At 69.3% G+C, this 57,671-nt stretch carries 39 protein-coding genes (1 of these 39 running past the window's edge); 25 read left to right on the forward strand and 14 right to left on the reverse strand.

The window, feature by feature from the left end; all coding sequences use genetic code 11:
• Nucleotides 1-256 precede the first annotated feature (256 nt).
• From mobC to ACFWRV_RS06010, 3 genes are all read left to right on the forward strand, one after another.
• Entirely contained in the window at nucleotides 257-535 is a 279-nt protein-coding gene (mobC, locus tag ACFWRV_RS06000; protein ID WP_367444503.1) for a plasmid mobilization relaxosome protein MobC, read from the forward strand.
• A 4-nt stretch (nucleotides 536-539) separates the two neighbouring features.
• On the forward strand, nucleotides 540-2,240 hold the full coding sequence (locus tag ACFWRV_RS06005; protein WP_384328833.1) for a mobilization protein: 1,701 nt from the start codon (nucleotides 540-542) through the stop codon (nucleotides 2,238-2,240).
• Between the two features lie 99 nt (nucleotides 2,241-2,339).
• Nucleotides 2,340-2,729, forward strand: coding sequence for a hypothetical protein (locus ACFWRV_RS06010; RefSeq protein WP_129845366.1), 390 nt, complete (start codon nucleotides 2,340-2,342; stop codon nucleotides 2,727-2,729).
• Nucleotides 2,730-2,878: 149 nt separating this feature from the next.
• On the opposite strand, the gene ACFWRV_RS06015 is transcribed toward ACFWRV_RS06010, so the two are convergent.
• The 3 genes from ACFWRV_RS06015 to ACFWRV_RS06025 all read right to left on the reverse strand — a co-directional run bounded on the left by ACFWRV_RS06015 (nucleotide 2,879) and on the right by ACFWRV_RS06025 (nucleotide 4,903).
• A complete protein-coding gene (locus tag ACFWRV_RS06015) occupies nucleotides 2,879-3,436 on the reverse strand; it encodes a hypothetical protein (protein WP_384328836.1) in 558 nt (185 codons plus the stop codon).
• A gap of 233 nt (nucleotides 3,437-3,669) precedes the next feature.
• The gene (locus tag ACFWRV_RS06020; RefSeq protein ID WP_384328838.1) at nucleotides 3,670-4,119 is read right to left on the reverse strand and encodes a hypothetical protein; all 450 of its coding nucleotides are present in this window, start codon (nucleotides 4,117-4,119) and stop codon (nucleotides 3,670-3,672) included.
• Between the two features lie 97 nt (nucleotides 4,120-4,216).
• The gene (locus ACFWRV_RS06025) at nucleotides 4,217-4,903 is read right to left on the reverse strand and encodes a DUF317 domain-containing protein (protein ID WP_384329181.1); all 687 of its coding nucleotides are present in this window, start codon (nucleotides 4,901-4,903) and stop codon (nucleotides 4,217-4,219) included.
• A gap of 469 nt (nucleotides 4,904-5,372) precedes the next feature.
• On the opposite strand from ACFWRV_RS06025, the gene ACFWRV_RS06030 reads away from it, so the two are divergent.
• Both ACFWRV_RS06030 and ACFWRV_RS06035 read left to right on the forward strand, forming a co-directional pair.
• Entirely contained in the window at nucleotides 5,373-6,020 is a 648-nt protein-coding gene (locus ACFWRV_RS06030) for an HAD family hydrolase (RefSeq protein ID WP_053560592.1), read from the forward strand.
• A 17-nt stretch (nucleotides 6,021-6,037) separates the two neighbouring features.
• The gene (locus tag ACFWRV_RS06035) at nucleotides 6,038-6,910 is read left to right on the forward strand and encodes a DUF1932 domain-containing protein (RefSeq protein WP_384328842.1); all 873 of its coding nucleotides are present in this window, start codon (nucleotides 6,038-6,040) and stop codon (nucleotides 6,908-6,910) included.
• Here ACFWRV_RS06035 and ACFWRV_RS06040 read toward each other — a convergent pair.
• Entirely contained in the window at nucleotides 6,886-7,437 is a 552-nt protein-coding gene (locus ACFWRV_RS06040; protein WP_384328845.1) for a guanylate kinase, read from the reverse strand. The genes ACFWRV_RS06035 and ACFWRV_RS06040 overlap by 25 nt on opposite strands.
• A complete protein-coding gene (locus ACFWRV_RS06045; protein WP_384328848.1) occupies nucleotides 7,437-8,474 on the reverse strand; it encodes an AAA family ATPase in 1,038 nt (345 codons plus the stop codon). Before ACFWRV_RS06045 ends, ACFWRV_RS06040 begins: the two co-directional genes overlap by 1 nt.
• Before the next feature lie 194 nt (nucleotides 8,475-8,668).
• On the opposite strand from ACFWRV_RS06045, the gene ACFWRV_RS06050 reads away from it, so the two are divergent.
• Genes ACFWRV_RS06050 through ACFWRV_RS06075 form a run of 6 tightly spaced genes read left to right on the forward strand, consistent with a single transcriptional unit; the run spans nucleotide 8,669 to nucleotide 14,585 of the window.
• A complete protein-coding gene (locus ACFWRV_RS06050; RefSeq protein ID WP_384329184.1) occupies nucleotides 8,669-9,346 on the forward strand; it encodes a class I SAM-dependent methyltransferase in 678 nt (225 codons plus the stop codon).
• Nucleotides 9,343-10,659, forward strand: coding sequence for a N,N-dimethylformamidase beta subunit family domain-containing protein (locus ACFWRV_RS06055; RefSeq protein WP_384328851.1), 1,317 nt, complete (start codon nucleotides 9,343-9,345; stop codon nucleotides 10,657-10,659). The genes ACFWRV_RS06050 and ACFWRV_RS06055 overlap by 4 nt, the downstream gene beginning before the upstream one ends.
• Nucleotides 10,660-10,672: 13 nt before the next feature.
• A complete protein-coding gene (locus ACFWRV_RS06060) occupies nucleotides 10,673-11,815 on the forward strand; it encodes a glycosyltransferase family protein (protein WP_384328853.1) in 1,143 nt (380 codons plus the stop codon).
• A gap of 33 nt (nucleotides 11,816-11,848) precedes the next feature.
• A complete protein-coding gene (locus ACFWRV_RS06065; RefSeq protein WP_384328855.1) occupies nucleotides 11,849-13,417 on the forward strand; it encodes a hypothetical protein in 1,569 nt (522 codons plus the stop codon).
• Nucleotides 13,369-13,923, forward strand: coding sequence for an FkbM family methyltransferase (locus ACFWRV_RS06070; RefSeq protein ID WP_384328858.1), 555 nt, complete (start codon nucleotides 13,369-13,371; stop codon nucleotides 13,921-13,923). Before ACFWRV_RS06065 ends, ACFWRV_RS06070 begins: the two co-directional genes overlap by 49 nt.
• Nucleotides 13,924-13,946: 23 nt before the next feature.
• Nucleotides 13,947-14,585 (forward strand): histidine phosphatase family protein, encoded by a 639-nt coding sequence (locus ACFWRV_RS06075; RefSeq protein WP_384328861.1) that lies wholly within the window; start codon nucleotides 13,947-13,949, stop codon nucleotides 14,583-14,585.
• Nucleotides 14,586-14,617: 32 nt separating this feature from the next.
• On the opposite strand, the gene metG is transcribed toward ACFWRV_RS06075, so the two are convergent.
• Entirely contained in the window at nucleotides 14,618-16,339 is a 1,722-nt protein-coding gene (gene metG, locus ACFWRV_RS06080; RefSeq protein WP_384328864.1) for a methionine--tRNA ligase, read from the reverse strand.
• 352 nt (nucleotides 16,340-16,691) lie between these two features.
• Between metG and ACFWRV_RS06085 the strand changes: the two genes are divergently transcribed.
• The 4 genes from ACFWRV_RS06085 (at nucleotide 16,692) to ACFWRV_RS06100 (ending at nucleotide 21,557) form a co-directional block, all read left to right on the forward strand.
• Nucleotides 16,692-17,993 (forward strand): nucleotide sugar dehydrogenase, encoded by a 1,302-nt coding sequence (locus tag ACFWRV_RS06085; RefSeq protein ID WP_384328867.1) that lies wholly within the window; start codon nucleotides 16,692-16,694, stop codon nucleotides 17,991-17,993.
• Between the two features lie 11 nt (nucleotides 17,994-18,004).
• On the forward strand, nucleotides 18,005-19,075 hold the full coding sequence (locus tag ACFWRV_RS06090; RefSeq protein ID WP_384328870.1) for an NAD-dependent epimerase/dehydratase family protein: 1,071 nt from the start codon (nucleotides 18,005-18,007) through the stop codon (nucleotides 19,073-19,075).
• A gap of 28 nt (nucleotides 19,076-19,103) precedes the next feature.
• Complete coding sequence (locus tag ACFWRV_RS06095; RefSeq protein ID WP_384328873.1) at nucleotides 19,104-19,730, forward strand: hypothetical protein; 627 nt, start codon at nucleotides 19,104-19,106, stop codon at nucleotides 19,728-19,730.
• Nucleotides 19,731-19,898: 168 nt separating this feature from the next.
• Nucleotides 19,899-21,557 (forward strand): N-6 DNA methylase, encoded by a 1,659-nt coding sequence (locus tag ACFWRV_RS06100; protein ID WP_384328876.1) that lies wholly within the window; start codon nucleotides 19,899-19,901, stop codon nucleotides 21,555-21,557.
• Here ACFWRV_RS06100 and ACFWRV_RS06105 read toward each other — a convergent pair.
• A complete protein-coding gene (locus tag ACFWRV_RS06105) occupies nucleotides 21,550-22,770 on the reverse strand; it encodes an McrC family protein (RefSeq protein ID WP_384328878.1) in 1,221 nt (406 codons plus the stop codon). The genes ACFWRV_RS06100 and ACFWRV_RS06105 overlap by 8 nt on opposite strands.
• Nucleotides 22,767-24,635: a DUF4357 domain-containing protein gene (locus tag ACFWRV_RS06110; RefSeq protein WP_384328881.1), complete on the reverse strand. Its 1,869-nt coding sequence runs from the start codon at nucleotides 24,633-24,635 to the stop codon at nucleotides 22,767-22,769. The genes ACFWRV_RS06105 and ACFWRV_RS06110 overlap by 4 nt, the downstream gene beginning before the upstream one ends.
• A gap of 136 nt (nucleotides 24,636-24,771) precedes the next feature.
• Between ACFWRV_RS06110 and ACFWRV_RS06115 the strand changes: the two genes are divergently transcribed.
• On the forward strand, nucleotides 24,772-25,392 hold the full coding sequence (locus tag ACFWRV_RS06115; RefSeq protein ID WP_384328883.1) for a hypothetical protein: 621 nt from the start codon (nucleotides 24,772-24,774) through the stop codon (nucleotides 25,390-25,392).
• A gap of 52 nt (nucleotides 25,393-25,444) precedes the next feature.
• On the opposite strand, the gene ACFWRV_RS06120 is transcribed toward ACFWRV_RS06115, so the two are convergent.
• The 3 genes from ACFWRV_RS06120 to ACFWRV_RS06130 all read right to left on the reverse strand — a co-directional run bounded on the left by ACFWRV_RS06120 (nucleotide 25,445) and on the right by ACFWRV_RS06130 (nucleotide 29,303).
• Nucleotides 25,445-25,990 (reverse strand): hypothetical protein, encoded by a 546-nt coding sequence (locus ACFWRV_RS06120; RefSeq protein WP_384328886.1) that lies wholly within the window; start codon nucleotides 25,988-25,990, stop codon nucleotides 25,445-25,447.
• The gene (locus tag ACFWRV_RS06125; RefSeq protein ID WP_384328889.1) at nucleotides 25,987-28,428 is read right to left on the reverse strand and encodes an AAA family ATPase; all 2,442 of its coding nucleotides are present in this window, start codon (nucleotides 28,426-28,428) and stop codon (nucleotides 25,987-25,989) included. The genes ACFWRV_RS06120 and ACFWRV_RS06125 overlap by 4 nt, the downstream gene beginning before the upstream one ends.
• A gap of 206 nt (nucleotides 28,429-28,634) precedes the next feature.
• Nucleotides 28,635-29,303, reverse strand: coding sequence for an ATP-binding protein (locus ACFWRV_RS06130; protein ID WP_384328892.1), 669 nt, complete (start codon nucleotides 29,301-29,303; stop codon nucleotides 28,635-28,637).
• A gap of 357 nt (nucleotides 29,304-29,660) precedes the next feature.
• Here ACFWRV_RS06130 and ACFWRV_RS06135 point away from each other — a divergent pair, with 357 nt between their 5' ends.
• Both ACFWRV_RS06135 and ACFWRV_RS06140 read left to right on the forward strand, forming a co-directional pair.
• Nucleotides 29,661-30,512, forward strand: coding sequence for a helix-turn-helix domain-containing protein (locus ACFWRV_RS06135; RefSeq protein ID WP_384328895.1), 852 nt, complete (start codon nucleotides 29,661-29,663; stop codon nucleotides 30,510-30,512).
• Between the two features lie 11 nt (nucleotides 30,513-30,523).
• Complete coding sequence (locus tag ACFWRV_RS06140) at nucleotides 30,524-30,715, forward strand: hypothetical protein (RefSeq protein WP_018958876.1); 192 nt, start codon at nucleotides 30,524-30,526, stop codon at nucleotides 30,713-30,715.
• A 58-nt stretch (nucleotides 30,716-30,773) separates the two neighbouring features.
• Here ACFWRV_RS06140 and ACFWRV_RS06145 read toward each other — a convergent pair whose 3' ends face one another.
• The 3 genes from ACFWRV_RS06145 to ACFWRV_RS06155 all read right to left on the reverse strand — a co-directional run bounded on the left by ACFWRV_RS06145 (nucleotide 30,774) and on the right by ACFWRV_RS06155 (nucleotide 44,261).
• Nucleotides 30,774-34,949 carry an Eco57I restriction-modification methylase domain-containing protein gene (locus tag ACFWRV_RS06145; protein ID WP_384328898.1) on the reverse strand — a complete coding sequence of 1,392 codons (4,176 nt, stop codon included), beginning with the start codon at nucleotides 34,947-34,949 and terminating at the stop codon, nucleotides 30,774-30,776.
• Complete coding sequence (locus ACFWRV_RS06150) at nucleotides 34,949-37,870, reverse strand: helicase-related protein (protein WP_384328901.1); 2,922 nt, start codon at nucleotides 37,868-37,870, stop codon at nucleotides 34,949-34,951. The genes ACFWRV_RS06145 and ACFWRV_RS06150 overlap by 1 nt, the downstream gene beginning before the upstream one ends.
• Nucleotides 37,871-37,931: 61 nt before the next feature.
• Nucleotides 37,932-44,261 carry a protein kinase gene (locus tag ACFWRV_RS06155; protein WP_384328904.1) on the reverse strand — a complete coding sequence of 2,110 codons (6,330 nt, stop codon included), beginning with the start codon at nucleotides 44,259-44,261 and terminating at the stop codon, nucleotides 37,932-37,934.
• Between the two features lie 368 nt (nucleotides 44,262-44,629).
• On the opposite strand from ACFWRV_RS06155, the gene ACFWRV_RS06160 reads away from it, so the two are divergent.
• From ACFWRV_RS06160 to ACFWRV_RS06190, 7 genes are all read left to right on the forward strand, one after another.
• The gene (locus ACFWRV_RS06160; protein WP_384328907.1) at nucleotides 44,630-45,418 is read left to right on the forward strand and encodes a hypothetical protein; all 789 of its coding nucleotides are present in this window, start codon (nucleotides 44,630-44,632) and stop codon (nucleotides 45,416-45,418) included.
• Between the two features lie 233 nt (nucleotides 45,419-45,651).
• The gene (locus ACFWRV_RS06165; RefSeq protein ID WP_384328910.1) at nucleotides 45,652-46,068 is read left to right on the forward strand and encodes a hypothetical protein; all 417 of its coding nucleotides are present in this window, start codon (nucleotides 45,652-45,654) and stop codon (nucleotides 46,066-46,068) included.
• Nucleotides 46,065-49,835, forward strand: a complete 3,771-nt coding sequence (locus ACFWRV_RS06170; RefSeq protein ID WP_384328913.1) for an AAA domain-containing protein — start codon at nucleotides 46,065-46,067, stop codon at nucleotides 49,833-49,835. The genes ACFWRV_RS06165 and ACFWRV_RS06170 overlap by 4 nt, the downstream gene beginning before the upstream one ends.
• 136 nt (nucleotides 49,836-49,971) lie before the next feature.
• A complete protein-coding gene (locus ACFWRV_RS06175) occupies nucleotides 49,972-51,678 on the forward strand; it encodes a TIGR02677 family protein (protein ID WP_384328916.1) in 1,707 nt (568 codons plus the stop codon).
• Complete coding sequence (locus ACFWRV_RS06180; RefSeq protein ID WP_384328919.1) at nucleotides 51,675-53,003, forward strand: TIGR02678 family protein; 1,329 nt, start codon at nucleotides 51,675-51,677, stop codon at nucleotides 53,001-53,003. Before ACFWRV_RS06175 ends, ACFWRV_RS06180 begins: the two co-directional genes overlap by 4 nt.
• Complete coding sequence (locus tag ACFWRV_RS06185) at nucleotides 53,000-57,247, forward strand: TIGR02680 family protein (protein WP_384328922.1); 4,248 nt, start codon at nucleotides 53,000-53,002, stop codon at nucleotides 57,245-57,247. Before ACFWRV_RS06180 ends, ACFWRV_RS06185 begins: the two co-directional genes overlap by 4 nt.
• A protein-coding gene (locus ACFWRV_RS06190) for a TIGR02679 family protein (protein WP_384328924.1) crosses the window boundary here: on the forward strand, nucleotides 57,244-57,671 show its 5' portion. It continues 970 nt past the right edge of the window; only the first 428 of its 1,398 coding nucleotides appear in the window; it begins with the start codon at nucleotides 57,244-57,246; its stop codon lies beyond the right edge, outside the window. Before ACFWRV_RS06185 ends, ACFWRV_RS06190 begins: the two co-directional genes overlap by 4 nt.

A 57,671-nucleotide genomic window follows, 5' to 3' on the forward strand; every position in this document is an offset into this window, starting at 1 on the left:
TTGTTGTTGGTTTCTGTGTTCTTCCTCGAGCTGGGCGCGGCGGGGTGGTTGGCCTTGGGGCGGGGGGGGTACATGGGTGGCGCGGGGCCCGGGGGGGCCGCCCGAGGCTGGGGGTGCCGAACCGTCGTCGAGCGCGCCGCAGCAGCGTACGCCGCGTCGCCGTCTGCGTGACCAGCAGCTGCGCGAGCGCCGCGTCCATCCCCGCTACAACGACGACGAGTTCGCCCTCGTCCAGGGCGCCCCTGCCCTGAGTGGCATGGCGCCTGGTGGCTATGTGGCTGAGTGCTCGCTCGCTGCCGCCCGCGCCGATGACCCCACTGCGGCGGTGGCCGACTACCGCGCCATGGTCAAGGTGCTCATGACCGCCAACGGGCAACTCGGAAAGGTCGGCAGCAACCTCAACCAGCTCACCCACCACCTCAACAAGGACGGCGCCTGGCCCCACCCCGCCGACGTCCAACAGCTCCTGAACCATGTTGAGGCGTCCATCACCCAGCTGGACGCCGCCATCGCCCAGGTCACTGAAGGGCGGTGAGCGGGTGATACCCAAGATCATCCTTGGCTCGGGCCCGAAAGCCGCAGGCCGCACGATCGGCTACCTCTTCGGCAAGGGCCGGGCGAACGAGCACACCGACCCGCACCTGGTGGCGTCCTGGAACGGCTTCGCCCCCGACCCCGGCCGCAGCCCTCACCGCGACCCCAAAGCGGTCGAGCGGCAGCTCGTCGCCCAGCTCGACCAGCCCGTGAAAATGCTGGGCGACAAAGCACCCAAGGACACCGTTTGGCACTGCCCCGTCCGGGCCGCACCCGAAGATCCGGTCCTCACCGACGCGCAGTGGGCGGACATCGCCCGCCGGATGGTGGCCGCCGCCGGCATAGCCCCCGAAGGGGACGATGAAGCCTGCCGCTGGGTGGCCGTCCGCCACGCCGAGGACCATATCCACATCGCCGCCACCCTCGTACGCCAGGACGGCCGCCGTCCCGAGCGCGGCTACGACCAGCGCGCCGTCCAGCGCGAGGCCCGCAAGATCGAAGTCGACTACGGGCTCAGGCGGCTGAATCAGGGCGACGGCACCGGCGCCAAACGTCCCACCAGCAAGGAGTGCTTCAAGGCCAAGCGCCTGGGCCAGGACGCCACCACCCGCGATGTCCTGCGCCTGCGGGTGCGCCGCGCGGTCGCCGCCGCGTCCGACGAAGCCGAGTTCTTCTCCCTGCTGGAAGCCACCGGCGTGACCGTGCGCCTCAAGCTCGGCCCCTCCGGCGACGCGCTCGGCTGCAACTTCGCCATGCCCCACGACACCATCGACCAGGGCCAGCCGGTGTTCTACGCGGGCTCCACCCTCGCCCCCGACCTGTCCCTGCCCAAGATCCGCAAAAGCCTCGCCACCACCAGCCCCGAACCGGCCCCTGCCTGGCCAGGTAACCCGTGGCACCAGGCCACCGCCGCCACCGAACGCATCCCCCGCCACCTCACCCATGGCGACGGCCCGACCGCCCAAGGCCAACTGGTCGCGCTCGGCGCCACGCTGGACCTACTCCCGATCGCCGCGCCGGCCGCGCTGAGGTCCGAACTCGAACAGGCCGCCGTCGCCTTCGAGCGCGCCACCCGCTCCCATATCGCAGCCGACCTCGACAGCACCCGCGTCCTGCGCCGCAGCGTCCAAGCGATCTGGCGTGAGCAGCCCTCGGACGGCGACGGAGCCGGGTTCGCGATGCTTCTGGACACCGTGCTCACGGCGGTGGCGTTCGCCATGCACTGGCACCGCACCCACCAGCACGCCCAGCAAGAAGCAGCAGCCGAACAGGCCCTCGTCCACCTGCAGATCGCGTGCAGGCGGGTCGCCGAGCCTGTCCTGACGGGACTCGCGCAACGCGCTCCCAGCCTCCAGATGAAGCACCGCTTCGCCTACCACCTCCAGCAGGCGGTCCCCGGGTACGCCGAGCGCATCCTGGGCGACCCCGCCTGGGACGCGCTGGCCGCCGTGCTCGCCGAAGCGGAGGCAGCCGGGCACAACGCGACCGTCGTCCTCGACCAGGCGCTTGGCCAGCGCACCCTGGACGACGCCAACAACCCCGCCCGCGCCCTGACCTGGCGCGTCCGTCGCCTCGGAGAGCGCCACGCCCCCGGACCCCGAGCCCAGGCGGCCAAGGCCCGCAGCACCGCACAGCGACCCGGTGTAACGGTGCATCCCGCGGCCGCCGTGCCGCTCCAGCAGCAGTCGCCAGCGCATCGGCGTTGAGTAAAGCGGGCGCAACATAGACGACGATCGCCGGTTAGCCCAACCGGCGATCGTCCGGAGACTTTATGCCTCAACTCCCGCTCCGGAAGGAACCCCTGTATGGCCCAGACCGACATCCGGCCCCGTGCCGTCGTCCTCCTCACCGACGTAGACACCTCCCGCCGCGACGAACCCGGTCGCCTGTATCACCACGACGGACGCCCGTTCACCACCGCCGAGTACGACCTGCTCTGCACCTGCACCCGGGCGGAGATAGACATCGCGGTCGCGCACATGCAGCCAGTGGGCGACTGGATGAGTGAACGCCACACGATGCAAAAGGCCCTTATCGGCCTGTACATGAAGTACGCATACCAATTCACCGACGCCTCCCCGGACAGCGTCTACGACCTCATGACCGACGAGGACTACGCGACGTTCGAGCGCCTGGCCGAAATCCTCAGTCCCGGCGATGCCGTCGAAGAGCTCGCCGGACACGAACAGGACTGACCGGCCACACGCCAAGAGGCGGCTCTTCAAGACTCCGTCTGTTTGAACAGCACCCTCAGGGCCACGTGCCCGTCCACGTGGTCCCCGGCTCCGCACACGCCGCAGGCCCGACCGGCTTGTCCGGTCGGGCCTGCGGCATTCCTACCCATTCAGTGAGCCTCGCGGGCTTTCGTCACCGCCCTCTCCACGTGGGCATCGACGAGCGCGGACGAGCCCGAGACCACCGCAACCACCCTCCCCACACGAACGGCTGTCTGCTTGACGACACTGCTCCGTCCGCCGGCGGTGAAGGTGAGCAGCTGACTCCACCGCTCCTCGCCCAGCCCGGCCTCGGCAAGCACCTTCCGGGTCGTAATCGTGACGGGGGTACTGCCGAGGGGCACCTGATACGTGCGGCACGAAGTCATCGCCTCGAAGATCCGGCCCACGCCATCGGAGAGCCTCTGCTCGGTGTCGCTGTACAGCTCCTCGGCCACCTCGGAGTCGCTGCCGCCCGTGTAGGTGAAGGACGCCTTCGCCCTGCGTGGGAAGTCGAGGCTGCCACCGACCGCGGCCTGGTCGCCGAGCTTCTCCAGCGCCGGGCAGCCGGTCACCGTGACGGCGTCGTGCCGCTTGGGCTGTTCCGGCTTACGGATGTAGCCCTCGCCCAGGTCGCCTTCGTCGAGGAGGCGCTTGCTCAGCGCAGCCGAGGACAGCGGCCTGGGCACAGAGGAATCCTTGCCCTCTGGGCGCACAGGGGGCGGAAGCGGTCGGGGATTCAGCGGAGGTGCTGCCGTTGGAACAGCCGGCCAGGGCCAGGACGGTGAGGGCGCTCAGGCCCAGGGTGGTGTTGTGAAAGCGCACGCGATACCCCAAAGTTGCTGCGGAATGGACGGTCTGACCAGGCCGGACCTCCGGGCACCGGTGATACGGAGAAGTGGGGCGAGGGGTTTCGCGGAGGTCAGTGGCCGAGGTAGCGCAGGCCGTCCTCCAGGGTGGGGTGCCAGCGGTCGGCCGGACCGGAGTTGCGGTTGTACCAGGCGGTGTCCAGGCCGGTCTCCTTCGTCTCGTGGCCGGCCCGGCAGCGCAGCCATACCGAGTCGTCGCGCAGGTTGAAGATGATCCAGTTGCGGTACGCGCCACACGAGGGGCACTGACGGACCTCGCCGTCGATGACGAGCGGGGAGTCCCAGCGCATCATGAACCCCTCGACTTCCTTGCGGGATGGCGCCCGAAAGTCCGGCGGCAGGAAGTCGAGCTCCACCGCCACGCCCGGTGTGGCTGGGACCGCAGCGGCGACCAGGCCGGGATCGGCGGGCCACGGCTGCTGGGCGTACATGGCCAGCATCGCCTGGCCGGCGCGCTGGGCTTCGCGGAAGGCACGGTCGGCGCGAGCACGGCGTCGGAACATGAACTCTCCATCTCTGCCAACTAGCAGGCAAGGGGGAACGGGTAACTTGGGGAATGGGCGTCGAGCGGCACCACAGCCGCTCGAGGAGCGTGGGTCGTCAGCTGTGGAGGATGACGCTGAGCCGGTCCACGGCGCTCTCGGGCAGAGTGCGGCGAGCCACCGGTACCTGGGAGGCGAGCGAGGCAGCAAACGAGGCGACCAAGTCATGGGGGACGCTGGCGCTGAAACTGGCGCACCACAGATACGGTTCTCCCGGAGCGGGTTCCGCCCACGCCTGCCAGCCGACCAGGTCAGGGCACGGGTCGGCATCCTCGATGAGCGGCGGCAACACCTCCAGGGACATGCTGCAGGAAAACCCGGGGGCCATGGCGGTAGTACCGGACCGGTCCGCATCCCTGTACCAGCCCCGTGCGGCGAGTGCGTTCAGGACCGTCTCGGGCCCCTCGCCCACGCCATCAGGCGCCTCGCGGGCGTCGATCACGACAAGGAGATCGGCGAGCGCCTCGTACGGGACGCCCGCGGTGAAGTACGCATTCCACTCCGTCATCGCGGAGGCGGCATGAGGGCGGGCAGACAACTGCCAGGCGACGGGCAGTCCGCCCAAGGAGAACGGGTAGGCCGAAAGGATCCACTCGGCGCCGCACAGCCCGTCCGGGCTCACAAACAGCAGGGTGTTGCGAGAGGTCGGCCACATACGCCAACCGAGGCCCACCAAGGTGTCGCCGATCTGCTCGGCCAGAGCGCCGTCATCACCGGCCAGGTGGCGCGGAGTGACCCAGTACACCGGGTCCGACGCGCCGGGGCGGAAGGGATCGTTGAAGTGGTGCGGGTACAGGGGCGCCTCCGTGGACTCGGGGAAGAATGCTCGGCTGGGTGTCGTACGTTGACATGCCTTGCCGTAGCGCACCAGTCATTTCGGTGGAATTCATGTCTGCCCCTGGCGAACTGGTGAAAAGTGAACAGATTTGCCCCGCTAGGTGGGCCGCCTCCACCGCGCCCCGGGCTGGTCGGTGTCGGTTTCACGTAGGACGGCGGGCCCGCGTTGGAGTGCTCACGCATCGCGCACGTGCGGCTCGGCCTCACCGTCTCGCACAAAGACGCCCAGTCGTGTCCCCCATAGGGGGCGGTTCGGTCTTCGCGAGTGCGCGCGCTGAAGCGCACCGACGGACCCTCCGGATGCGCAACCTCAGGGTCACCACAGTGAAGTCCCCTCTTCAGTAACGGCGCATCCGTTCCGGCTAAGGTCGTCACCCATGCAGCGGCTGGTGCTCTTCGATCTCGACAACACCCTGATCGACAGGAACGGTGCCATCCACGATTGGGCTGTTCAGTTCGCCGCTCGGCACTCCCTCGCTGACGACGCCACCACGCAGTTGGTCGAGTTGGTCCAGGAACGAGCGTTCCCAGTCACCTTCGAAACCGTACGGGCGCAGTACCGTCTCCAGCCCTCCGCGAAGACGTTGTGGAGGCAGTACTGCTCCAACATCGCGGCGGCGGTCAGGTGTCCTGAGAGGGTACTCGCGGGCCTGGATGTCCTACGAGCCACCGGCTGGCGAGTGGGGGTCGCCACCAACGGAGCGACCGACATTCAGAACGCCAAACTCCAGGCAACCGGTCTGATCGATCGCATCGATGGCGTCTGCGTCTCGGAGTCCGTCGGGGCACGAAAGCCCGCACCCGCCGTCTTCGAGGCGGCAGCCGTAGCGTGCGGCTCCCTCCTTTCCCAAGGTGGCTGGATGGTGGGCGACAACCCGGAGACCGACATCGATGGAGGTCGTCGAGCGGGCCTACGCACGATCTGGATCCCCAACGGGCGGGCCTGGCCCAGCCGGCTCGCCGCACCTGACCATTGCGTACCCGACGCGGAGACGGCCATCGCGCTGTTGCTGGCCAGTGACTGATCGAGGAGTGTGACTACGTGAAGTGCGACATCACCGAGGTAGGACTGCTGCATCCGGGGAGCATGGGTGCGGCCTTCGCAGCTCAGCTCCGCGCCCAAGGCACGACCGTCCTCTGGTGTCCTGTCGGCCGCAGCGACGCGTCCCGGCAGCGTGCGGAACTCGCGGGTATGGAAGCAGCCGACGATCTCGGACAGCTTCTACGGCGCGTCGGCCTGGTCATCTCCTTGTGCCCGCCGGCAGCGGCCGAGGAGGTCGCAGCTGAGGTGGCCAAGCACGGTTTCCGCGACAGGACGTACGTCGAGGCCAACGCGATCACTCCGCAGAGGGTCCGGGCTGTGGCCGCCTGCCTGCCTGACGCAGCTGTTCTCGACGGTTCTGTCGTCGGGTCTCCTCCGGTCGGGGGAAAGCAGCCGACGCTCTACCTTTCCGGCCCCCCGCGGCACGTCGCGCTGGTTGCCGACCTCTTCGAAGGGACCGATGTGCAAACACGCTCCCTGGGGAATGAGATCGGGCAGGCTTCCGCTCTGAAGCTCGCGTACTCCAGCTACCAGAAGGCGTCCCGCGTCCTGGCCGCCGTGGCGTACGGGGTGGCCGATGCGAACGGCGTCGCGGACGAACTCCTGCAGATCGCCGCCAAGCGGACCGGCAGCTATCTGACGGAGACGGACTACATCCCCAAGACTGCCGCCCGCGCCTGGCGGTGGGCGCCGGAACTGGAAGACGCCGCAGACCTGCTCGCCGAGTCGGGGCTGCCGGGCCACTTCATGCGGGAGATTGCCGCTGTCCTTCACCGTTGGGATGAGGTCCACGACGGGTCCGTCACCGTCTCCCGTGCTCTCGAACTGCTGTGTTCAGCGGACGATCGTCACACAGACGCGCGTACAAGCTGATCAATCAGGGCAGCCCCGTCCGCAGGCGAGGAGACTTCGGTGTCCACGCGGAGATCCCAGGGAAGATGACCATTGATGGCGAGGTCCTGCTCCGTCGCGTCCCAGGCAGCCAGTCGAGCCTCCGTATCGCGATCACCTCGCCCCTTCGAGCGGACAGCCGTGGCCTCCCGAGAGCACCACACCAGCACCGTCGACCAAGCGGCAGGATAGTTGGCGGTCACCGCTTCGATGCCCGCGACCTGGCCGAGATGGAGGACCGGGATGCGCCCGCCTGCCATGGCCAGCCCGAGTCCCGGACGGTCGACAACGTAGGTGTTCCCATAACGGTCGTTGCGATAGATAACGTCACCGTGTCCGTCCAGCTCCGCCAACTGGGCGGGCGTGCCCATTCGGTAGCCCTCCGACTTACCGCTGCCGATTTTGAGCCGGCTGAAGAGGGCATAGCGTGAGTCGAGTTGGACGAGAGCTGCCGTCACGGTGTCCTTGCCGGCGGCAGGCGGTCCGTACAGCAGGATTCCCTGGTTCATTAGAACACCGTCCCCAGCACCTGTCGCACCTGGTCAGTGAGGGATATCGCCGCGCCGAGGCGGTTGTCCACCACCAGGTGATCGACGACAGGACGTAGTTCGACGTCCACGGTCTTCACGTACTCGTCCCAGTGCTGAAGCTTCCAGCTGTCGCGGGCGGCAGACCGGAAGCCGATGTACTCGCGCATCGTCTCCACATCGCACTTGATCCAGACTATGGAGACGCTGACTCCTCGGGCCTCGCACCGATTGGTCAGCCGCTGGATCCACTGGGCATCCCTCACCTCTGAGATGAACGGTGCTGTCAGCACCGTGCTGATGGAGCAGTCGATGTTGGCGTAGGCGGTCTCCAGCAGGCACTGGTACTCGAGAGGCCGCACCTGCTCGCGGTAGATCTCGGAATGCCGGTCGTTGGGGTCGCTGCCCATCTCCACCAGAAGTCGCTCGACCAAGGGACGCGTGATGGGGTCCTTGTCGAGGACGGGCCATCCCGTGAGCTGGGAGATGAAGCGCGAGAACTCCGATTTCCCGCAGCCTGCGAAGCCGCCGACGATGAACAGAGACGGGCGATGAGGATCTCCGCCCGTGTGCCGACGCTTCCACGCGTCGATGATCCGCTGCTGAACGTCGAGCTCTCCGGAGACATCCGTTCCTGGCGTAATCTGAGAAAGTGCCCGCTCGACAGCGAGGACGTGGGCCCCGTTGCGAGACTCCGCCGACGGTGTGAGCTCCAGGTGCGTGGCCTCGTCGGGCAAGGGGTGGCGGAACCCGAGCTCGGGTTCCGTACCGCGGTACAAAAGGCAGTACGCACGTCGATAGTGCGGCCCCGGGTACACCTCGCCCTGCTCGTGCTGCCAGAGTGTCTGGAAGTTGGCAGCGGGCACCGCGATGGCAGCCCGCGTCGCCACTTCCCGCAATCGCTCGCCGGCACGCTCGAGGGTCAATCCGTGTGCCTCGCGCACCTCACGGAGCTTGTCCGGGCGCCATCCCGCACGGCTCCTCGCCACGTCAGTTACCGCCTGCCCATCGGTCAACATGATCGGGACTGTAAGTCTGCCCTGTGCGAAGTCGTGTGTAAGCGGATGTTGAAAAGTCGGGGTGCTCGACGTTGAACGGCCTCACTAGCTCGCCGTGATACACGGATGACCTGCGCCCCGCTGTCATGGACCTTGTCAGCCTGCCGAGTTCACAACTCGCGGTCGAACACAACAAGTTCATGAAGGAGCTGAGGATGCTCGACTTCGGAGAGCAGCACAGCGCATCGGCTGAATGGTCCGAGCAGCAGATCGCCTACTACCGCGCAAGGGCCGACGAGTACGACACCGCATACGCGGAGCGCATGGGGATGCCTCAGCTTTCGCATGTGCTCGATCGGCTGCCCATCAGCGGAGACGTCCTGGAGCTGGCGTGTGGCACGGGCCAGTGGACCCATCTGCTCTCCGGGCGCGCCCGGACCCTGACTGCGGTGGACGCCGCGCCCGAGATGCTTACTGTCGCGCGACGTCGCCTGGAGGGTTCGACGACTCGTTTTATCGAGGCGGATATCTTCAGCCAGGTTCCTGATCGCCAGTACGACACCGTGTTCTTCGCCTTCTGGCTCAGCCATGTGCCGCCCGCATACCTGGAACCCTTCTGGAAGGCCCTCCGGGGGGCTCTGAAGCCCGGTGGCTGTGTGGTCTTCCTCGACGACTCCCGCGCGAAGGCGGAGATCGAGGAGACGATCGAGGGACGGGCGGTACCTACGGTTCGCCGGAGGCTCTCCGACGGGAGCCAGCACCTGACCGTCAAGGTGCTGTACGACGCCGACGGACTCGCGAAGCGGCTGGGCGCCCTGGGCTGGGAGTCTCACGTCGAGCAGGTCGATCGCTATCACTACATGGGAGTCGCGCGGCCCCAGGCGCACTCATGACCGGCATCAACGGATACCCGGCGTCCCCCACGGTCCGTGCCGGGCGCAGCATCCGACTGCACATCGCCACCTCCGCGGATCGCTTCCGGCTCGACTTCTACCGCTGGGGCTCGAAACCCAAGCACACGGGGCACGTCGAGTGGCCCGGACGGGACGCCGCACTCGGGCGGTATGACCAGGACTGGCAGTGGCCGGGCTACGACTTCCTCGTACCGCGAGACTGGCGGTCCGGTGTCTACATCGGAGTCCTGAGCACGGGCGACTGTCCGATCCGGCCGGCCATGGACGCTCGCGAGGCCAGATTCCTGCTGGTCGTCACGCCCGCAGTTCCCTCGGGCCGCAAGGTCCTCTACAAGGTCCCTGTTTCCACCTACCACGCGTACAACACGGCAGGAGGTGGAAGCCTCTACAGCGCCTCCCGGGTGACGCTGCGCCGACCGGGAGGAGGCGTCGGCGGTCCGGTCAAGGGCCTGCCCGACCCGTACGACGCCACGTCGCCTCGGCAGACGTTCGCGCACTGGGATGCTCCCTTCATCTCCTGGATGGAGGAGAACGGGATCCAGAGCGACTACTGCACGGACCTCGACCTCGACGAAGGCCGGCTCCTCGGCGACGGGTATCGCCTCCTGGTCTCCTCCGGGCACGACGAGTACTGGACGGCTCGGACCCGTCGGAACACGACCGCCTTCCGCGACGCAGGCGGCAATATCGCCAATTTCGGAGCCAACAGCTGCTGGTGGCGCGTGCGTCTCGACGAGAATCGCTCGGCACTGGAGTGCGCGAAGTTCCCTCCCGGCGCCCCCGCTGGAACGGACCCGGACAGCTCGTACGGCTGTCCCGACCACTGGTGGGGGTCGGACCCCGAAAACGCCCTGCTGGGTGTGAGCTACCGGAACGGCGGCGGGCACTGGGACGGCCCGCGCACGTCTCTCGGGTTCACCGTCACCGACGCGGACCACTGGGTGTTCTCCGGAACGGGGCTCAGGACCGGTGACGCCTTCGGACACGACCGAGCGCTCGTCGGCTACGAATGCGACGGAGCCGCATACGAGATCGACGAGCAGCGGCGCCCGCGGCCCACCGGCCAGGACGGAACGCCCAAGGACTTCGAGATCCTCGGCATCGCCCCACTTCCCTCCGCCTGGAACTTCGCAGCCCGGGAGCCGACGCCCAGTCCCCGCGCGGCCACCCTCGGCCTCTACACGGCGACCGGCACCGTCTTCACCGCTGCCACCACTGACTGGGCCCGGCTACTCCCCACCGACCCCCAGGTCGCGGCCATCACCCACAACGTCATCACCCGGCTCGCCTGACGAAGGGATCGTCGTGTCCACACTCACACAGCCGCTCAGCGTGATCATCGGCGTCAACGGCATCGGCATGGGGCATTCCGTCAGGCAGAGCGTGATCGCCCAGTACCTGCGCGACCGCGGCCACCACGTACGGATCATCACCAACGGGAGCACCCGAGTCGAGTACTTCCGCGACCTCGGATTCCCCGCGTGGGACGGGTGGATGCCGACGCTCCTTGCCCGTGACGACCGCATCCACGCGGCCGATGTCTTACGCACCAACATCCGGCGGACTCCCGCCGGCATCAGCCAGCACCTGCGGCTACGCCGGGCCATCAGGAAAACCGGCGCCCCGGACATGTTCATCACGGACTACGAGCCCAACACACCGCGCCTGGCGTACCACTTCGGCAGGCCCCTCATATCGGTGGACCAGCAGAGCAAGTACCGGCACCTCGACCTGCCGCCGGTCGGTCGGTTTGCACGCACCGCCGACGAGCAGCGCCTGCGCTACTTCGCCCCTCGGGCCGACCGGTCCTTCATCTGCTCCTACATCCCTTTGGAGGCCGACGACCGAAAGCTGGAGTTCATCGCCCCTGTCGTTCCGGACTTCGTCCGCTCCGCCCGGGCTACCAGTGAACCAGTGTCCACGGCCTACTTCTCCCGGTACTTCGATCACGGCCCTGAGGACTCCGTCCGCGCCCTCGCCAACGTGTTCCGCCAGTACGTTCCCGATCGAACGCTGCGGATCTACGCGCACTCGGACGAGATCGACAACCTGCGCCCGTACGCCGACGGCAAGATCGAAATCTGCCCGTTCGACCGCCAGGCGTTCATCTCCGACCTGGCGCGCTCCGAGACCGTCTTCTCCAATGCCGGCTTCAACCTCATCAGCGAGGCGTTCGTTCTCGGCAAACCGGTCCACCTGGTGCCGCTGCCGACGTATGACCAGCACTGGTGCGCCAAGGTGGTTCACGAGGCGGAACTCGGCACCAGCACCCCACGGATCGAGCGCGGGGCGGTACTCGACTTCCTCAACCGGGCGCGGGAGCTTCGCGCCAACGTCGAACGCCATCGGGACCTGCACCTCGTCCAAGACCCGCGGGAACGAATCGCCTCTTACCTGGAGACTCTGCCCGCAACCTGTGGGCGGGTCCCCTCCCCGTCCGTCCGGTAGGCGGCCATGGAGCTGCCTTCACTACCCGCGTACGTGACCACCGTCGTGATCGTGGCCATCGTTGTGTTCTGCTATCGCTTCGCCGTCTCTCCGACGGTGCGAGCGCTGTCCTCTCGGCCGACGGTCTGGCGAGCGACGCTTGCGACTGCCGTTGCCTCCGCCCTGCTCGCCTTCCTCTCCCCGCCCGACCCCGGCCCCTTCCGCTGGTTCATCGTCTTCGTGACCGCCCTGTTGACTTGGCAGGGCACCACGAGCGACTACGACGTGACCCAACCCATCGGCCCGCAGCGCTCGGCCAAAGTGGCGCTGCTTCTCCTCGCAGTGGCCTCCTGCTTCTGGGCACCGGCCCTGCTGCCGTGGCTCGCTGTCTACTGCGGTCGGCTGCGCGGGTGGAAGCACCACGCGATGATGCCGCTGAGGCTGCTCAAGGCGTACCTCGCTTGGTTCTTCGTGGGGACGGCTCTCAGCACGCCAGAACCCTCAACCGGGCTCGTACTGGTACTCGGATGCGTCTCGCTCTCCCACTACGTCAAACCGGCGTGGAGCAAAGCCCGGCTCGGGCCGCGCCCTTGGTCGTGGGCCTGGCACAACCGCACCCACTACCTCACAGCCTCCGCCTACTCCTGGGGATGGGCACGCTTCCTGCCCGCTGAAACCGTGACCGGCATCCTGCGCCGCGCACGCGCCGTGGACCGCCCCCTCAACATCCTGACGGTGCTGGTCGAAACCGCCGGCCTTGTCGCGTTCCACGACCGGAGCCTCCTCGTCGCTGTCCTGGTCGCGACGGCCGTCTTCAACCTCGCCGTCGTCCTCGCCTCCGGCATCTTCTTCTGGGAGAACATCTGCACCAACGCCGCACTCGCGCTGACCGTCGCACTGCTCCCTGACCAGGAGTACGACGCAGCGTTCGGTTGGCCGGCCCTCGTCATCGCACTCCTGATCTTCATCCTCAGCACGGCTGACCTGCTGTGGCAGCCATGGCACCTCGGCTGGTGGGACTCACCGTTCACGGCACGCGTCAACTGGCAGGTGGAGACAGCCTCCGGCGCAACACTCGGGCTCTACAACGACTTCATGTGCCCGTACGAGCGCGAATTCGGCCGAGTCCTGGGCTACTTCCTCACCAGCGAACCCATCCTCCACGGCCACCTCGGCATCGTCTGGGACCCAGAGCTGCGCGACCGCCTCGTTCGCGCAGCAGGCGACCCGGCCGAGCTCCACCACCTCAAGCAGACCTATGGCCGAGCACAAACGAACGCGGACCAGGCACGCGAGCACATCGCCTTCCTGACCACGATGTTCATCCGCCTCAACTCCGGTACGCCGAAGGGCCCGCTGCCCCGGCGGCTGCGCCGGCTCAAGGCCCCCGGCGGCCAGCTCTACCAGTGGGGTGACCTTCCTCCCTACCGCGGTGAGGAACCGGTGCGCCGCATCACCATCCGCTACCAGGAACGCTGCTACCGGCCGGAAGCCGGCGACTTTGTCCTGCTCGCCGACGGCGTCGTGCAGGAAATCCACCTACCCGCGACAACGACCAACCACGGGAGTCCTTCATGCGCAAAGTTTTCATCGACTGCGGGACCAACCTCGGAATCGTGCTGAGCCGCTTCATCGACGAGCTCCCTGACCACGACTTCTATGCCTTCGAGCCCAACACGGAGCTGCTGCCGGCCATCCGCTACGAAGTCGAACGGGCCGCTCACTCACCTCGCGTCGAGGTCTCTCACAGCGCCGTGTGGACGCACGACGGGGTGATCAACCTCTTCCTCGGCCACCACGAGAGCTCCACGGTGATGCCCGGCAAGCGGGTCCCGCCGGTGTATGACCAGCAGATCGACTACGGATCGCCGGTCCCGGTACCTGCCGTCGACTTCAGCGCGTGGCTGCGCCAGACCGTCACCCCGAACGATCACGTCGTCGTGAAGATGGACATCGAGGGCGCCGAATACCCCGTGCTCAAGAAACTGATCGCCGACGGGACGATCGGTCTCATCTCGGTCCTCTACATCGAGTGGCACTACGACCGCTTCCCCACCATGCGCCGAGCCGACCACGACCAACTCGTCGCCGTCGTGTCCGCTTTCGTCGACGTCCGCGACTGGGACTGACCCGAGAAGAGGGACGGACCACCATGAGCACCAAACACATCTACCTGGTCAAGCACGGTGAGACCCAGGAAAACGCCCGCGGTATCCACCAAGGCAGGGCCGTCGGCGGCACACTGAGCAAACGTGGACGCGACGACATCCGCGCTGCTGGTCGCACCCTCGCCGCAGCCGGACTCGCGGTCGACCAGATGCTCGTCAGCCCGATGTCCCGATGCCGTGAGTCGGCCGCACTCCTGACGGCCGCGCTCACACCGGCCGACACCCGTGTGGACACCCGGCTGGCGGCGAAGAACAGCGGCCATCTCGGCGGCCGGCCCAGAGACTGCGCGGCGGCGGAGGCGGTCCGTCAGAGCGTCCCCATCCACCAGCTCCGAACGCCGGGCGGCGAATCCTCCGAAGACGTCCAGGCCCGCTACATGCGCCTGTGGGACGAGGTCTGCGCCGGACCGCACCGCACGACCGTCCTGGTCGGACACGGCGGCGGGATCGCCTGCCTCCTGCTGAAGCTCACGCAACACGGCTTCGAGCACTACCTCGAGTATGTGCCCGGATCCGGAGGCGTGACGTGGGTCGAGATCGACGAGGACGCCCCTCGAATGCGGCTGATGAACGTGCCACCCGCTGAGCTGGCCGGGCACCTCACCGCCCGTACCGCCCGATGAAGCCGGGATCGGTACGGGCACGAGAGGCACCGTCAGGCGTCGGCTCCGCCAAAGCGCTCCCGGTAGGACTCCAGGTCCTCCTCCGAGATCTTCGCGAAAAGCACCGGCGGCACAGTGAAGGCTGTACCGGCCGGGACAGCGTCCAGGGACTTGGCCTGCTCGGCGGTCACCCAGGTCGCGGTGTCGCTCTCCAGGGCGAAGGCCCCGCGCATGGCGGCGGCCGAAGCCGGGATGAACGGCTCGGAGACGACCGCGTACAGGTGGATCAGGTTCATCGCCGTGCGCAGCGTCAGTGCGGCGCCGGCGGCGTCGGTCTTGATCTCCAGCCAGGGGGCCTTCTCCTCCAGGTAGGAGTTGCCCGCGGACCACAGGGCGCGCAGGGCGGCGGCGGCCTTGCGGAACTGGAGCGCCTCCATCTGCTCCTCGTACTCGCCGAGCAGCCGTGCGATCTCCTCGCCCAGCTTCGCCTCCGCCTCGCCGGCGGCACGACCGGCCGGGGCCTCGTCGCCGAACCGCTTGCGGGAGAAGGACAGCACGCGGTTGACGAAGTTGCCGAGGGTGTCGGCCAGGTCCTTGTTGACCGTGGCGGTGAAGTGCTCCCAGGTGAAGGAGGAGTCGTCCGACTCGGGGGCGTTGGCGATCAGGAAGTAGCGCCAGTAGTCGCCGGGCAGGATCTCCAGGGCCGCATCGGTGAAGACGCCCCGCTTCTGGGAGGTGGAGAACTTACCGCCGTAGAAGGTCAGCCAGTTGAAGCCCTTGACGACGTCGACCTTCTTCCACGGCTCGCGCACGCCGAGCTCGGTGGCGGGGAACATCACCGTGTGGAAGGGGACGTTGTCCTTGGCCATGAACTGCGTGTAGCGGACGATGTCGTCGGCCTCGTACCACCACGACTTCCAGTCGCGGCTCTCTCCGTCGGCGGACGCGTCCGCCCACTCCTTCGTCGCGCCGATGTACTCGATCGGAGCGTCGAACCAAACGTAGAAGACCTTGCCCTCGGCCGCCAGCTCCGGCCAGGTGTCCGCCGGGACGGGCACGCCCCAGTCCAGGTCCCGCGTGATGGCCCGGTCGTTCAGGCCCTCGGTCAGCCACTTGCGCGCGATGGACGTGGACAGGTGCGGCCACTCGGCGCTGACGGTCGCGATCCACTCCTCGACCTCGTGCTGGAGCTTGGACTGCAGCAGGAAAAGGTGCTTGGTCTCGCGGACTTCCAGGTCCGTGGAACCGCTGATCGCCGAGCGCGGGTCGATCAGGTCGGTTGGGTCGAGGACGCGGGTGCAGTTCTCGCACTGGTCGCCGCGAGCCTTGTCGTAGCCACAGTGCGGGCAGGTGCCCTCGACGTACCGGTCCGGAAGGAAACGGCCGTCGACCGGCGAGTACACCTGCCGGATCGCACGCTCCTCGATGAAGCCGTTCTCGTGCAGCTTGCGCGCGAAGTGCTGAGTGATCTCGACGTTCTGCTGCGAAGAGCTGCGGCCGAAGTAGTCGAAGGCCAGCTCGAAGCCGTCGTACACGGCCTTCTGCGCGTCGTGGGCCTGCGCGCAGAACTCGGCGACCGAGAGTCCGGCCTCCTTGGCGGCCAGCTCGGCCGGCGTGCCGTGCTCGTCGGTGGCGCAGATGTAGAGGACGTCGTGACCACGCTGGCGGAGGTACCGGGAGTACACATCCGCCGGAAGCATCGACCCGACCATGTTGCCCAGGTGCTTGATCCCGTTGATGTAGGGAAGCGCGCTGGTTACCAGGTGTCGAGCCATCCTTGGATGCTCCATTTCGTACGCATTACGGCGCCGGTGCCACTGCCACGGCGGGCCCAGGTCGGGAGGCCGCAGTCGATGCGATCACTCCGATCGCACGCACGCGTCACACATGGTGACGGAACGAGGCTGCAGGCCATCGCCATCGTATCGAACCGGGGGTTGGGCCAGCCTGCGGGTTTTCCCGGCTCCCCATACCGCACCCGAAAAGCACTCGGCCGTCCGAGACAGGCGGCCAAGCGAGTCTCGTACGGCCGAGGCGCGCCCCATCTTACGGCCACCACCCACCGCGGGTCCCGCGCCACGTATACGTCCCCGCTCCCCAGCCCCCAATTTCAGTGAGGTGGATCGCATGACCAGGAAGCACAAGCCCCGCGGGCTCCGCGTCGTCGTCGTGGGGCAGGGATACGTCGGGCTCCCGTTGGCGGTGCGAGCCGCCGAGGTCGGGCACCACGTCGTCGGCCTCGACGTGGACGCCGGCCGGATCAAGCGGCTCGTGATCGGTGAGTCGTACGTCGAGGACATCCCGGACAAGCGACTGGCGCCTCTTCTCGCCGCCAGCTCCTACCAGCCGACCGTCGACCCGTCCGACTGCGCCGGGTTCGACGTGGCGGTCGTCACCGTCCCGACGCCGCTGCGCGACGGCGCTCCGGACCTGTCGCACGTCGAGGAGGCAGCGCGGACGCTCGGCCACCACCTCACCCGCGGAGCGACCGTGGTCCTGGAGTCGACCACGTACCCCGGGACGACCGAGGAGGTGTTCCGACCGCTCCTCGAACGCGGCTCCGGGCTGACCGCCGGCCGCGACTTCCACCTCGGCTACAGCCCGGAGCGCATCGACCCCGGGAATCCCACCTGGAGGCTGGAGAACACACCCAAGGTCGTCTCGGGCATCGGCCCGTCCTCCATGGAGGCGGTCCGCGCCTTCTACGCGTCGCTCGTCGACACGGTCGTGCCCGTGGCCAGCTGCAAGGAAGCGGAGTTGACCAAGCTCCTTGAGAACACCTTCCGGCACGTGAACATCGCGCTCGCCAACGAGCTGGCGATCTTCGCCCACGACCTGGGCATCGACGTCTGGGCGGCCATCGACGCGGCGTCCACCAAGCCGTTCGGGTTCATGCGCTTCACCCCCGGCCCCGGCGTCGGAGGACACTGCCTGCCCGTCGATCCCTCGTACCTGTCGTGGCGGGTCGAGCGGGCCCTGGGGCAGAACTTCCGCTTCGTCGAGCTGGCGAACGACGTCAACAACCACATGCCCGACTACGTGGTGCGGCGCCTCGTCGCGGGCCTCAACGAACGAGGCAAGCCGCTCAAGGGCTCCCGGATCCTGCTGCTCGGCCTGGCATACAAGGCCAACACCGGGGACGCCCGGGAGACACCGGCCACTCGCATCGCCGAACTCCTCACCGGCATGGGCGCCGAGGTCCAGGCCGCCGACCCCCACGTCCTGGACGACGCCCACCCCCGCGCCGTCGGCTTGGCGAGCCTCCAGCAGGTCGACGTGACCCCAGCCCGCCTCGCGGCGGCCGACGCCGTTGTCCTCCTCGCCGACCACGATGCCTTCGACTACCCCCTGATCAGCGCGCACGCCCCGTACATCCTCGACTGCCGCCGTCGGCTCGCCGGCGCCGGCGCCCACGTCGACTCTCTCTGAAGGGCAGCCCTATGCAGATCGTCATCACCGGCGGTGCCGGGTTCATCGGCGGCAACCTCGTCCAGGCCCTGGCCGAGCAGCCTCAGGTCACCCGACTCCGAGTCGTCGACAACCTCTCCACCGGGGACAAGGCGAACCTCGCCGGCCTCGACGTCGACTTCTTCGAGGGAGACGTCCAGGACGCCGCTCTGCTCGACCAGGCGTTCCACGGCGCCGACGCAGTCGTCCACCTGGCCGCGCTTCCCTCCGTGCCGCGCTCCTTACAGGACCCCCTGGCCAGCCACCACGCCAACGCGACCGGCACCCTCCAGGTCCTCGAAGCAGCCCGCCGCGCCGGCGGCCCGCACGTGATCGCCGCTTCCTCGTCCTCCGTCTACGGCTCCAACCCTCACCTGCCGAAGCACGAGGACCTCGCCACCGCCCCGATGAGCCCGTACGCGGTCACCAAGCTCACGACGGAGGCGTACCTGAGCGCCTACCACCACAGCTTCGGCCTGCCAGTCCTCCCCTTCCGCTTCTTCAACGTCTACGGCCCCGGCCAGCGCGCCGACCACGCCTACGCCGCCGTCATCCCGAAGTGGATCAGCGCCACGCTCGCCGGAGAGCCCGTCACGATCCACGGCGACGGCACCCAGACGCGGGACTTCACCTACGTGGGCACGGTCTGCCGCGTCCTCACCGACGCGCTCCTGCGTCGGGTGGTGGCCCCCCGCCCGGTAAACCTGGCTTTCGGGAGCCGGACTTCGCTGCTGGGTCTGATCCAGGAGATCGAGACGGCAACTGGGCACGTCGTCAAAGGGCAGCTCGTGCCTGCGCGCACTGGTGATGTCGCCCACTCCCAGGCCGACAGCGGCCGCCTGCAAGCGCTCTTCCCGAGAGTGCCGCCCATGGCACTGGGGGAGGGGATCTCCGCGACAGCGGACTGGATCCAGACCTCGATCACGGGCGCAACTCTGAGTAAGTCCACTCTTGATCGGATGAGGTCGAAAAGGACGCATGCTCACGGCGATGGTCCGTTTGGCCTCTGCCCAGAGGATAGTGCTGAGAGCTCCGCGCAGGACGGGCGCTACTGGCAGGCTTAGCCCTCTATTTCATCGTTCGGAGGACTGTATGGGAGCCGAGCTCGGTCCGTTGGTCATCGTGCGCCGCAGTGGCGATGAGCTGATACGAGCCGACGGCAGGACGGTGGGCAAGCTCGCCGATTTCTGGAGTTGGGCGTGCTCCGACCTGACCAACAACACCATGCGAGGCGTCCTGGCGGAGTATCTGGTGGCCACCGCGCTGGGCGCTGCCACCGGTACCCGCACCGAATGGGACACAGTTGACATCCGCACGCCCCAGAACTGGCGTATCGAGGTGAAGTCGACGGCCTACCTGCAGTCTTGGGCACAGTCGCAGCCATCGAGAGTCTCCTTCCGCATCGCGCCTGCCTCCGGCTGGGACGCCCAGACCGACATCACTTCAGCAGATGTGCTGCGCCGCGCCGACGTGTACGTGTTCTGCCTCCTGCATCACCGGGAGAAGCAGACGCTAGATCCTCTCGACCTTGACCAATGGACCTTCTATGTCCTGCCCACTCGGATACTGGACGAGCGTTGCCGACTTCAGAAGACCATCACCTTGGCCGGCCTTGAGTGCCTCAAGCCGTTGGAGACCGGTTTCGTCGGCCTCCCTGAAGCTGTCTTGGCCTGTGCCGAAGACTCTCGGCGGAACCAGGGGGAATCAAGCTCCGGCTGATCGCCCTCGATCAATGCGGCGCACTCGGTCAAGGGGATCCCGAGGGCGATCCGCCAGCAGGATTCAGCACCTGGGCACCACTGGATTCGAGCAGCCCTCGATGCGCTCGTTGACATTGCCAACGCACTACCCATCGGATCTCAGGCGAACGACGTGTACGGTGGAATCATGAAGGAATCAACTCCACCAGCCGCCGATTCACTGATCACCGGAGCAGAGATCGCCAGGCTGGCGGGGGTGACCCGGGCCGCCGTCTCCAACTGGCGACGGCGGTACAGCGACTTTCCCGCCCCTGCCGATGCCGGAGCGAGCACGCCGCTCTTCTCTCGCGCCGAAGTGCGTTCCTGGCTCGCCAAACAGCAGAAGGGCACGGACGTCTCGGACGACGTCCGCCTGTGGCAAGCGCTACGAGGTCACTTCGGCGACGACATCATCACGGGCGTCACGGGCGTCGCCCGCCTCCTGGCTCGCGGCGACGCAAGCGGACTGGACGAGGATCTGGCCGAGCTGGCCACGGGTCTGGCCGCGAAGGAAACGCCGGTTCGGGTCGTCGAGCAGCTGGTGGAGCGTTTCCGCGACTCCTCACGACGCGTGGGCTCCGACCAGGTCACTTCGCTGCGCCTGGTCAAAGCAGTAAGGCACTTCGCGGGGGCCGTGTCCGGCGACTCCGTCATCCTCGATCCTGCCTGCGGTATCGGGACCCTGCTCCTGTCCGTCGGACCCGCCGAGGGCCCTCTACGGCGTGGTCAGGAAATCGATCCGGGGGTGGCGGAGCTGGCGCAGGCGCGAGCCGACCTCGCCGGGTACCGGAACACGGTCATCGAGACCGGAAACTCCCTGCGCCAGGACCACTGGTCCGATCTCCGTGCCGACCTCGTCCTGTGCGACCCGCCGACCGCCGGTCCGGACTGGGGCCGTGAGGAGCTGCTCCTCGACTCCCGCTGGGAGCTGGGCACACCCTCGAAGGCGGAGGGGGATCTGGCCTGGCTCCAGCACTGCTACGCCCACACCGTGCCCGGCGGCAGGGTCGTCGCCGTCATGCCCGCATCCGTGGCCTACCGGAAGGCCGGCAGACGTATTCGGGCGGAGATGGTCCGTCGGGGCATCCTCACGGATGTCGTGGCTCTGCCGGCCGGGATGGTTGCCTCACACGCGCAACCCGTTCATCTGTGGGTCCTGCGTCGCCCGGCCGACGCGTCCAGCGGCGCCAAGTCGGTGCGCATGGTGGACCTGACCTCCAACTCGGCCGACGGCCTGATGGAACCCGCGGCCGAGCAAGCTGTCGATGTGCCGCTCATCGACCTGCTCAACGACTCCGTCGATCTCACCCCGAGTGTCCATGTGGACGCCGCACGCGAGGATCTGCCCGCTGAATATCGTGCCCTCCGGCAACGCATCGAGGAGAGGCTGGGGCAGCTCAACGCCCTGCTGCCCGCCCTCTCGGCAGGCGAGGGGCCCGGGACGCTGGACGGCGCGACGGTCAGCTTGGCCGATCTGTCCCGCGCCGGACTTGTCGAGCTCACGGATGCCGAACCACATTCGACGAGCGACCAGTTGGACACTGACTACCTACAGGGCTTTCTGCGCAGTACGTCCAACAAGCGGCGCTCGACCAGCAGCAGCGGGACCTACCGCCTCGACGTGAAAGGCGCCCGCGTCCCGCAGATGGCCGTGGAGGAGCAACGGCGTTACGGTGCCGCCTTCCGCGCCTTGCGGGAGTTCGAGACGTACGTGGGCGAAGTCGCCCGGTTGGCCGAGCAAGCGAGCGCTCTCGCTCGCGACGGTCTCACCAACGGGGCTCTCGTGCCGCCTGAGGACCTCACCTGACGGACGCGTCCCCAGTCCCGCCCGCCACCGTGTGGGCAAGGGCGGCGATCTCGGCCAGCAGCTCTCCCGGCGGGCGGTCCAGCGCCAGGGCGTGCTGGTGAACGCGGATTCCGGCGTTCCGCACCTGGTGCGTCACGCTCGGCTCGTACCCCCTCGCGTACACGAGGTGGCCGTCCGGAAGGCCGAGCGCCGTGCAGTAGGCGAGCATCTGGTAGAGATCGGCGTCAGGAAATCCCTCGGGCTTCTCCGCCTTGTACTTGGCGTCCGCGACAGCCCGTGGTTCACCACCGTCCCCGTACCAGACCAGGTCCGGACGCATCGTTACGTTCCGGTCCTCGTCCAGGTGCACGCCGCGGGCCTGGAGGGCCGTGCGGCCGCCGTGCAGCGCCAGCGCCTCACGCAGGGCCACGCAGACGAAGTCCTCGAAGATCTTGTGCGTGTCGATGAGGTACCCGTCGACGGAGACCCGGCCCGCGCCGTGCTCCACCGACGAACCGCGCAGGATCGTCTCGGCCAGTCGTAGCGCGGGCTGGTAACGGTGGTTCAGCCGGCCGGCCCGCCACCGGGGCAGGTCGCGCACCCCCCGCTTCAACGGTTGTACGTCCAGCAGGCGGCCTCTGTGGTGGCGGAGTCGGCGGCGTACGTCGTCGGGTACACGGTCCAAGGGGAGCAGCCGCTCCACCGCGCCCTTCAGGAGGCGGTTCTCCGGGATGTCGGTGCCGTAGTCGTCGTAGGCGATCTCGACCGGGAAGGCCCGCCCGTGGTGACGTTTGACCTGGTCGGCCTCCCGAATGCGCCCGCGTACCACCGGTGAGGTCTCCTCGGTGTGCCGGTAGCCCTGGAGAACACCTTGACGCAGCGCGCGTTCGACAGCCCTCTCGAACCCGTGGGCCAGTGCCGGAAGGACCTCGTCGTGCTCGGTCACGTCCACCTCGCCGTCCCGGTGCACCCGGGGGTCGGCGGCGTAGCCGATCAGGAAGAACAGCCGCCGCACCGGCACCTTGGGCGCGATCCTGAGGGTCACGGGGTCCTGCCCCGGCACCCTCACGGACACCGCTCCGACCTTGCCGCCGGCCCTCAGCCGCCAGGCGCCCGGCAGATACGGGTCGGGGGCCGCCTCGACGATGCGGGAGGCGGCGAGCGCCCGGCCGAGCTCGTCCGGGAGCGGCACGCTGACGGCGGCTCCGTGCTCGCCCAGTTCGACGGTCGTCACGGGGTCGCGGTGCCCGGTCCGCCGTCGCCGAGGGACCGGGACAGGGCGTCGAGTCCGTACCGCTTCGCGATGTCGAAGGACTCACCGTAGTGGTGCTCCTCCAGCAGCGGGAGGATCTTGGTCCGCCAGATCCGGTCCAGACCGCCTTCCCGGTGCACGCTCTTGTTCATCAGGTACGAGGGGCCGATGAGGAAGTCCGGGTCGTCGATCCGTGAGTTGAGAGCGTCCAGGAGGTCCGCCGGGCGGCTGTCGAACCCCTGCCGGCCGAGCCAGCGCCGCAACAGGCCACGAGTGGGCTCAGTGCGGGGCGACAGCTCCACGAAGGCGAAACGCCTGCGCATCGCGGCGTCGACCAGGGCGATCGACCGGTCGGCGGTGTTCATGGTGCCGATGACGAAGAGGTTGGGCGGGAGCAGGAAGTCATCGCCGGAGTAGGTGAGCCGCACGGACCTCCTGCGGTACTCCAGGAGGAAGTACAGCTCGCCGAAGACCTTGGCCAGGTTGGCCCGGTTGATCTCGTCGATGATCAGGAAGTGCGGGATGTGGTGGTGGCCCTCGCGGGACGCCAGATCTGCCAGCTCGCGCAGGGGCCCGGCCGTCAGGCGGAAGGCGACCTCACCCGTCTTGGGGTCCTCGCGGGGCCGGAAGCCCTCGAAGAAGTCCTCGTAGGAGTAGGAGGGGTGGAACTGCACGAGCTTCACGCGCTCGGCCCCGCCGCCGAGGTACTCGGCCAGTGCGAGGGCGGCGTACGTCTTGCCGGTGCCCGGCGGGCCGTAGAAGATCAACTGCTTCTCGTCCCAGAGCAGGTCGCGGACTTCCCGGAGCCAGCCGGCGTCGTGCGTCAGCAGCTCGTCGGCGAGGGCCTGGTCGGGGACGGGCAGCTCCAGCTCGCGGCGGGCGGCGAGCGCGGGTGTCGTGCCGCTGGGGTCGCGCTCCGTCTCCACGGCCTCGTCCGCCAGTTCCTCGTCGGTGCGGCCGAGCCCGTCGATGTGTGGCTGCACCACTGTGAGATCCACGACGTCGTGCTGGGCCGCGAGGCGCTGCTTGATCTCCTCGGGCAGGGTGTCGTAGGGGTGGCCCTTGCTCTGCCATTCGACGGGCCGCCGGAGATTCGACAGACCGCTGTCGGACGCGGTCTGTTCGGCCGGGCCGGAGATCTGTCCGACGTAGAGCCGACCGCCCGAGAGCGTGCACACCGCGTCGCCCGGCTTCATCCGGGACAGGAACGCGTGTAGTTCCTCGACCAGTTCGAGCTTCTGGTTGTACGTGGCGGTGGTGCCCCAGTCCTCCTCCACGATGGCGCGCAGACGCTCCTTGCTCACCCCCTGGCCGACGCCCTGGCGCAGGCGCGGGGCGGCGAGGGAGACGCGCCCCTCGGGAAGCCACAGCTTCTGGACGAGGTCGGCGCCGGAGACGTTGTTGCCGCGTACCAGCCAGGAGCGGGCGGGCCCGGACCAGACGCCCTCCATGAAGTCCGACAGCGGTATGTCGGCTTCCGTCTTCCAGTCGATCCACCCGTTACGCGGCGCCCCCACCAGCACCCCGGCGGCGAACGAGGGCGAACCGCAGTCGATGTCCTCGGCCGCCTCCAGCCATCCCGGCCAGCGCGTGGACGGCCGCAGGACCCCCTGCTGCTTCAGCCCCGCGCGTGTCCTCGCCGTGCCGGAGAAGTGGGTCGAGAAGGACGGCATCTCCCGGTCCCGGGCCGGGGAGCCGGCAAGGATGCGGAACTTGCGGCTTCCGTTGGTCCCGACCGCGTCCAGCAGGACGCCCCGGGCCCGGTCGACCTCGCCCGCGCCGGGCAGCCGGAGCAGGAACTCGGGCGTCTCGTCCGGGCTGCCGGGCCCCGGCTCGTTCCCGCTCATGCCCATTTCTCCGTTCCGGAGGAAGGCCGCATCGCCACTTTTCCCAACACCCATCCTTTTCGGCCTAGTTGCGCGCATAATCTCCGCCCAGGGGAGCACGGGGTGTGCCACCCCGCAGGGGAGGGGCGTGGTCGCCATGACCATCATGGATCAGTTGGTTCTGCGACGGGACGGCTTGGTGCCGAAGGGCGTCGCGGCCACGTGTTCCGGCGCGCGGTGCGGGGGTACGGCGTTGGTGTGGCGCGTACGGCTGGAGGGCCGGCCCGAGCTCACGATCCATGACACCCGGTGGGAGAACGGCGAGCGGGATCTCGTCCTGTACCAGCCCGCCGTGGTCCCGGAGATGCCCGCGCCGCTGTCCAACCTGCACAACCGTCGTCGCGCGGGTGTCCAGGAGACCGCCCCGGGGAGCGAGGAACTCCGCGTCATGGGCTGGGTCGCGGTGCCCGGCGACCGGCCGACCGTCAAGAAGACGTTCACCACCGCGGACTTCGTCGAGGTGTGCGGCCTGGACGAGTTACGCGAGCTGACCAGCAGGCCCGACGTGGAGCTGGACACGGCGTTCGTCCTCGCGGATCCCGTCCACGTCGATCTGGACGACCCGCAGGACACCGTCGCCGTACAGCACGCGCTCTTCTTCCCCGAGGAGGACGAACGGACGCCCGTCGTCTTCTTCCTGCTCAGCCGGGTCGTGCCGACGCTCCGGCACATCGGGTGGCTGCCGAAGCCCGTCCGGCGGATGCCCGTCCGTTCGTGAGGGTGAGGGGTGCCGTCGGCCGTCGGCCGTGAGGACGGCTCCCCCCTTACGCTCACGGGCCGCCGACGACCGGAGGCGCGGCTCGCCGTCCCGGCGGCGGGCCGGGCTTCGGAACGGTCCCGCCCGGCTGCCGGCCCGGGGGCGGTGGCGGGGCGGGGGTGGCGGCCGGTCGCGCCGCGTTCTGCGGCGGCGAGGGCGGGGCCGTCACGGCGTACGGGACCGTGGGCCCCCCGTCGAGTGTCTCCAGCAGGGCCTCCACCGCCGGCAGGCGCCCCTGGATCTCCGAGGGCGTCGGAGGCATCTCCTGCGTCCGGTAGTGGCAGGCCGTGCTGAGCGCGGACCAGGTGAGGTAGCAGAGCCTGGCCGTCTCCCGGTCGGTGTACGCCCCCAGACACAAGATGCGGTGCTTGTTGGTCCTCGTCATACCGGGGGTCACACCCCGCCAGAAGTCGTCCAGGCCGCGTTCGAGGGCCCGGCGCAGCAGCAGGGCCGCCGCCCGGGCCCGCACACCGGGGCCGAGCGCGGTCATCGTGCCGGCCGAGGGGCGCAGGAGGGACTGGGCGGCGTTCACGTCCGCGCGCGCGGTGTCGTCCGTCATCGGGCACCACCCTGCGGGCCGCCGGTGCCCCGGCCGAAGCGCAGGATGGCCTCGGCCAGCCGTTCCGTACGCCGCACCAGCTCCTTGCGGTCCGTGACGGTGGCCAGACCCCAGTGGGAGCCCTCGTTCAGCTTCTCGATCAGGTCCCAGCCTCCACGGTGCAGCCCTTCAACGGCTGCCCTGCACTTTCCGGAGGGGTCCCCCAGGAGCGCGAACCCCACGTACTGCTTGGCGCTTCCCCGGGCCGGCACCCGCTTCTCGAACTCCGCGAGGCTCAGGCGGCGGCCCTCCTCGTCCCGCAAGGTCCGGCGGGCGGTCTCCACGCAGGCGACCTCCAGGGCGGCACGACACATCGCCGGGACGACCCGGTCGGCCACGGCCTGGGGCAGGGAGGGGTCGAGGGAGACCTCCCTGGCCTCCTCGATCGCCTGCTTGACGGGGTCCCTCATCCGCTCGACGGTCACGTGCGACTGCTCCTCGCGGGAGATGCGGTGGACCGTCGCCTCGATCCCGAGGTGGGTGATGGCCTGTTCCAGCCGGTTGTCGTGGGTGAAGACGACGACCTGGCGGTGCCGGGCGCACTCGCTGAGGACGGTGGCCAGCCCCTCCACCTTCTGGGTGTCCATCGACTGCACCGGGTCGTCGATGACGAGGAAGCCGAACGGGCTGGCCTCGTGCGTGGCCCGGGGGATGAACAGCGACAGGGCGAGCGAGTGCAGTTCGCCCTGGCTCATGACGCTGTACGCGGGCGCCTCCTGCTCGTCCACCGAGACGTCGAGCCGGACGCTGCCCAGCTTGGCGGTGCCGGTCAGGTCGACGCGGCCGAGGGAGACGCTGCTGCTCTCGCAGAGCTTCGTCCACACGTCCTGGGCCTGCTTGTCGAAGTCCTCCATCCGCTCGACCCTCAGCTCGTCCGTCAGCTTCCTGAACCACTTGCGGGCCGCCTCAGCCGACTTGCGCCGGCCGGTCGCGTCCTTCGCCTTCTCCGCCGCCTCGACCCACTCCGCGAGCCGCACGGCCACGGGCCTCCAGACGGTGTCACGGTCGGTCAGCCGGCGCGCGGCCTCCTCCCCGACCTGACGGCAGGCCGCGCCCAGCGTCGGCGCGAGGAGCCCGACCCGCTGGGCCAGTTCGGCGGGGTCGGTGAGACTCCGGCAGAGCGACCACTCTCGCCACAGTCCCGCCAGGTCCGATTCCTCTCCCCGCAGCAGATCGGGCACGGGCTGCACCAGGTCGTGGACCGCGCGCCTGGCACTGCTGAGCGCCCGGCGTACGGCCTCGGCCTCGGCGGCCTCCGCCTGGAGCCGCTCGATCTCGGCCCGTGTCGCCTCGGCCCACGCCAGGTCGAGACGGTCCTCGGTACCGCAGACCGGGCAGTGGGCGCTTCCCGACCGGCGGCGATGTTCGAGCGCGGTCTCCAGCAGCCCGGCCAGACGGTGTGCGTCCTCGGCGTTGGAGTGCCGTACGTCCTCGAAGGCGGCGGTGGCTTCCCTCAGTCGGGCCAGTGCCCCGGTCACCTCCGCCTCGTCCGGACCCGCCAGGGACGCCAGCACCCGGAGGCGGGCCGCGTCACCCTGGTCGGCGACCGCGTCACGGTCGAGCAGATCCCGTACGGCGTCGACGTCGGGGGTACGCCCGCCGAGGGCCCGCATCGCGTCGACGGCACGCCGGTCGTCCAGCCCGTCCAGCGCCTCGACGGCCACGGCCTTCAACGGGCCGGGCCTGACCTCGATCTCCTTGCACTCCTTGGCCCGAGCAGCGAGCCTCGTGTCCATCTCCGCGAGCTGACCGAGCCCGATGAACGTGGAGATCTTCCGGTGCAGGTCGGCCATCGTCCCATCCACCATCGAGCCCAGTTCGCTGTAGGGCAGGAACGGCCGGTAGACGTCGAGCAACGAGGCGTTCACGCACTCGTCCAGCTTCAGCTCGGTGCCGTCCTCCCGGACCACCGTCGTACGCGCGTCCTCCACCATCTCCCCGTACCAGGTGCGGCGCACCGTGACCGGCTCGGAGGCGTCGTCCAGAGTGAGGCTCACGGCGACCAGGGGCGCCGTGGCGCCGTGCAGGTTGCGCCACCCCCTCCGCCAGGTCTGCGCGCGGGGCTTGCCGCCGTTGCTGCCGTCCCAGCGGGCGTTGAGCCCGGTGAGCGCGATCTCGGCGGCTTCCGCGAAGCTCGACTTCCCGGTGCCGTTGCTGCCCGTGATCACGGTGAGCCCGGGGCCGTGCGGGAGGTCGAGCGTCGCCTCGGGGCCGACGCCCCGCCAGCCGGCCGCCGTGATGGACCGGAGGTAGACGGGACCGGCCCGCCCCTCCTCCTCCGGAGCGGGCTCCGGGAGCGTCTCGTGGAGCAGGGCGGCGGCCTCGGGGGACAGAGCGGACGGCTCGGCCTCGTCGATGCGCTTGGCGATCAGCTGGCGCAGGGGGGTCTCGTCGTACATGAAGTGCTCCTCACAGGGGTGGGCGGGCGGCCGCGACGAACCCGCCGAACCGTTCACTCCTGAATCATCACGTACACACGTTGGCGATGTCAACAGACACTTCTTGCCGCCCAAGTCGCTCACACGTGCGTTCACGGAACCTTCGTTCGAGTCGCACACCCCCGCGCCGGGCGTCCACGGCGTGGGCGCCCGGCAGTCACGCGGCGTCAGGCGACCTCCCCTTCGGCGGCACCCGGGCCGGCCGCCCCCGCCAGGTCGTGCCCGATCGACGCCCAGGTGCACACACCCGTCGCGGGCGGGTGCGCTGCGGCGAACCCGCACTCGCCACCGCGCCGCTCGACCAACTCCCGCACCGCCGTGAGCGACACCCTGCGGCGCTCAGCGCACTGGCCGGCGAGACGGGAGTTGAGGTGCGGGGTGTGCGTGTCGTGCACCACCACCTGGAGGACGCCGTGGAAGCGGCGGAGAACCAGGTGGATCATCTCCCCCGCCCCGGTGAACCGGCAGGCATGGACGGCGAGTTCATGGACCAGTTCGAGGGCCGGTTCGACCAGCTCGTCCTCGACCTCGTGTACGTCGAGCACGACGTCCGCCGTCTCGTGCGCGATCAGCGGGGCCGCGGTGGCCGAGGGGAGCGTCAACCCGTAGACGAAGTGGGACGCCGCGGGCTCCCGGAGGTCCGGCGGGGGCGGCGGGCACTGGGTGATCCGGGACGCCACCTGGAGGGCGTACGGGTAGCCGAGGGCGTAGACGGGAAGGGCGGATCGCCCGGCCGCCGGGCCGAGTTGAGCTGCGCGGTGGGCAGCGGGGGTGCGGAGTGCGAGCGGGGTCGCGGGGGAAGCGAGGTCGACGGCTGCGGCAGACGTTGCGGACACCCTGGGCAGACTCTCGGGCATGACGGCTCCAATCGATGGTAAACACCGGGACGCGATCGCGTCGTTGATGAGGCCTGGCGACTGCGGGGCATGGCCCCGACGCGGATTGAACGGAACGGACGGACGACGCGGCGAGGCAGTGGCCTGTCTCCCTGGCGCGAGCACACCCCTCCCAGGGCAGGAGGACGCGGGCAGGCTCACGCGATGCTCTTCTTGTTCGCCTTGCGTGAGCGTCGCGTGACTTAAGGTAGGGCAACAGGTGGCGCATGTACCACCCCGTCATAGGGATTGGCCCCGAATGGATTGCGCGAGGCTCACCCGGCAGACTGGCCTACGGCCCGAGGAGAGGGACGATCGATGCCGCCACGCACCACACCCACGCAGCAACAGCGCAGACTGGGCGCGGAGATCAAGAAGTTGCGCACAGAGGCGGGCCTCACCGCCGAGTACGTGGCGGGCTTGCTGGGAATCGATCGGGGCAAGATCTCCAACATCGAGTCAGGCGTCCGCACCATCAGTCCGGACCGGCTGCGGACGCTGGCGACGCACTGTGCCTGCGCGGACGAGCGGTACCTGGCCGCTCTTGAGGAGATGGCTCAACCAGCCAAGCCCCAGTGGTGGAGCAAGTATCGAGGCAGCATCTCGCCGGGGTTGCTCGACATCGTCGAGCTGGAGTGGAACGCCGCCAGCATCCAGACGGTACAGACCGCCCACGTGCCCGGCCTTCTTCAGACAGCGGACTACGCTCGCAGTATCTTCGCCGCAGTGCTGCCACCCCTCCCTCGCGAAGAGGTCGAGTTGCGTGTGGCCCATCGTGTTGACCGGCAGCGCGTGCTGGAGCGCCGAGATCCGCCGACCTATACGGGCTACATTCACGAAGCCGCCCTGCGCATGCTCTTCGGGGGACGAGACGCCGCCAGAGCCCAGCTCGGAGCCTTGATCGAGTGGAGCGAGCGGGACAACGTCTTGGTGCGGGTCATTCCCTTTGCCCTCGGGAGCTTCCCCGGAGCGGGACATGCCGCGCTGTACGCGAAAGGTCCGGTGCCCCGGCTCGACACGGTGCAACTCGATACGGCTCACGGCCCCGCGTTCATGCACGCTGAGCTGCAACTGGCCAAGTATCGAGCTCACTTGGGCTGGATGGACAGTAAGAGTCTGTCAGTCACAGCATCGCGCGACTTCATCCGCAACATCATCAAAGACCTGTGAGGAGAACGACCGTGGCGGACATCGAGTGGGAAGCCCCCTTCTGCGGAGAGGGCAACAACTGCTTTCGTATCGGCACCGATCCAGACGGCAACGCGTACATCGCCGTAGCCGGCCAAGAGGGTACCTATCTCACGGACACACGTGAGGCGCTGCGTACGCTGATCCGTGACATCAAGGCAGGTAGAGCCGACCACCTGCTGTAACGGTCCAGGGAAGACTCGCGCGCCACACGGCCACCACCACCCCGGACCGCTGTTGACGTCAGTCGGCCTCCGGCTCCGCCGGGTGGCGCGGGCCGTGACCCGGGGGCGGGGTGAGCGTGGAGGTGTAGTTCTCGCCGTCCACGAGGGGCGTACTGAGGCTGAGGCCGGCGGCAGCCATGCGGTCGTACTCGGCGAGGACGAGGTCCTTGGTGCGGTAGTGGCCGTACTTGGCGATCTCGTTGTTCTTGAGGCCGCCGGTCTCCGACTGGAAGGTCTCCAGGATGTAGGCCGTGTCGTCGCGGCTGATTCCGTAGAGGTGGAAGAAGTAGGCATCGAGTTCGGCTCGGATCTGGGCGCGGCGGGTTTCGTCCCAGCGGAACGGTGCGCCCTCGTCTCCCAGGTCACGGGCAAGAGGGCCCATCTCGTACGTCGTGCAGACCAGCTCGATGATACGCGGCGTGATGAAAGCAGTGTGGGGCTCAAGGGCGCTTGGGGCCGGAACAGGCAACTGTTTCCACACGAAGAGTTTCATATGCGCGTCGCTGATCTTCTGACGGCTGACGAAATCGAGAGGGAACGAGCTCTGAGCAGCGATCAGCGCCGCGACAAGCTCGGGTGAGACGCGAGGAAACATCAGAGGATAGGTGTGAAGTGTTGCCGAGCGCGGCAAGAATGCGGGAATAGCCGTCCGCTCATCCGTTGTACGGCAGATATCTCGCCATCCGCAGAGCCACTGGTAACCCCAGCCGATCTCGTCTAGCCGTTCGGCGACACCGGGAACCTCAACTTCCCTCCCTTTCCGTGACGTCGAAATAAAACCTACGTCAGAGATCCAATACCGCGGAAGGGCGCTCTCCGACGGGCCCCGCTTCTCCTGAATTTCGAGACGCCGACGGTCGTTGTTGCCCGTTCCATAGTAGCTGTTCCAACGGTGGTCGAAGTGATGGGCCATCTTGCCCTCATACAAGGGGAGCATTCGTTCTTCACCCCGCTCAAAAACATTACCCTGCAACCACCACCCGTCTCTTTCGAGCTCCTCGCGGGTCCGGAAAATATCACCGTCGTTGGCGCTCCGGAAAATGTACTTAAAGTCAATTCGCCACGGATCTCCCTCGCTTGACCCCTCATCTTTGAGAACTGGAAATCGTCTATAAATAGAAGCAGCGAGATCCGCATCCCGCCGACTACGAAAGATCGGAAGTGTGCCAGTGTTGGGGTTGATGAGGGAAATCTCCTCGGGACTGAGCGCGAACACCCGGTCCGTGTCATCGAGATCGATCGAGTCCTCCAGAAAGAAGGCGAATCGCGCCGCATGCTCCCGGAGACCTCGACCAACCAACGAGAGAAGGCAGAACTTATAGCGAGAATCCACCCCAACAAAGAGCGGCTTGCTGTTCTCAAAGTCGTACAGCACTGCCACCGCGCCGCGCCGGGCGAAGTCACTGAAGAGAAACTGCCCACCGGCATTAGTAGCAATTGCCGTAGGCACAATGCAGCCGAATCGGCCCATAACATGCACTACCGACGCAAAGAGCTCCACAAAAAGTTGATCGACCTGAAGTTTCGTTACACCGCCGGCCGTAAGCCCCTCCGAGCACAGAGGGAAAACTCCCGAGCCGCTAGCGAACATGAAGGTTGACTTCAGCTTTCGTCGCTCGTCCATGTACCGCTGCCCTGCCTCAGGATTCTCATCCATCCAAGCAGCGATACGTCGACCTCGCTCTACACCGGACGTTTGCGCAATCGACGGCTCAATAACGCTGAAGTACTTCTTGTCCTCAAACTCAGACCGGTCCCACGGCGGATTCCCCACCACACAAGAGAACCCCCCCGACCACCCCGTAGCCGGGTCCACCCCCTCCGCAGGCTCCCCCTCCCCCGAGGCACCCGACTTCTCGGCCTTCTCCTTCTCCGGCACCGTGAAAACCTCCGGGAACTCCAGGTGCCAGTGGAAGAAGTGGTACAGGTCCCGCAGCCGGTCGATCTCCCTGTGGGTGGCCGCCGAGGCCGAGTCGGCCTCCGGGTCTCGCAGGGACTGGAAGACCTCGTGGGTCACCGGTGCCGGGGCGTCCTCCGTCTTGCGCCACATGAACGCGGCGCACCAGGCGTCGGCCACGTGGCGGGCGTGGACGTACTCCTTCTGATCGCGCCATGCCTCGTACGCCGCCTGCTGGGCGTGCACCTCGCGCAGCTCGTCGGACGGGGCCGCGATGATGCGGCGCAGGCCCGAGGCGAACGCGGTGTTGGAGACCTTCGGCTCGACCACAACATCGAACAGGCCGCTCTGGCCACCGCGTTCGGCCTGGTTCTGCTTCTCCAGGCGCCGGGCCACCTTGTCGTCGTCGCCCTCCACCGCCTTGAACGCCTTGTTCGGGATGCCGTCCAGCATCAGCGTCGGCGTCGTCCCCACGAGGCCGTTGCCGTGCTTGATGTGCGCGTCCAGGAAGCCCAGTGCCTTGCCCGGCTCCAGGGCCTCCAACCACAGCGACACCTTGGCCAGTTCGACCGCCATCGGGTTGAGGTCGACCCCGTAGAGGCAGCGGGCGACGACCTCGTGCAGGGCGCTGCGTACGGCCACGGGGGTGGGCTCGGGGTTGCTCTCTCGCACCGCCGCCACCCGCTTGGCGATGCGGCGGGCCGCCGCGACCAGGAAGTGGCCCGATCCGCAGGCCGGGTCGCAGACCGTCAGCGACAGCAGCTCGCGGACCATCGCCTCCGACGGGTCCGGCTCGCCCGCTTCCGACGCCGCTTGCTCGCCGCGCTTCTGGGCGTCGTCTATCACCGGGTCGAGGGTGGAGTCGAGCAGGGTCTCGATGAGGGAGGCCGGCGTGTAGTAGGAGCCGGTCTTCTTGCGGTCGTTGCCGAGGCGGTTGACCAGTTCGAAGGAGCGCTCGGTGGCGCTGTGCTTGGGGACCAGTTCGAGCAGGGACTCGTAGATGGAGCCCAGCTCCTCCGAGCCCATGTTGCGGTAGTCCACCGGCCGCCAGCGCGCCGTCTTCTCGTCGCGTACGCGGGAGAGGTGGCGCACCGCTTCGAGCAGGGCGGCGTTGGACAGGGCGCAGTCGCGGAGCGGGGCGTCGGCCTCGGTGTCGTCGTAGAGGCCGCCGAGGCCGGGCAGGCCCAGTTCGGGGCGGCCGTCCTCGCGGCCCAGCGCGTCCAGGACGATGCGCAGTGCCGCGTACTGGTCGGCGTGGGCCGTTCCCTGGCGGCGCAGGGCGAGGCGGCGCAGGCGGGCGGAGCCGAAGTACTTCGCGTACCGCTTACGGGTCTCCGGGCTCGCGTCCGGGCTGTGCAGGGCGTCGCGGTCCTCGGCGACGAAGAGGAAGATCATCCGGTACGCGAGGCGCAGCAGGGACGCGTGGAAGCGGTCGGCGTCCAGGTTCTCGCGCAGGACGGTGTTGTCCGGGTGCCGCAGGATCCCCGTGCCGAGTGTGGTGATGGCCCGCTGGACGCCGTCGCGGTGGTGGTCCAGTGCCCGGGTGCCCGAGGCGATCGCCTCCGTACGCCACTTCTCCAGCCAGCACCCGGACGGGACGCCCGCCTCTCCGGTCTCGAAGCGGGAGACGTGCAGCAGCCGGTAGAGCAGGACGAACTCGCTGAAGAGCTCGCCGTCGAAGATCGCTTCGAGGTCGAACTCGACGTACGAGGCCGTGGCCAGGGCGTTGGAGTCCCGCAGCAGGCGGAGCTGGCGGCCGTTGGTGAGCACGCCCCAGAGGTGGGCGTCCCGGCGGTTCAGGCACTCCTGGAGGAGGGAGTGCGGGGGGACGGTGCCGACGCCGCCGGGGCGCTTGTCCAGCAGGGAGTTCCAGGCGGCCATGTGGACGGGCACGTGGTGCCAGCGGTGGCTGACGGGGAAGACGCGCTCCGGGTCGCTGTCGGCGCGGTACTCCCCCGCGGCGACCGTCGTCAGGCGGCCGAAGCCCAGCTCGTTGAAGAGGGGTTCGAGCCACTGGTCGACGGCGAGGCCGGTCGGGTCCGCGGGCAGTTCGGACTCGGCGCTGACGGGGAGTTTGTCGCGGAGTTCGCGCCAGATCGCCTTGAGGTAGTCCCAGTGGCGTTCGGCCTCGTCGCGGACGGACCGGCGGGGGCCGATGACGTGGTAGTCGGCGGGGCCGGACCCGGGGACGTCCTTGCCCTCCTTGCTCGCCGAGATGCGGACGAGCATGTCGGCGGGGAGCAGGCCGCCGACGGTGTGGACGGCGGAGAAGACCTGGTTGCGGGTGGTGGCGGACATCAGGCGGCCTCTCCGTCTGCGGTGATCGGGGGCAGGTAGACGTAGACGCCGAGGATGTCGGCGGGCTGCTGGGCCGTCACCTTGAGACCTTGCACGATCTCGTCGGAGGCGCGCCGGACCCGGCGGTGGGACTCGTGGAGCTCCTCGGCGAGGCGGTCACCCTGGGCGGCCATGTGGTCCTGGACCGCGTCCAGTTGCGTCAGGGTCCGGCGCATGGTGCGTTCCTGGAAGTAGTCGTCGGTGCTCTCGGCGGCCTTCGCGGTGAGCAGGGCGAGGGCCCGGTCCTCCGGGAGCCAGAGCGGGTTCCGCGCCGAGCCCTCGTAGGCGAGGAGGCGGGCGTCCTCGGCGACGACCCTGCGGGTGCCCTGCCGGGAGGGGAGGGTGAGGTGGAAGCGGTAGCGGACCAGGAGGAGCGTGGTGGGGGCGGCCACGGCGGCGGTGGAGACCACTCCGCAGCGCCGGGCCGGGCGGCGGCCCGGCACCTTCGCGTCGAGGGCCGTGTTGAGGACGTGGGCCGCGATGGCTCCGACCACGGGGTCCGTGCGGACCAGGGCGGCCTCGCCCCGGGCCACGGCCGCCGAGGTGCGGAACGGGATGGGCCGCCCGGACTCGACGGCCTCGGCGCCCGCCACGGGGGCGAGGGCGTCGCGCAGTCCGGCGGGGGCGCCGCTGACCTCGGCGGTGAAGTCGCCACTGCCGTCGTCGGCTTCGACGACGTGCGCGTCGAGCGCCCCCAGTGCGTGGCGGACGAAGCCGGTCACCTCGTCGGCGCGGCCCAGGGCGTCGCGGATGGCGGCGACCTCGCGGGCGACCTCCTCGGGGTGGATGGCGCGCTGGGCGAAGCGGGAGCGGGAGCGCGTCTCGCGTTCGGCGGCCGAGTTCCACCGGCTCTCCAGCTCGGCGGCCCGCTCGTCCACGGCCTTCAGCTCCTCGACGCCGAACAGTCCTTCCTGCTCGGGCTGCCGTCCGCGCATCAGCAGCCATTCGACGATGGCGTCGGTGACACCGGAGGACGCCTCGTCGGGGACGGAGACGGAGATGCCGAGGTCCTTGCGGATCTGGCGGTGCTTGGCGATCAGGACTTCCAGGACCTTGCCGTCGATGCCGTTGTCGATGCCGTAGAGGGTGATGACGCGGACCTTGTCGCGCTTCTGCCCGTACCGGTCCACCCGGCCCTCGCGCTGGTCGTGGCGGGTGGGGTTCCAGGCCAGGTCGTAGTGGACGACGGCGTCGAAGTGGTGCTGGAGGTTGACGCCCTCGGAGAGGCAGTCGGTGGCGACGAGGACCCGGCGGGCGGCGGGGTCGTCCCCGGCGAGCGCGGCCAGTTCCTCGATGCGGCCGAGGCGCTGCTGCGGGGAGAGGGTGCCGGTGACGGCCTTGACGACCGTCTTGGAGCCGAGCTTCTTCGCCAGGTGCTCGGCCACGTATTCGGCGGTGGGGATGTACCGGCAGAAGACGATGGGGTGGTAGCCGTCCTTGAGGAGGGCTTTGAGGTGCCGGACGAGGGCGGCGAGCTTGAGGTCCTCCTCCGGGCCTTCCAGGGCGGCGGCCCGCTCGGCGAGGTCGGCCAGCCGGGCTCCGGCGTCCTCGGTCTCCGCTCCGGGGGCCGCGTCGAGCCCTTCGAGGGCGTCGCTGTCGGCGGAGTCGCGGGTCAGCGGGGCGGCGAGCCGGTCGGCCTCCTCCGCGCTGGCGGCGACGGCGGCGGCCGACCGGGTCGAGAGGGTCTGGGCGGCGGCCCGGGGTGAGGAGACCAGGGAGCGCAGCAGGGCGATCGCCGACCACCAGGCGATACGGGCCTCGCGCCGGCCCTGTTCGCCGGCCGCCTGCACGCGCTCGCTGGCGTAGGCGATGGCGTCGTCGAGCAGTGCCCGGTAGGCGGGAGACAGCTTGTACTTCTCGTCCTTGGACTCGCGGTCGGAGGGGAACGCGGTCTTCTCGGCGAGACTGTCGTCGGCCAGCCCGCTCTCCTTGGTCAGGTACTGGCGTACGTCGGCGCGCTTGCGCTGCACGAAGTGCTGGGCGAGCAGCCGCCGGCCGCGGTCCGTCTCCAGGTCCACGTCGGCCAGCTCCGGCCGGACCAGGCCCAGCAGGTTGCGGAAGCCGGACTCCTTGCCGCTGTGCGGGGTCGCGGTGACCAGCAGGAGGTGGCGCCGGGGATCCTCGGCGACGCGGCGCAGGAGTTCGTAGCGGAGCTGGTTCTGGGTGGAGACCGTGTCGTCGGCGGCCACGCAGGTGTGGGCCTCGTCGACGATGACGAGGTCGGGGCAGTGGCGTACGAAGTCGTCGCGGTGTCGGGTGGACTTGATGTAGTCGGTGGAGACGATGACGTGCGGGTAGCGGTCGAAGAGGGACTGGCCGAGGTCCAGGCCGCGTTCCAGTCGGGAGACCGTGGAGGCGAGGACCAGTTCGGCGTCGATGCCGAACTTGGTACGCAGCTCCTCCTGCCACTGTTCGGCGAGCGCGGGCGAGCAGAGCACGGCCAGACCGGCGGCCTCGCCCTGGGACAGGAGTTCCTTGGCGATCAGGCCCGCCTCGACGGTCTTGCCGATACCGACGTCGTCGGAGATCAGCATCCGTACGGTCTGCTGCCGCAACGCCATCAGCAGGGGGACCAGTTGGTAGGCCCGGGGTTCGACGGCGATGCCCGCGAGGGAGCGGAAGGGGCCGGCGCCGGAGCGGAAGCCGATGCGCAGGGCGGAGCGCAGCAGCCCGGCTGCCCGCTGGTCGCCGAGGTCGTCCGGCGAGGGGGGCGCGAACTGCGCGTCCCGCACCTCCTCGAACGCGGGGAAGACGGCGGAGATGTCGTCGTCGGACCCGCCCAGAGGTCGCAGCACGAGCAGGTCGGGCTCGCTGTCCGGGAGGACGACCCACTCCCGGCCACGGGCGGTGACCAGGGAGCCGGGGGTGTAGGTACGCGTCATCGGGTCTTCCTCATGGCGGTCTCGGCCGGGGCGGCGATCCGGCGGGGCGGGTACGGCTTCGTCACGAGGGGCCGAGGCCGAAGTAGCGGGTGTGCTCGGCGGCGATGGCCGACCAGTCGCCGTCCGCCGGGAAGCGGATGACGTCCCAGCGGGCGAGGAAGAGTCTGTCCTCCGCGTCCTCGTCCCGGGCCGGGTCGTCCTCGCCGCCGACGAAGACGGCGAGTTTGACACCGGGCATCCGGTAGACGAAGTCGGGGCGGGCGTCGGCCTCGGAGACGGTGGTCGCCGCCTCGTCGGGCAGCCTCAGTCCGCTGTCCCGGAGCCAGTCCAGGAACCGCTTCTCGACCGGCGTGGCGGGCTCGGCCGGGCCGCTTCCGGACGTCGGCGCCGGGGAGGGGAAGCCGGTGATCGACGCGGTGGCGGTCGTGAGTCTGAGGTGCTGTTCCGTACTGCTCTCCCCGCGCTTCTCGCTCGTCGCCTCGGCGGACGCGAGCCGCAGCAGCAGGTCGGTGACGTCATGGCGGTTGATCACTCCGTGGTGGAGCTGGTTGCCGTAGGTGAGCAGGCAGTCGTAGCAGCCTCGGGCGCAGGGGCGCTCCGACTTCGCGTGGGCCTCGTCCTCGCCGTCCCCGTCGAAGTGGCAGACGGCCAGAGCCTGCCGGGCCGCCTCGGCGAGGGCTCCCGGTTCGGCCTGGAGCCGGCGCAGGACACCGGCGCCGCCCTCGGCCGCCTCGGTGAACAGCAGCCGGTCGCGCGGGCCGTCGGCCGGCGGCAGCAGCTCGCTGGTCAGCTCGGAGTCCTCCAGCTCGAAGGCGGTCTCGATGCCGCGCTCCAACGCGTACATGAGGGTCAGGGCAACCGGTTCCGGCAGCGGCTCGTCGAGGGTGAGGACCATGATGTTGCGGCGGTCCTCGACGAAGGGGATGACCCGCTTCTTGCGGCGCTTGTCCTTGCCGTCGGCGTCGACGACGGGCATCTCGCTGGAGTCGCCGGAGGCGTCGGAGGCGTCGCGCTCGTTGAGCCAGCGGCCGTCGGCCGGGTCGAGCCAGTAGCCGGGCGGCTCGTTGTCCTTGGCGCGGAGCCTGCCGACGTTGGTGATGCGGACCGTGGCGGAGTCCCCGTAGGTGAGCGTCGCGAGCGCGCCACCGGTGTCCGCCACCCGGGCGTCCTGGCGGCCCTTGCGGGCGCCGTGCCGCCGGAAGCGGTACGACGTCTCCAGCCGGTAGCCGGCCCGGCGGCGCTCCTCCTCGTCGGAGGAGATGCGCTCGCGGCGCTGGGTGAAGACGGTGTGCAGGTGCAGGAGGCCGTAGGTGGGCGCGCCGAGCGGCTTCTCGCACATCTCGCAGGTGTCCCGGCGCTGCTCGGGCTCGTCCAGGTAGCCGCAGTGGGCGCAGCGGCGGGCCTCGCCGGTGGAGATGTCACCGGTGGAGTCCGGCGGGAGCTGGATGCGGGTCACCTGGTAGCGGGCGCCCTCGTGGTAGATCAGCGCGCCGGGTCCGAACTCGCGGATCGCGAGGAAGCGGGGGCGCTGGAGGTAGTCCCCGTCGCCGTGGCGGCCGCCACGGCTGGGGATGTAGGCGGCGAGCGGCAGCCGGGGGAAGGAGTAGCCGGGCAGGAAGCCCTCGGACGCCAGGTAGCGGTAGGGGTTGAAGTCGGAGAGGACGGACCGGTTGTCCACGCTCTCGTTCTTGAGCAGGTTGAGCTGGGTCTCCGCCTGCGTACGGCGGCGGAAGGCGTTCCTGCGGTCGCCTTCGGTCAGCGTGTGGTCGAGGACCCTCCTGTTCTGCACGTACTGGTCGAGGAGGGCGGTGCGGTACAGCGCGCGCCAGCGGTCGAAGGCCCGGTCGAAGTTGCGCGGGGCCTTGCCCACCGCGTCCTCGATCCACCTCTCGTCCCACCAGGTCGTCTCGCAGAACCGGGGCAGCAGGGGGCCGAGGACGCGCCGGGCCGCGTCCACCGTGCGGGACTGCGCCCCCGGGTCGTGGGAGGCGGCCCGGATGTCGTCGAGCAGGGCGAGTACGGGAGCGGGGCTGCCGGAGGTCTCGGCGTGGCCGATGTCGAGGACCTGCGGGATCGCGCGGCCCAGGGTGAGCCCGGCCTCGGCGAGCCAGATGGCCTGGAGGTGCGACCGGACCAGGTCCTCGTTGGCCAGGTCCAGTCGGGGCGGGGCGACGGCGCCGGCGACCATCCGGTGCGAGCGGCGGAAGTAGTACTGGTCGTGGCTGTTGCCCGTGGCGCAGTACGTGGTGACGAGGGCGGGCTGTCCGCTCCGCCCGGCCCGGCCGCTGCGTTGGGCGTAGTTGGCGGGGGTGGGCGGGACGTTGCGCATCATGACGGCATTGAGCGAGGAGATGTCGACGCCCAGCTCCATCGTCGGGGAGCAGTAGAGCAGCTTGAGGTCGGCGCTGCTGAAGTCCTTCTCGCGCTGCTGCCGGTCCCGGGGGTCGACCTGCGCGGTGTGCTCCCGGGCGAAGAGCCCGGAGAGGCCGTCGGCCGCCTCACGGTAGAGCTCCCGGAAGAAGGTGTTGACGCGCGGCCCGTCGCCACTGGCGTACGTACGGGTGAGGGGGTCGTGGGCCCCGGTCTCACCGCTGCCGGCCCGCCAGATGATGGAGGCGGCGTCCACCCGGTACCCGGTGGTGGTCGCCGAGGACCTGCGGAAGTGGCCTGCCTTCTGCGGCGCCACGGACAGCTCGGTCACGAGTCCCGCGTCGCGGAGGACCTTCAGCAGGTCCTCGATGACCGTCTGGAGTTCGGCGTTGTCCAGGTCGTCGCGGAACCCCCGGTGGGCGCGGCGCAGGTACTTCCCGTACTTGCCGCGCGCGGACAGGAACAGTCCCGCCCGGTCCATTCCGGGCTTGGACGGCTGGGGGTAGGCAGTGGCGACCTTGGGGCTGTCGCTCTTGGCGAGCTGCCACGGATCGGCGAGCCGCTCCTCGGCGGCGCTCTGGAGGGAGTCGAAGTCGTCGCGGAAGTACTGCACGTCGATGGCGAGCGACCGGCGCATCTCGTCGAGCAGCACCTTCATGATCTCCATGCGGAGCGGGGCGTCGGCCTGGCGCAGGGCGGGGTGCACCCGCTCCCAGCGTTCCTCCCGCTCGGCGACCCACGGGAGGTCGGCGTAGTCGATCTCCAGGAGCCCCGTCTGCTCCAGGTTCGGCATGGTGACGCGCCAGCCGCGTTCCAGGTCGAGGTAGAGACGGAAGGCGATCACCTCCCGCAGCGTGGTGGCGGCGGCTGCCGCCAGCCGGGGCGGCAGGTCCTTCTTCTTCGCGTAGACGGCGGGGTCCAGGGCCAGCGCGTTGGCCACGCGGGTGGCCAGCTCCTCGTGCTGGATGCCGTCGGGTCCCGCGTCGAGCGCCGCCCGGTACAGCGCCCCGCGCAACTCGGTGACCTGCACGAAGTCGTTGAAGTGACCGGCCTGGAGGGAAGCGTCCTGACGGTTGTCGACGAACGTGAGGAGCTTGCGCGCCTCCTTGGGCAGTGCCGCCTCCGGCACGCTGTCCAGGGAGCGCACCACGGAGGCGGAGATCAGCGAGGTCGCCGAGGAGCGGCCCTCCTGGTCCAGGGTCGCCAGCTTGGCGAAGTCCTTGCCGCGGGTCTGCTCGTAGGAGATCGAACACTGGGGGCAGAACAGGAACGGGGCGGGGATGAACGCCGCGTGCAGTTCGCCCTTGCCCTCGTTGCCGTACGCATCCACGGTGACGGCACGCGGCAACCGGTCCCGGTAGGACTTCTTCACCACCTCCTGGCCCCGGTCGTCGGTCTCCAGCCAGGATTCGGGCAGCCGACGGTCCGCTATGGCCTCGTCCGCGGCGGGGGGCCAGGGGGCGGTGCCCGGGAAGCGGTCGGTGTCGATGTAGAGGTAGCCGTCGCCCGCCCGTCCGCCCGTGGCGACCGCGTCGCGGCGCGGCTCGTAGCGGATCGCCCCGTCCTTCTCCGTACGCCACACGGTGAGATAGTCCTGACCGCACTCACGGCAGAAGGCGAGCGGCATCAGGACGTGCCCGTCGGTGCCGGGCCGCACACGCTGGTAGTCCCGGGTGACATGGCGGGCGTCCTTCACCTCCAAGGTGACGTAGACGGTGTCGCCCTTGGACAGGAACTGGTGCAGCCGAAAGGCGAACAGGGGGCGTTCGGTGACGGGGTGGTACGCCTGCGAACCGGCTTCCAGGGTGTCCCGCAGCGCTTCCGCACAACTCTTCTCGTCGACCCCGCTCCGCCGTGACAGCTCGGCGGCGGCGTCCTCGACCCTCCCGGGCTTCTGTCGTACGAGCCGGCCCGTGGCCTCGTCGGTCGCCAGACCGAAGTACGTCTCGATCCAGCGCGCGAGGGGATCGGTGACCAGATCCGCGTAGGCGCTGGGGGCGGCGGCTCCCGCGAGGCGTTCGGCGGGCACGGCGCTCGGGGGCTCGCCGGTGGCCCGGACGAGTGTCTCACCGATGACGTGCCGGGGGCTGACCTTCGTACCGAAGAGCTTGGAGGCCATGTCGGCCACCACGTCCTTCTGTTGCTCCAGGCTGCCCTCGGTGGACATGGTCGCGGAGGTGCCGATGCACTGCACGTCGTCGGCGCGGCAGGCGTCGCGCACGCGGCGGATGAGGAGGGCAACGTCCGCGCCCTGCCGGCCGCGGTAGGTGTGCAGTTCGTCGAAGACGAGGAACCGCAGGCCCTCCGCCATGGCCACGAGGCTGTCGCGGTCGTCGGGCCGGGTGAGCATCAGCTCCAGCATCACGTAGTTGGTGAGCAGGATGTCCGGCGGGTTCTTACGGATCTTCCGCCGGGTCTCGTCGTCCTCCTGGCCGGTGTAGCGGGCGAAGGTGACGGGCTCGGAGCCCTCGCCGTACCCATGCCGCAGGTACTTCTCCAGCTCCTTGAGCTGGCTGTTGGCGAGCGCGTTCATCGGGTAGACGATGATCGCCCGCACCCGCTTGGGAGCGTCGGGCCCCGCCTCCTGCCGCTCCTTGAGCACCTGGTTGACGATCGGGACCATGTAGGCGAGGGACTTGCCCGAACCGGTGCCGGTGGTCAGTACGTAGGAGACGCCCTCAGCCGCCGCGTCGATCGCCGCGCGCTGGTGCCGGTGCAGGGTGAGCGGGCGCCCGTCGCACACGGTGGAGTCCTCGGACTTGCCCGCCTGGAAGATCTTCGCGCACTCGGCGTGGAGGACCTGTTGGGCAGCCAGTTCGGCGACCGTACCGGCGGAGGCGAAGAAGGGGTTGAGCGACAGCCAGGGGTTGGGCCACTGGGACTTGGCGTCGAGGTCCTTCCTGACGAAGTCCTTGACGCGCTCGTCGCGAATGATCGTGCCGGCCTCGGTGAACGAGCGGTAGTCGTCGATGAGCTTCGCGTGCACGCCGAAGACGTCCATGGCGGAACCGGACAGGGGGCGCTTCGCAGGCTCGGGGGTCGCGGAGGCGGAGGACTGCCGCTCCACCGCCATGGCGACCTGGCCGGTCGACCGCAGCAGCCACTTGACGGGGTCGAAGTCGTGCCAGACAGGGACCGACGCGTCCTCCGTCACGAAGGGCTGCAGGGCCTCCCGTACGGCGACGGCATCGGTCGGACGATCCGCCGGGTCCTTCGCGAGAAGGCGGCTCACCAGGCGGGCCAGAGCCTCGGGCACGTCCGAGCGGAGCAGCCGTACCGGCGCCGGCTCCTGGTAGGCATGCTTCTCGTAGAACTCGAGCGGGGAGTTGCCGATGAAGGGCGGGTTTCCCAGAAGCATCTCGTGCAGCACGCACCCGAGGGCGTACAGATCGGCGGCCTGGGTGACAAGGCCGCCCGCACCCTGCTCCGGCGCCATGTAGCGGGCCGTGCCGACCGTCACCCCCGTACTGGTCAGCTTGGTGCCGTCTGGGTCGTCGACGATGCGACCGAGGCCGAAGTCCAGCACCTTGACGGCGCCGCCGCGGGTCAGCATGACGTTACGGGGCTTGAGGTCGCGGTGGACCACGTCGGCCGTGTGGGCGGCGGCCAGGGCGTCGGCCATCTGGGCCCCGATGGCCGCAACCCAGGAGACCGGGAGCTGCCCCTCTTCGGCGATCAGGTCGGAGAGCGGGTGTCCGTCCAGGAACTCCATCGCCAGGTACGGCAGGTCACCGCCGGCCTCGTCCACTCCGCCGTCGATAGTGCGGGGCAGGTTGGGGTGGCTCAGCTTGCGCATGATGCGCACCTCGCGCGCGAACCTCGCCGTCGCGTGGTCGGCGGCCCGGGGCTGGGCGAGCGTGCCCGAGCGACGGCGGAGGATGAGCTTGATCGCGACGACGCGTGCGGGCGAGTCCTCCGGCTCATCCAGGTCTTCGGCGCGATGCACCTCACCCATGTTTCCCGAGTCGAGATGGCTCAGGAGACGGAACCGGCCCGCGACCGTCTCGGAATCCTCGCTCATGTCCACTGCCTCCCCGTCCGGCCCTGCCGGGAGGGCCTACTGCTTCCCCGTACACGCCAGCGCGCTCATCGTGACAGACGAGAGCACCCACGACGGAAACGTACACCAAGGTGTGAATGTGTACAACAGGCCATGCGTTGACGACGTCAACACATAATTGCTGTGGTAGCGTGCCTCAGCAGCGCACCGGACGTGGAAGGTTGCGAACTCCACCGCACGATCGATTCCGCTCGCTCCGGCCCGCCCGAAGGCGGGGGCGGTGCGGCGGAGCAAGCCAAGCCAAGCCAGAGAGACGCTGCGCCGTCCCAGCAATGCCACCGGAATACTCACACGCAGGCCGATCATGGCAGCCGAAACGGAGAGACGACATGGGCGATCTGGCCAATGCAGTGGCAAAGCTCGAAGAGGAGGCTGCTGGCCTCCGCGAGCTGCGCAAGATGGAGGAACGGCTCGACGCGGAGATCTTCGACCGCATGGAGGAGATCGAGGAGGCCGGCACGGAGATCCTCAATCTCCATGGGGATCTCGACGGCCAGATCGCCGAGCACGACTACATGGCCGTCGAGCAGTCCGCCGCGTCCTTGCGAAGCCTCGTGGATGTGGAGACGGTCCTGCCCGCGGTCGACACCGTTCTCGTCCTCACAGCTCTGCGTGACGGCACATCCCTGCCAGACCTCACCCTGCCTCTCGCGTCCTTCACGGACGACGACTCCTGGGACCACGCTCGGCTCACGCAGGAGGACCTGGACCGCGAGTTCAAGTCCACGCTGGTCCGGGCTGATCAGCGCTGGCTGGAGATCTGGGGCGATCACGCCTGGGACCACGAGGACGACCGGCGCTCCGAGCAGGCGGAGCACCGGGCCGAAGCCGAGAGCGAAGCGATCAAGGAACGCGCCGGGCGCGCCGGAGCCCACCTCATGGAGCTCGTCGACCACATCGGCGAAACGCTGTGGCCCGCGCTCGTGGAGGCGGTGGAATCCGGGGACCGTGAGCGTGCAGTCCTGGCGCTGGCGGCGGCAGCATCCGCGGCGCGCGCGACGGAGTCTGCCTACAAGCTGTACGAGGTCAACCTGTCGATCCAGTTCGAGTCATCGCCGGAGTCGATGGGCGCCATGGGGGAGTATCTGAGCGGTGTTCAGGCGTGGCTGCTGTCGTAGACATCCGATCTGGCGGAGTCGGCGCTCATCTGCCTCCCGGTCTCGGTGACCGGGACCCTGGGCGGTCTCGGTGACCGCAGGGGACCAGGACAGCGGAGACGACACGCCCCCGTACGCGGCCGTGGCCGGATGCCGCCCCTCTCCTCGACCAGGGCTGTCACCGACGGACGCCCTCGTGCCAAAGTCGCTGAACAGACCTGACCAGCAAAATAAGCGAAAGCAAGGAGCAGCGCATGCGCGACGGGGGATCGCCGTGGACACTCACCGTGCCCGCAGGCGGCGACACACTCCGGCAGGAACGCCTCACCCGGGACCTGCACGACAGCCTGCGGAGGACGGACGATCTCGTCGTCGGCTTCCATGACACCGCTGGGGCCACCGAAACGGGTCGTAAGGGCACCGGCGTGGGTGAGGTGGCTCTCTGGGCCGCCACCACCGCCGCCGTCGCCCGCCCGGCGTCCCAGATCCTGATCACGCTGATCAAGGAGTGGTGCGCCAAGGAGCGGCACCGCACGGTCGTGGTCACCGTCGGGGACGACTCCATCGAGATCACCGGGCGCCCGGACGCCGCGCAGGAGCGCTTGGTCCGGGAGTTCCAGCACCGGGTAACGGGCGACGACGGTCCCGAACCGGATGACGGCGCGGCGTGACCCGCCTCCACAAGCGCCGGGCTCTCCTGATCGGCAACGAGCACTACGACGACGGCCGCTTCTCGCCGCTGGCTTCCGTACAAGCGGACGTATGGGGGCTCGCCCAGGTCCTGAGGCACCACAAGATCGGCAACTTCGTCTCCATACAGACAGAATCCGATCTCGCCGCCGATGACATGCGGGCGGTCATCGGTGAGTTCCTCCAGGAGCGCGACGAGGACGAACTGGCGCTCGTGTACGTCTCCGGGCACGGTGTGCGCACCGTGCGTGACGGCGGCGAGTTCCATTTCGTCGCCAAGGACACCGACTACGACCGGGTGGCCGCGACCGGAGTCAGCGCCGGGTTCCTCAACGACGCGCTGGAGGAGTGCGTCGCGCCGCAGAAGATCGTGATGATCGACTGCTGCCGCAGCGGCGGGTTCGCCGTGGGTCTGCGCACGTCGGACCGGCAAGCTGACGGCTCCGTGGCCAAGTCGGGCGAGCAGCCCCCGCTGACGAGCAGGGGCGTGTACGTCCTGTCGTCCTCGCGGGCCGGGGAGGACTCGTACGCGGACGCGAGCGGCGGCGATGATGTGAAGCCGTCGGCGTTCACCGGCGAGGTCATCGAGGCGCTGCGCACGGGGAAGGTCAGCAAGGACGGCAGCAGCGCGGTGACGGTCAGCGACCTGTTCCACCACGTCAACCAGCGTATGCGCGCTCAAAGCGGCGGACGTCAGGTGCCGGTGCAGTCCACGCACGGCGTCGATGACCGCATCGTCGTCGCGGACAGCCCCTTCGGCCGGGCCCCCATCCTCGATCCTCTGAGTTCCCGACCCCGGGCAGTCGCCGGAGAAGCGGCACCGCCACACGCCGTGAAGTCCGCTCACGCAGAACCCACTTGGACCAACCTGCTGGACTACTACCGCGAGTGCGTCCTGGCCGAGAGCGCCGAGACACCTCTGATGGACGTGAGCCGTCAGGGCACGTCGTACGTGTGCCTGGACGGCGCGGAGAGGTTCATCTCCGGCGAGGTCGACGACGACGGCTGCGTCGCACTCCCCAAGGAAGCGGCCTCGCTGGTGGATTCAGCGGCCGAGGAGGACGCCGAGCTCTGGGCGGGATACCCGGCCGTGGTCCTCACCGGGCCCCGCACCGGACGCCCCTGGCGGCAGCCGAAGTTCGCGCCCCTGCTGGTACGCCGGGTCGAGATCGTCCAGGACGAGGGCGAGGTGCGGCTGAAGCCGTACGGTCCGGTCCTGCCTCATCCTCAGCTGGCGCACGACTGGCTGGGCGAGGATGAGGCGAACCAGCTCATCAACACGTTTCAGCCGTCCTGGCATCGAGGACAGCACGATCGCATGGCGGTCGAGGTACGGAACCTCCTCACCCAGGAGTTCGAGCTGCCGTGTGTGCAGGAGCTCCGTCCCGACCAGCTCGCCGACCGCATCGACGTCCGCACACCCGGCCACGGAGCCCGCAACACCGCGGTCCTGTTCGCGGCGCGCCCCCAGACAGGCTTCACGAAGAACCTCCTCAAAGACATCGCCGGCATCACCGAGCGGACGGACCAGATCGGGAAGACCGCCCTCGGTGCCCTCGCGCCCGATACCTCGCACCGTGCCTGGTCCCTCGCCCACACGGACCCCGAACCGGTGCGCCTCGTGACGCCGCTGCCCTGCAACGAGGCCCAGACCGCGGTTCTCCGGTCCGCCATGACCCGCCGCCTCACCGTGGCCACCGGCCCGCCCGGCACCGGCAAGAGCCAACTGGTCGCCAATCTCGTGGCCACGGCGATCGCGGCGGGCCAGACCGTGCTGGTCGCGTCCACCAACAACGATGCCGTGGACGAGGTCTGGCGCCGCTGCGACGAGCTGATGCCCGGCAGCGTCGTCCGCACCGGTTCGTCGCGGAAGAAGAACGGCAAGAGCAATGCGGAGCACGAGGCAGCCGCGCTCCACGCGCTGCGTACCGGTCCGGAGCCGTCCACCACCGTGGCTACGGCTTCTATGGCGACCGTGCTGGCCACCGACCGCCTGGCAGAGGTACGGCGGCAGCTGGCCCACATCGCCGAGACCGAGCTGCGGCTTCGCCAGGCAGGTGAGGCCCGCGCCCACCACGCGGAACAGCTCGGGATCACCGTCACCGAACTCCGGGACCTGCTCGGTGGCCCGCCCCGGCCGAGGGAGCTGGAGAACAAGGCACGCCGTCTCTCCCGCGCGCGGTTCCTCGGAACGTGGCGCCGGTCCCGTCTCCTGCGCAGGACCGGTCTGGAGGGGTACACGGGTGATCCCGCCGCGGGCTGCCTCGCGCTCGCCGGCTTCGCCTCGGCCCAGGCGGAATGGCGTGACGGGCGCGGGCACGCGGCCACGGTTGACGACATAGCGCTCGCGCGTGCCCTCCGCGATGCGGAGAGCACCGTCCAGGACGCTTCACGCACACTCCTCGCCGTCAAGGTCCAAGCCGCCGCCGGGGCCGGACGCCGCCGCATTCTGGACCTGTTGACGGCTCGGGACGGCAAGCACAGCGACTGGCCGCAGATGCGGAGGGTTCTGGGTCGCTCGGACGGCTCCACGGATGCGCCCGCGGTGGCCGGATGGGCTGTCACCAGTCTTTCCGCCCGGCGGTTTCCGCTGGGCCCGGCCCTGTTCGATCTCGTCGTTGTCGACGAGGCCAGCCAGTGCGCCATCCCTCATGTCCTGCCGCTGCTGTTCCGCGCGCGACGCGCTCTGGTCATCGGCGACCCCCTGCAGCTCACGCACATCACGAAGACCAGCCCGCACCGCGAGGCTGTCATCCGGCGCGGGAACGGGCTGCGGTCCGTCTGGCTGGACAAGCATCACCTCGCCTACCGGCGCCACTCCGCCTTCCACGCGGCCGAGCAGTCCGCGGGCGGCACCTTGCTTCTCGACGAGCACTTCCGCTGTCATCCGCACATCGCCGCGATCTCCAACGAACTCTTCTACGACGGTGGGCTGACCGTTCTCACCGACACCCGTGGCCGTCCCGCTCTGGCCCGCCGCCCGGCCGTCATCTGGACGGATGTGACCGGGCGGGCCGCCCACCCTCCCTTCGGTGGCTCCTGGGTCAACGAGGACGAGATCCGCAAAGTGCACGAAAGTGTCCGCTATCTGCTGGAGCAGCTCCCGCCCGAGGCCACCGTCGGCGTCGTCACGCCCTTCGCGCCTCAGGCCGAAGCGCTGCGGAAGCGGCTGCGACCGTATGACGAGGAACGCCTGCGCGTCGGCACGGTACACACCTTCCAGGGCGGCGAACGCGACGTCATGGTGTTCTCGCTCGTAGCCGGCCAAGGCATGCACCCGGGCGCCGTCGAGTGGGTCGCTGGGCAGCTGAACCTGTGGAACGTCGCCATCACCCGGGCCCGCAGTCACCTCATCGTGGTGGGAGACAAGGGGCTCTGGCGGCAGCGAGGGGGCGTGGGCGCCGCGCTGCTGGAGGCTTCGGAGCGGGACGGCGTAGACCCGGGTGGCGGGGCCGAGGACGTGCTGCTCAAACGCCTGTACCTGGCCCTCTCCTGCACGGAGGGAGCCACCGTCACGCTGGGCGAGACCGTTCACGGACATGCTGCGGACGCCTTGGTGCGAGGCGTCGACGGGGCCGTCCCCCAAGCCGTGCTTTTCGATCGCGGAGTGGAAGACGACGGTGACGCGGCACGCCACCTCCGGCTCATGCTGCATCGCCGGAACCTGCTGGGCGGTGGTGACGGCGAAGCCGAAGCGGCGCGTTGGCCGGCCTGGCGGCTGTACGACACCGACGAGCAGCGGGGATAACCTTCTGCCCCCTGCGAAGTCGACTCGCTCCGTACGCCCCGGCTCCAGCGTGCCCGAGGCCGATGCGCCGGTTGCCCGGAGGTCAGTTCCGGCCACCCCGCACCGCCTGTCGGACCCTCCACGTAGCCTCGCGGACATGGAGGAACCCGCACCTGGCACACCGCCGGAATCCGGCGACGCGCCTTCGGCTCTTGACGCCGAGGAGACCCGCCGCCGCCTCGACGCGTACGCGTACCTCAGTGCACCGGAGCGGCTGGAATACCTCGCGATCATGCGGGTCTTCTGCGGCACGCTCCTGGCTGACCTGGCCGTCCCGGACGTGATGACGAAGCTGCGCGAGGGCGGCGGGCCCGCCGCCGGGCTCGACGCCGATCCCCTCACGGCACGGCTGGAGCAGCTGGTGAAGTGGGGGAACCTGCTGCGCGGCAGCCACACCGTGAAGGCGTCCAGCATCACCGAGTACCAGCGTTCCCGCGCCCGCTACCAGTTGTCGCGACTGGGCGAGCGCGTCCAGCGGAACGCCGACGGGGTGCTGGCCGAGGCCGACGCCGCCCGTGAGGTGAGCAACGAACTGCTGGCGCTCGTCGAGCGGGGGCTGCGGGAGCTGGCCGAGCTCGTCGCCGAACCGGGCGGCATCGCCCCGCAGGACGGGCTGGAGCGGGTCAGCACGTTGTTCGTACAGTTCACCGGGTTCGCGGACTCCGTCCGGGACTTCTACGCCTACCTCGGCCAGGTGCTCACCCGGTACGACCTGGACAGCGGCGAGTACCAGGGCTTCAAGGAACTCCTCCTGGACTACGTCGAGGCCATCACGGAGGACGTGTCCTTCCGCGCCCCCCGCATCTCGGCGGCCCTGGACGCGCTCTGGCCCCACCTACCCGGCCTGTTGGAGCAGCTGGACGCTCACGCGCAGGGGCTCGCCGGGCTTCCGGCGCAGAGCGAGAGCCGTACGGAGACCCGCGTACAGCGCAGCCGGGGTCGTGAGCTAGCGGACTGGGAGGGGCTGCGGGGTTGGTTCAGGGACACCGACGGGCAGGGCAGCCAGGTCGACCAGCTGCGCGACGCCACGCTGCGGGCTCTTCAGTCGCTGCTGGCCAACGCCAAGCGGATGCTGCGCTCGGCCACCGGTGAGATGTCGCGGCGCCGGGACCTGTTGCGGCTGGCCCGGTGGTTCGACGAGGCCGCGCCGCAGGACGCGCACGACATCGCCGTCGCCGCCTTCGGGCTGTACGGCGCGCGCCACCTGGGCATACCGCCCGCCGCGGACGAGGTGGTGCCCGCCTACACCAGCTGGTGGACGGGACCTGTGGTCGAGGTACCGGTCGCGCTGCGCGAGAGGGGCAGCCGCGCCCAGCGAGGCCGGACGGCGTCGGTGGAGGACCATTCCGCGCAGAAGGAACGGCTGCGGGAGGCGGCGCGTCAGCGGGGAGCGGACAGAAGCGCCGCGGGGGACGAGCTGTGCAGCGCGTCCGGCCGTTTCGACGGCGTACGGCTCACTTCGGCGGCGCTCAGCCTGCTCCTGGAGCTGCTGGCCACGGCGCTCGGGAACGCGCAGCTCAGGCGGCGCGCCGAGGCGGACGAGCGAGAGGAGCGGGGCTTCGGGCTGGACGCCGCGTGGAGCGAGGACGCCGATCTGGGCGTCCGGCTCACGGTGCACCGTACGACGGGAGCGCGCACGCTTCTCCGCTCGGCCGACGGGGATCTGCTGCTGGACGACCTGGAGCTGCTGGTCCACAGGACGTCCGCCGCGGCGGACGGAGCGGAGCCGACCGGGGGCGAGGTCCTTTCCACGCAGCCGCACAGTACGCCCGCCGGCGGTATGGAGGAGGTGAGCGTGTCATGACGCTTCCCTCCGCCCACGACGTGGCTCTGGCCACCGAACGCCGCACCGCGGCAAGGCTGTTGCTCGCCCACCCGCTGGTCACATCGGACGGCCCGCACGCCGACCTCTTTCCGCTGGTCCGCAGGCACGCCGACTGGCTGGGCGGCCGGTTCCAGCAAGTGCTTGGCTACCGCCTCCTGGTCGATAGCTCCTATGCCCGGCTGTTCAAGGCCGGGCTCGGAGCACGGTCGGGGCACCGGCTCGTACGGTCCACCGGCACGCCCTTCACCCCGCACACCTACGCCTGTCTGGCTCTGGCCCTGTCGGTGCTGGTCACCGCGCCGGAGCAGTTGTTGTTGTCTCAGCTCGTCGCCGACATCCGGGCCGCGGCGGCCGACGCGGACGTCGCGCTGGAGGAGACTGGACGGGCGGCCGGTAAGCGGACGCTGGTCGCGGCTCTGCGGCAGCTCGTCGAGTGGGGTGTCCTAATCGAGACCCACGGCCATGTGGGCGTCATCGCCCAGGAGGCCGACGGGGAGGCGCTGATCACGGTCGACCGGGAGCTCGCCCGCGTCATCGTGGCCGGACCGCTCGCCCAGTCGCGGGACGGCGCCAACCTGGTCCGGCGGGCGGCGGACCCGGGGTTCGGAGGGCCGCGCACCTACGTGCGCCGGATGCTCGTCGAGACCCCTGTCGTCCACCTCGACGAACTGACCGCCACCGAACGCGACTGGCTCCGCACTCGCCAGCGCCGGGAGGCTCAGGCGTTCCTCGAACTTCTGGGTCTGGAGACGGAGATCCGCGCCGAGGGAGTGGCCCTGGTCGACCCCGAGGAGGAGCTGACCGATCTCCACCTGCCCGGGACGGGGACCGTCGCCCAGGCCGCGTTGCTGCTGGTGGAACGGCTAGTGGAGCGGCTCCGCCCGGCGGAGCCCGGACACCCCGCGACCGGCGGTGTCCTCGTCGTCGGGGTCGCCGTTCCGGACGGTGCGGTGGATGAGCTTCTAGCCGAGCTGGTCGTCGAGTACGGGCAGCGCAGCAACTGGCTGCGTGGTTACCTCGAAGACCCCGATGCCCTGCGCGAAGCCGTGCTGGACCTGCTCTCCCGTATGCGCTTGATCGCCCCTGCCGGCCCGCTGCGATCCGAGGGAGCGGGGCTGCCGGAGGCGTACGCGGGCGAACTGCCGGAAGGCCGCCAGGTCACCGACGTCCGCGCGGCCAGGCCCGGTGGCAGCGAGGGCTGGATCCTACTGGCCTCAGCAGCCCGATACGCCACCCGCGTCACCGTGCGGACGGCCGGCGGACGGCCCGGTTCCACCGACAAACAGCAGGAGTTGCCGCTATGACCGCCGATGCCCGTGGTCTCGTTCCGCTTCCGCGTTCAGGTCACGCACCGACGGCGAGCACCCGCTTCCGGCTGCACCGGGCGGGCATCCAGAACGTCTGGCAGTACGACGAGCAGGAGTTCGCCTTCGGTGACGGGCGGCTGCTGCTGCGCGGCAAGAACGGGGCGGGCAAGTCCAAGGCTCTGGAGATGTTGCTCCCGTACCTCCTGGACGGCGACTCCCGGGCCCTCGATGCCACCGGCACCGGGCGGACGACGCTCGCCTGGCTGATGCTGGACGGCTTCGAGCAGACCAACCGCCTCGGCTATCTGTGGGTGGAGTTCCGAGGGACGGACGAGGCCGGCGACCACCACTGTCTGACACTCGGCGCCGCGATCCGCGCCTCGAAGTCGGCGCAGAAGGCGGTGCCGACCTTCTTCGTCACCCCGCTGCGCGTCGGCGAGGACCTGCACCTGGTCGAGGCGGGCAAACCCCTTGCCGTCGACCAGCTCAAGGAGATCGTCGGCTCCGGCAACACGACGGACCGAGCGGTCGAACACCGTGCCCGCGTGGCCCGGGACCTCTTCGGGATCACGGACGCGACGCGCTACCGCAACCTCACCCAGCTCCTGCACCGGCTACGGCGGCCCACGGTCGGGGACCGCATCGAGCACGGCGGTCTGGCCGTCATGCTGAGTGAGACCCTGCCCGGACTCGACGAGGACGTGGTCGAGAAGGTAGCGCGCAACCTCCACGATCTGGACACCGTGCGGGCCGAACTGGGGCGCCTGGAGCGTACCGACGCGGCCTTGCGCACCTTCCTTTCCGACTACCGCCGCTACCTCGCCGGGGTCCTGCGTTCCTCGGCGCGGGACGTGAGCCGGGAACTGGACACTCTCTCCGAACGCCGCCGGAAGGCCGGGGACGCCGCGCAGCACACGAGCGTCCTGAAGGAGCGCGAGAAGGAATCGGAGGAGGGGCTGAGAAAACTCCGTGAGGAGGAGGAGTCCGCCCGGACGGAACTCGCCGCTCTGCACGACAGCCACGCCTACCGCAGCCTGCGCGAGCTGTCGGAGCGCCGCAGCACGGTGGAGGCTCTGCACACCACGGCAATGACCGCCTTCGCCGCGTTGCGCGGCGCGCACGAGGCGGAGGAGAGCGCGGCCGAACGGCTGGACGAGGGCGGCGAGGAGTTGGGCACCCGACTCACCGAACTGGCCACGGAGCACCGGGAACTACTGGTCCAGGCGGAGCGGGCGGTACTTCCCGCCGCGCATCTCGGCGAGGCGGTCGCTCCGCCGCGCATCGTCCGTTCCTCGTCGACACAGACGGAGCTGACCAGCCCGGACGGGGAACCGCAGACCGTACGGCACCGACCGGTGGTGCGCGTGGACATGGCGACGACGGAGGCCGGCCTGCGGTCCTGGCAGGGGCAGCTGGGATCCGCCAAGACCGTCGTACGGAACCGACAGCGGATGGTCCAGGAGGTGGCCCGCCTCTCCTCGCGGGCCGACGAGGCGCGAGGCAGTGCGGTGCGGGCCGACGAGGCGCGGGAACGGCTGGAGGGCGAGGCGGAGGAGGCCGCTGACCGTCTCGAAGTCAGCCGTCAGAAAGTCGCTGAGGAGAGCCGGGAGTACGCCGACGAGGTCGCCGTGTGGGTGCGCGAGACGCGGACCGCAGCAGGGCCCGAGTGCCCGCCGCTGGATGCCGTCCTCTCGGAAGTGGCCTGCGCGGCCGACTCCTACGCGCCGTTCTCATCCCGCACGCTCCCGGTCGGCATCGACACCCACGCGCGACAGACGGCACACCTGGCTCTTGAGCCGTACGCAGACACCCTCACCCGGCACCGCGACACCCTGGCGGTCGGCGTCGGCCGACTCGGCGAGGAGATCGACCGCCTGACGGAGGAGAGGCAGGCTTGGGAACGCCGTACGGACCCGGAGCCTCCGGCTCCGTACTACCGAAGCGCGCTGCGAGACCCGGCCAACGGCACACCCTTCTACAGGTTGGTGAACTTCGCCGAGCACCTGACCTCCGCCAACCGGGCCGGTCTGGAGGCTGCACTGGAGGCGAGTGGCATTCTCGACGCGTGGGTCAGCACGGGCGGCGCCCTTCTCGAACCGCTCTCCGGGGACGCCCTTCTCGATGCGGATCCGGCCCACGACCCGTTGCCGGTGGCGCAGACCCTCGCCTCGGCCCTGCGCCCGGTCGCACAGCCGGAAAGTGGCATCACATCCGAGCAGGTGGAGCACCTGCTGTCAGCCATCGTGCTCGCACCGGCCGCGGGGACGACGGCCGCGAGTGCGGTCCACTTCGACGGTAGCTGGCGGCTGGGAGCCCTCCGAGGGCAGCACCACAAGAGCATCGCCGAGTACGTGGGCGCAGCAGTGCGGGCCGAGACCCGGCGACGGGCACTGGCCGAGCTGGAAGACCGGCTCGGGCAGACGGAACGACAGTTGGCCGAAGCCCGTACCGAGCTCGCCGCAGCCGATTCCCGGCGACGGGCCCTCACGCAAGCGGAACGCGACTTCCCACGGGCGCAGCGGCTCTCCGACTCCTGGAACACGCATGCTTCGGAGGAGAGGACGGCGCAAGCGCTCTCCGCCAAGGCGACCGAGGCAGCGCGCCAGGCGGAGGAGGCACGCGCTCTGGCTGTTTCGACGCGCTCCGAGGCGGACGCCACCGCGACCGCCCATGACCTGCCCACCGACACCGTCGCACTGGACCGCGTACACACCGCGCTGGCCTCGCTGCTCACCGGCGTCGGCCACCTGCGCAGGGCGGTCAACGGTACGGTCGCCCGGCTCGGCGGAAGTCAGGCGGACGACCGGCGGTACGCGCAAGCCCGCGAGAAGCGGACGGAGGCGGAAGAGGGCTACCGGCTTCGCCGCCGGCAACTACACACCGCGCAGCAGGATCTGCGGACCCGGGAGGCCACTGTCGGATCGTCCGAGGAGAAGATCCTCGCCGACGAACAGGCAGCCAAGGACCGTATCGCGAACGCCGTGAGGGCCATCCCGGCGAGAGAGCGCGACCACAACGGACTGCGCGACCAACGTGTGCGGGCGGAGGAGAGGGAGGAACGCCTACGCGAGGAACTGGCGGACCAGCAAGCAGCCGTGATCGAGACCGGCCGCGCTCTGCGCGGCGCTCTCAGCCGTCCGGAAGTCGTCATCGGAGCGGGGTTGGATCGTGCGTCTCTCCCCGATCAGATACCGGACGACCCGGGCTCCAACGCACGCGACCGCCTGCGCGCACTGCGGGCACTGGCGGAAGCGGTGGATCGGAGTCTCGGCCGTAACCGGGAAGAGGTGTCCGACAGCCTTCTCCTCAAACGGCACACAACGCTGCGCGATCAACTGGCGGGCGGCTACGACGCACAGCTCGACGAACACGACGGGATCAAGGTGTGCCGCCTGCTCGACGACCACGGTTCGCACGACGTCGCGGTCGTGGGCGAGCGGATCGCCGTGGAGGCCGCCGAGGCGAGAGGACGGCTCACCGAACGCGAGAGCGACGTGTTCCAGCGCTTCCTGACCGGCGAGCTCGGCGACCACCTCTCCACGCAGGTCATCACGGCGGCCAACCTGGTCTCGGCACTCAACGACACGCTGAAGACCGTACGGACCTCGCACGGCCTCGGCGTGGAACTCCTCTGGAAACTCAACGAGGACGCCGACGCCGACGTGCGGGTGGCCGTCGAACTGCTGCGCAGCCCGTCGAGCCTCCGGACGCGCGAGCAGACCGAGCAGCTCCGCGACGTACTGCAACGCCGCATCGAGGACGCCCGCCGCGCCGACCCGTCTGCCGGCTACACCGCCCACCTCCGCAGCGCGCTCGACTACCGCTCCTGGTTCACCTTCCACACCTTCGTAGTCGAGGACGCCGCCCCCGGGCGCAGAAGGAAGCTGACCGGCCGCACCGGCCTGAGCCAGGGAGAGCAGCGGGTGCTCTCGTACCTCGTGCTTTTCGCCGCCGCTTCCGCCCACTTCACCAGCCTCGCCGACTCAGCCCCGCAGGCGCCCCGGCTGATCCTCCTGGATGACGCCTTCGCCAAGGTCGACGAACCCACGCATGGGCGCCTGGGCCGCATCCTGGTCGATCTGGATCTCGACTTCGTTCTCACGAGCGAGCGCCTGATGGGCAATTGGGCCGAGGTGCCCTCCCTGCACATCTACGAGTGCCTACGCGACCCTCATGTACGCGGAGTGGCCACGTTGCACTACACGTGGAACGGTCGCCACCGGCGGCTGGCGTCGGTATGAGCGCCCTACCGCCCGCCACGCGCGATTGGTTGGCAGGTCCCGGTCTCGTCCGGCTCTGGAACGCGGCACGCAAACGGCTGGAGAGCAACGGGGCGCAGTCCATCGGCTCCCTCCGACTCACAACGGTGAGTTCCCAGGAGCGGAACGACCTGTCGCTCCTGCTGGGCAAGCCTCTCACAAGTACAGCGGCAACGGTGAGGCTCGACGTGCTCGACGAACGCCTGCGGACCTCGGCCGCGGGTCTCGGGCTCAGGCAGGTCCTGGAGGAACTCGGCCCTCCGCTCGTCGATCGCCGTGCGGCCCGCGAGGAGAACGCGGCGGAACGGCAGCGTGTCTGGGCCGCGCTCGCCTCGTCCCTCGACTCGTCGCCGCTGGCAGGGCTGGAGTGGGTGCAGCAGTGGTCGGATGTGCTGCGCCGCACCGG

Source organism: Streptomyces sp. NPDC058576, assembly GCF_042718715.1.
In the GTDB taxonomy this organism is placed as follows: domain Bacteria; phylum Actinomycetota; class Actinomycetes; order Streptomycetales; family Streptomycetaceae; genus Streptomyces.

Bases quoted from the DNA above. Each gene is read 5' to 3' on its own strand.
- mobC (WP_367444503.1), top strand. From the start codon at position 257: ATGGCGCCTGGTGGCTATGTGGCTGAGTGCTCGCTCGCTGCCGCCCGC.
- ACFWRV_RS06010 (WP_129845366.1), top strand. From the start codon at position 2,340: ATGGCCCAGACCGACATCCGGCCCCGTGCCGTCGTCCTCCTCACCGAC.
- ACFWRV_RS06020 (WP_384328838.1), bottom strand. From the start codon at position 4,119: ATGTTCCGACGCCGTGCTCGCGCCGACCGTGCCTTCCGCGAAGCCCAG.
- ACFWRV_RS06030 (WP_053560592.1), top strand. From the start codon at position 5,373: ATGCAGCGGCTGGTGCTCTTCGATCTCGACAACACCCTGATCGACAGG.
- ACFWRV_RS06040 (WP_384328845.1), bottom strand. From the start codon at position 7,437: ATGAACCAGGGAATCCTGCTGTACGGACCGCCTGCCGCCGGCAAGGAC.
- ACFWRV_RS06045 (WP_384328848.1), bottom strand. From the start codon at position 8,474: ATGTTGACCGATGGGCAGGCGGTAACTGACGTGGCGAGGAGCCGTGCG.
- ACFWRV_RS06050 (WP_384329184.1), top strand. From the start codon at position 8,669: ATGCTCGACTTCGGAGAGCAGCACAGCGCATCGGCTGAATGGTCCGAG.
- ACFWRV_RS06055 (WP_384328851.1), top strand. From the start codon at position 9,343: ATGACCGGCATCAACGGATACCCGGCGTCCCCCACGGTCCGTGCCGGG.
- ACFWRV_RS06070 (WP_384328858.1), top strand. From the start codon at position 13,369: ATGCGCAAAGTTTTCATCGACTGCGGGACCAACCTCGGAATCGTGCTG.
- ACFWRV_RS06075 (WP_384328861.1), top strand. From the start codon at position 13,947: ATGAGCACCAAACACATCTACCTGGTCAAGCACGGTGAGACCCAGGAA.
- metG (WP_384328864.1), bottom strand. From the start codon at position 16,339: ATGGCTCGACACCTGGTAACCAGCGCGCTTCCCTACATCAACGGGATC.
- ACFWRV_RS06085 (WP_384328867.1), top strand. From the start codon at position 16,692: ATGACCAGGAAGCACAAGCCCCGCGGGCTCCGCGTCGTCGTCGTGGGG.
- ACFWRV_RS06090 (WP_384328870.1), top strand. From the start codon at position 18,005: ATGCAGATCGTCATCACCGGCGGTGCCGGGTTCATCGGCGGCAACCTC.
- ACFWRV_RS06095 (WP_384328873.1), top strand. From the start codon at position 19,104: ATGGGAGCCGAGCTCGGTCCGTTGGTCATCGTGCGCCGCAGTGGCGAT.
- ACFWRV_RS06100 (WP_384328876.1), top strand. From the start codon at position 19,899: ATGAAGGAATCAACTCCACCAGCCGCCGATTCACTGATCACCGGAGCA.
- ACFWRV_RS06110 (WP_384328881.1), bottom strand. From the start codon at position 24,635: ATGAGCGGGAACGAGCCGGGGCCCGGCAGCCCGGACGAGACGCCCGAG.
- ACFWRV_RS06115 (WP_384328883.1), top strand. From the start codon at position 24,772: ATGACCATCATGGATCAGTTGGTTCTGCGACGGGACGGCTTGGTGCCG.
- ACFWRV_RS06120 (WP_384328886.1), bottom strand. From the start codon at position 25,990: ATGACGGACGACACCGCGCGCGCGGACGTGAACGCCGCCCAGTCCCTC.
- ACFWRV_RS06125 (WP_384328889.1), bottom strand. From the start codon at position 28,428: ATGTACGACGAGACCCCCCTGCGCCAGCTGATCGCCAAGCGCATCGAC.
- ACFWRV_RS06135 (WP_384328895.1), top strand. From the start codon at position 29,661: ATGCCGCCACGCACCACACCCACGCAGCAACAGCGCAGACTGGGCGCG.
- ACFWRV_RS06145 (WP_384328898.1), bottom strand. From the start codon at position 34,949: ATGTCCGCCACCACCCGCAACCAGGTCTTCTCCGCCGTCCACACCGTC.
- ACFWRV_RS06150 (WP_384328901.1), bottom strand. From the start codon at position 37,870: ATGACGCGTACCTACACCCCCGGCTCCCTGGTCACCGCCCGTGGCCGG.
- ACFWRV_RS06155 (WP_384328904.1), bottom strand. From the start codon at position 44,261: ATGAGCGAGGATTCCGAGACGGTCGCGGGCCGGTTCCGTCTCCTGAGC.
- ACFWRV_RS06160 (WP_384328907.1), top strand. From the start codon at position 44,630: ATGGGCGATCTGGCCAATGCAGTGGCAAAGCTCGAAGAGGAGGCTGCT.
- ACFWRV_RS06165 (WP_384328910.1), top strand. From the start codon at position 45,652: ATGCGCGACGGGGGATCGCCGTGGACACTCACCGTGCCCGCAGGCGGC.
- ACFWRV_RS06175 (WP_384328916.1), top strand. From the start codon at position 49,972: ATGGAGGAACCCGCACCTGGCACACCGCCGGAATCCGGCGACGCGCCT.
- ACFWRV_RS06180 (WP_384328919.1), top strand. From the start codon at position 51,675: ATGACGCTTCCCTCCGCCCACGACGTGGCTCTGGCCACCGAACGCCGC.
- ACFWRV_RS06185 (WP_384328922.1), top strand. From the start codon at position 53,000: ATGACCGCCGATGCCCGTGGTCTCGTTCCGCTTCCGCGTTCAGGTCAC.